At 39.6% G+C, this 48,961-nt stretch carries 35 protein-coding genes, 1 tRNA gene and 1 pseudogene; 6 read left to right on the forward strand and 31 right to left on the reverse strand.

All coding sequences use genetic code 11. From position 1 onward, the window contains the following. The 18 genes and pseudogenes from DW036_RS24725 to DW036_RS24810 all read right to left on the reverse strand — a co-directional run. Positions 1-812 (reverse strand): annotated as a pseudogene (locus tag DW036_RS24725) (hypothetical protein); the annotation flags it as partial. A gap of 135 nt (positions 813-947) precedes the next feature. Continuing rightward, positions 948-1,277: a hypothetical protein gene (locus DW036_RS24730; protein WP_118466587.1), complete on the reverse strand. Its 330-nt coding sequence runs from the start codon at positions 1,275-1,277 to the stop codon at positions 948-950. A gap of 25 nt (positions 1,278-1,302) precedes the next feature. After that, complete coding sequence (locus DW036_RS24735; protein ID WP_118466589.1) at positions 1,303-3,060, reverse strand: O-antigen ligase family protein; 1,758 nt, start codon at positions 3,058-3,060, stop codon at positions 1,303-1,305. Between the two features lie 4 nt (positions 3,061-3,064). Further along, entirely contained in the window at positions 3,065-5,023 is a 1,959-nt protein-coding gene (locus DW036_RS24740) for a hypothetical protein (RefSeq protein WP_147401545.1), read from the reverse strand. Positions 5,024-5,082: 59 nt separating this feature from the next. Beyond that, complete coding sequence (locus DW036_RS24745) at positions 5,083-6,162, reverse strand: CehA/McbA family metallohydrolase (protein WP_118466593.1); 1,080 nt, start codon at positions 6,160-6,162, stop codon at positions 5,083-5,085. Between the two features lie 22 nt (positions 6,163-6,184). Then, on the reverse strand, positions 6,185-8,179 hold the full coding sequence (locus DW036_RS24750) for an NPCBM/NEW2 domain-containing protein (protein WP_118466595.1): 1,995 nt from the start codon (positions 8,177-8,179) through the stop codon (positions 6,185-6,187). 325 nt (positions 8,180-8,504) lie between these two features. Beyond that, positions 8,505-9,647, reverse strand: coding sequence for a glycan-binding surface protein (locus DW036_RS24755; protein WP_118466597.1), 1,143 nt, complete (start codon positions 9,645-9,647; stop codon positions 8,505-8,507). 31 nt (positions 9,648-9,678) lie between these two features. Beyond that, positions 9,679-11,406 carry a RagB/SusD family nutrient uptake outer membrane protein gene (locus DW036_RS24760; protein WP_118466599.1) on the reverse strand — a complete coding sequence of 576 codons (1,728 nt, stop codon included), beginning with the start codon at positions 11,404-11,406 and terminating at the stop codon, positions 9,679-9,681. 12 nt (positions 11,407-11,418) lie between these two features. Further along, positions 11,419-14,670: a TonB-dependent receptor gene (locus DW036_RS24765; RefSeq protein WP_118466601.1), complete on the reverse strand. Its 3,252-nt coding sequence runs from the start codon at positions 14,668-14,670 to the stop codon at positions 11,419-11,421. A 52-nt stretch (positions 14,671-14,722) separates the two neighbouring features. Next, positions 14,723-16,273, reverse strand: a complete 1,551-nt coding sequence (locus tag DW036_RS24770) for a DUF4434 domain-containing protein (protein WP_118466603.1) — start codon at positions 16,271-16,273, stop codon at positions 14,723-14,725. Positions 16,274-16,287: 14 nt separating this feature from the next. After that, entirely contained in the window at positions 16,288-17,835 is a 1,548-nt protein-coding gene (locus DW036_RS24775; RefSeq protein WP_118466605.1) for an ADP-ribosylglycohydrolase family protein, read from the reverse strand. A gap of 23 nt (positions 17,836-17,858) precedes the next feature. After that, positions 17,859-20,045, reverse strand: a complete 2,187-nt coding sequence (locus DW036_RS24780) for a DUF4434 domain-containing protein (RefSeq protein WP_118466607.1) — start codon at positions 20,043-20,045, stop codon at positions 17,859-17,861. Then, positions 20,042-21,448: a sialate O-acetylesterase gene (locus DW036_RS24785; protein WP_118466609.1), complete on the reverse strand. Its 1,407-nt coding sequence runs from the start codon at positions 21,446-21,448 to the stop codon at positions 20,042-20,044. The genes DW036_RS24780 and DW036_RS24785 overlap by 4 nt, the downstream gene beginning before the upstream one ends. 8 nt (positions 21,449-21,456) lie before the next feature. Further along, positions 21,457-22,521, reverse strand: a complete 1,065-nt coding sequence (locus DW036_RS24790) for a DUF4434 domain-containing protein (RefSeq protein ID WP_022393794.1) — start codon at positions 22,519-22,521, stop codon at positions 21,457-21,459. Between the two features lie 13 nt (positions 22,522-22,534). Continuing rightward, positions 22,535-23,710 carry an AGE family epimerase/isomerase gene (locus DW036_RS24795; protein WP_118466611.1) on the reverse strand — a complete coding sequence of 392 codons (1,176 nt, stop codon included), beginning with the start codon at positions 23,708-23,710 and terminating at the stop codon, positions 22,535-22,537. Positions 23,711-23,747: 37 nt separating this feature from the next. Beyond that, a complete protein-coding gene (locus tag DW036_RS24800; protein WP_118466613.1) occupies positions 23,748-25,151 on the reverse strand; it encodes a sugar porter family MFS transporter in 1,404 nt (467 codons plus the stop codon). Between the two features lie 7 nt (positions 25,152-25,158). Then, on the reverse strand, positions 25,159-26,583 hold the full coding sequence (locus tag DW036_RS24805) for a calcineurin-like phosphoesterase family protein (protein WP_118466636.1): 1,425 nt from the start codon (positions 26,581-26,583) through the stop codon (positions 25,159-25,161). 1 nt (position 26,584) lies between these two features. After that, positions 26,585-27,679, reverse strand: coding sequence for a DUF4434 domain-containing protein (locus DW036_RS24810; protein WP_118466615.1), 1,095 nt, complete (start codon positions 27,677-27,679; stop codon positions 26,585-26,587). Between the two features lie 379 nt (positions 27,680-28,058). Between DW036_RS24810 and DW036_RS24815 the strand changes: the two genes are divergently transcribed. Beyond that, positions 28,059-29,270 carry an ROK family transcriptional regulator gene (locus DW036_RS24815; RefSeq protein ID WP_118466638.1) on the forward strand — a complete coding sequence of 404 codons (1,212 nt, stop codon included), beginning with the start codon at positions 28,059-28,061 and terminating at the stop codon, positions 29,268-29,270. Here the strand turns inward: DW036_RS24815 and DW036_RS24820 are convergent. The 5 genes from DW036_RS24820 to DW036_RS24840 all read right to left on the reverse strand — a co-directional run bounded on the left by DW036_RS24820 (position 29,267) and on the right by DW036_RS24840 (position 35,437). Further along, the gene (locus DW036_RS24820; protein ID WP_222850740.1) at positions 29,267-29,725 is read right to left on the reverse strand and encodes a WbuC family cupin fold metalloprotein; all 459 of its coding nucleotides are present in this window, start codon (positions 29,723-29,725) and stop codon (positions 29,267-29,269) included. The two genes, DW036_RS24815 and DW036_RS24820, sit on opposite strands and share 4 nt — an antisense overlap. Positions 29,726-29,727: 2 nt before the next feature. After that, entirely contained in the window at positions 29,728-30,075 is a 348-nt protein-coding gene (locus DW036_RS24825; RefSeq protein WP_118466617.1) for a UpxY family transcription antiterminator, read from the reverse strand. Beyond that, on the reverse strand, positions 30,051-31,163 hold the full coding sequence (locus DW036_RS24830) for a GNVR domain-containing protein (RefSeq protein WP_118466619.1): 1,113 nt from the start codon (positions 31,161-31,163) through the stop codon (positions 30,051-30,053). The genes DW036_RS24825 and DW036_RS24830 overlap by 25 nt, the downstream gene beginning before the upstream one ends. A gap of 8 nt (positions 31,164-31,171) precedes the next feature. Further along, complete coding sequence (locus tag DW036_RS24835) at positions 31,172-33,625, reverse strand: SLBB domain-containing protein (RefSeq protein WP_118466621.1); 2,454 nt, start codon at positions 33,623-33,625, stop codon at positions 31,172-31,174. 147 nt (positions 33,626-33,772) lie between these two features. Next, on the reverse strand, positions 33,773-35,437 hold the full coding sequence (locus DW036_RS24840) for an SDR family NAD(P)-dependent oxidoreductase (protein ID WP_187374676.1): 1,665 nt from the start codon (positions 35,435-35,437) through the stop codon (positions 33,773-33,775). A 201-nt stretch (positions 35,438-35,638) separates the two neighbouring features. Between DW036_RS24840 and DW036_RS24845 the strand changes: the two genes are divergently transcribed. The 5 genes from DW036_RS24845 (at position 35,639) to DW036_RS24865 (ending at position 40,441) form a co-directional block, all read left to right on the forward strand. Further along, positions 35,639-35,711, forward strand: a tRNA-Thr gene (locus DW036_RS24845). An 85-nt stretch (positions 35,712-35,796) separates the two neighbouring features. Then, positions 35,797-36,834, forward strand: a complete 1,038-nt coding sequence (gene mltG, locus DW036_RS24850) for an endolytic transglycosylase MltG (RefSeq protein ID WP_118466642.1) — start codon at positions 35,797-35,799, stop codon at positions 36,832-36,834. 98 nt (positions 36,835-36,932) lie between these two features. Then, on the forward strand, positions 36,933-38,525 hold the full coding sequence (locus tag DW036_RS24855; protein WP_118466623.1) for a thiamine pyrophosphate-dependent enzyme: 1,593 nt from the start codon (positions 36,933-36,935) through the stop codon (positions 38,523-38,525). A gap of 4 nt (positions 38,526-38,529) precedes the next feature. Then, positions 38,530-39,111 (forward strand): indolepyruvate oxidoreductase subunit beta, encoded by a 582-nt coding sequence (locus tag DW036_RS24860; protein ID WP_118466625.1) that lies wholly within the window; start codon positions 38,530-38,532, stop codon positions 39,109-39,111. A 22-nt stretch (positions 39,112-39,133) separates the two neighbouring features. Then, positions 39,134-40,441: a phenylacetate--CoA ligase gene (locus tag DW036_RS24865; RefSeq protein WP_118466626.1), complete on the forward strand. Its 1,308-nt coding sequence runs from the start codon at positions 39,134-39,136 to the stop codon at positions 40,439-40,441. A gap of 902 nt (positions 40,442-41,343) precedes the next feature. Here the strand turns inward: DW036_RS24865 and rplT are convergent. The 8 genes from rplT to DW036_RS24910 all read right to left on the reverse strand — a co-directional run. Beyond that, complete coding sequence (gene rplT / locus DW036_RS24875; RefSeq protein ID WP_007214085.1) at positions 41,344-41,694, reverse strand: 50S ribosomal protein L20; 351 nt, start codon at positions 41,692-41,694, stop codon at positions 41,344-41,346. Between the two features lie 96 nt (positions 41,695-41,790). Next, positions 41,791-41,988 carry a 50S ribosomal protein L35 gene (gene rpmI, locus DW036_RS24880; RefSeq protein ID WP_007214084.1) on the reverse strand — a complete coding sequence of 66 codons (198 nt, stop codon included), beginning with the start codon at positions 41,986-41,988 and terminating at the stop codon, positions 41,791-41,793. 67 nt (positions 41,989-42,055) lie between these two features. Continuing rightward, positions 42,056-42,652: a translation initiation factor IF-3 gene (gene infC / locus DW036_RS24885; protein ID WP_118466644.1), complete on the reverse strand. Its 597-nt coding sequence runs from the start codon at positions 42,650-42,652 to the stop codon at positions 42,056-42,058. A 122-nt stretch (positions 42,653-42,774) separates the two neighbouring features. Beyond that, positions 42,775-44,715, reverse strand: a complete 1,941-nt coding sequence (thrS, locus tag DW036_RS24890) for a threonine--tRNA ligase (protein WP_118466628.1) — start codon at positions 44,713-44,715, stop codon at positions 42,775-42,777. Positions 44,716-44,793: 78 nt separating this feature from the next. Beyond that, positions 44,794-46,830 (reverse strand): tetratricopeptide repeat protein, encoded by a 2,037-nt coding sequence (locus tag DW036_RS24895; RefSeq protein ID WP_118466630.1) that lies wholly within the window; start codon positions 46,828-46,830, stop codon positions 44,794-44,796. 116 nt (positions 46,831-46,946) lie between these two features. Next, positions 46,947-47,501 carry a peptide deformylase gene (def, locus tag DW036_RS24900; RefSeq protein ID WP_118466632.1) on the reverse strand — a complete coding sequence of 185 codons (555 nt, stop codon included), beginning with the start codon at positions 47,499-47,501 and terminating at the stop codon, positions 46,947-46,949. Positions 47,502-47,555: 54 nt separating this feature from the next. Then, on the reverse strand, positions 47,556-47,978 hold the full coding sequence (gene ruvX, locus DW036_RS24905; protein ID WP_118466634.1) for a Holliday junction resolvase RuvX: 423 nt from the start codon (positions 47,976-47,978) through the stop codon (positions 47,556-47,558). Positions 47,979-48,589: 611 nt separating this feature from the next. Continuing rightward, positions 48,590-48,961, reverse strand: a 372-nt coding sequence (locus DW036_RS24910; protein ID WP_147401435.1) for an OmpA family protein, incomplete at its 5' end; no start/stop codon positions are given.

Raw genomic sequence — 48,961 nt, forward strand, 5'->3', positions numbered from 1 at the left:
TTATTATTCAATAGAGTTAACGCAGCATCTACAAAAATATGTGCTTCCAATTCAATATTAAATTTATTAGCAGGTTTCTCCATATCTTCACGATAAAATAAATTATACTGCAAGGCATGCACTAATTCCTCCCTCAAAGCACCGGCTCCTATAGCTACATCACTTTTGAATGAAATAGAATTATCCGTTTCAAACCGTGCACCCGAGTTAATATCAGGCTTTATCTTAAAATCAATTTTGGTCTTAAGTGCCAAATCATCCAATAACTTCTTGAAGATTGGACTTTTCTTAACCTCAGAGACTGCCGTTTCCAATTCTTGTTTCTCCAATTTTGATAAGGTTGAACCACTCCCATATAGTTTATCTACATTAGGAGTTACTGATCCCTGATGATGGTTATCATCAGGATTTTCTGGTTCCGGATTTCCAGCTCCACCCGGCGGATAAGGATTATTGGGATCCACTTTACCATCATCCACAAATTCACATTCCCGATAACACCTTTCATATGGAACAAGATCACAATATGTAACTGTATCATAAATAAGCCCAGTTTCCATATCACCCCCAACCAATACATATTCATCATGACAATTATAGCTATATTCTGTGGTACAAATATCGTGACACACCTGTTGCACACCACGCGTAGAAACGAAAGATTCTGCCTGCGTATTGCAGGAAGGCGAAAGATAGCCTACTATTTTACCATCAGAATATCTCCAGCCATTGATAAAGGAACCGTTAATAGCATAGAATAAAACCAAGCCATCATAATCAGGCTCACGATATAAATAGCTATTTTTTGTCATGTTTCTAGTATTTTTCAAATAATCGTAGGAACCTACGAATATCATCACAAAACTACGTATTTTACCGGTTATCTTATCTTTCAGCACCACCATTCTTGTCGTATTACAGATATAATCAACCTTTGTACAAGGGTCTCAATGTAAAGCTGTTTCCGAATCGATAATCAAGTGTACTCCATTCGTCAGAATAGGAGTTTCCACGGTTTCAAATCGCCCCCAAGAACTCGTTTTAGCTCCTTCCCAATCAGGCTTTACAGGCAATTCTTTCCCATCCTCCTCACAGGTACGTGTCATTACTATTGGAGCATACTGACTATCATACCATTCTCGGGCTACTGATACGGTTAGTTCGTCCGTAGGCGTATCACCGTCGTGCAGCATTTGTTCTGTACAGGCTAACAACGTACCCAACACACCTATGTATATCAGAATACGCCATTTTTTCCATTTTTCAATGTGTTTCATGCGTTTTTCATTTTTTAATTAAACATTATCTTAACTCATCTTCGAAGATTTTATTTAAATCACGGTGCAAATAGAAAGTAGTAAAATCGTATACCTTAACTTTCTCGGTCAGTAGTTCGTGAGCTATTGCTACAGCCTCCTCCTTCCTACCTATTTCATTATACAGAAAAGCTAGTTTTGCACGAGGGGTTTGTAATGTAGGCACCATATAAGCAGCCAATATATATGTCTCTTCAGCTTCTTTCCATTTTTCTTGTTCTTTCAAATAATCTCCTTTCATCAATAATAATCCGGGAGAAGGAAAACGTTGTTCTAAGAGATGCTGTACATAAAGATACTCACTCTCCTGATGACCTTTTCTCAGCACTTGACAGTAGAAATAAGCAAATCCAATATCATCTATCATTTCTTTTTTAAACCTTATAAAAACATCTGGTTGAGCCGCAATATCACGAAAAGAATGAAACTGCAAAATAGTGTATAAGCCATGATAAGCTTTCCACTTCATCAAAAGCCGTTCACCTAAAAATGGAGCTGTACAACACAGACCTATTACCATAATTTTCTGAAATAAACGATTCATAGACAAACCGCGTTCATTTTCTGTTTCTTTATTCAAATAGCAGGCCATTGCTATAACCAAGAGCGTAAGTACAGGAAACACTTGATCCGGATAGGCAAACATGCCCCATGACACAATTCCCACTATAACTGATTTAGTTATGATAGATACAGCATCCCTCTTTGGGGGAGGCAGAAACGCCCAAACGACAAATGTTAGATAAACAAAAAATCCCATCAATCCATGTTCTACTGCCACACGCAACAGCTCATTAAAAGCTAAATGAGTACTTCCTGCTAGTTTTTTTTCTGAAAGAGAAGTGGATGATTTCATATAATCAGCTTGATAATACAGATAATTTGCTGCAAATCCTCCCTTACCAAACCCTAAAACAGGTCTATCCTGTATCATTTTCCTACTAATTTTCCACACCAACAAACGTCCGTCAGCCGATTGTGGTTTTAATGTATATAGTATTCCGATAAATACCGGAAGCAGAATCATAATTCCAAGAATATAAAACAACCGTACATTTTTCTGTTTGATAAATACAAATTTTATGTATAAACTATAAAGCACAGAAACCAACAAAGCCATATAAGCCGCTCTAGCATAAGTCAATATCAAAAGAGGTAGGGAAAAAATCACGATCAACGCCATACCGACAAGCAACATGCGACGTTTCTTCAAGTAATCATAGAATATTATAAAGCCATTTAATGCCACCCCTAATAACAGACTAAGTATTATAGCCAGAACTGCCGGATTATGAAATGGCCCTGTCATAGAAAAATAGATACTGTAGGAAGGTATATATTCAAAGAATTGCAGATACCCCCAACCAGTAAGCCATATTAGTGCAACAAGAGTACATTTAAATATAGTAATATAAGATATGTACCTCAAGAAACGAATAGCCACGAACAAAGTTAGCAAACACAAGGCACCGATGTTCCATAAAGCATCCATATGATGAAAATCAAGCATGTAAAACAGCAAAAAGCACCAACAAAATATATCAATCTTATGGATCCTGAACTCACTTTTATAAGTTAAAGAAAGTAGCAAGCCTACTATGAGAGATATTGCCGATACACCAAAAACAGCAGACATTCTCGTAAAGCCAAATATATCAGAAGGGAAACCGGACACAGATAGTATAACGATTACCCCCACCAATATTGAAACTGAAATATCTATTTTACTTTTCACTTTATACATTACCTTACCACCATTTATGATTGCCGTCTTCTTGGGTAAAAATGCGAGTTTCTTGACCTTTAGTTTTATTTTTCAATAGTAATAACGTGTTTCTAGGAACTTGATCATACTTCATTATATAAGAACTGTCTCCATACTTTTCTCCTAAAGACACCCAACCTCCATCGAAATAAAACAATTCATACAATTCTCCTTTATTGATACCGTTATCATCATTATACGGTGCATACACTATACGTCCTATCTTTTCCTTTCTCTTGAACTGCAAGCCAACCCATCCATCAGATGGAACCGGCGCATCAAAAAATGTCAGCATATCATGATCAAATGCCATATATTTATCACGTCCATTATTATACCAGCTTCCATCCGTACCAATAATTTCACCTTCTATCTGTTCATTCTGTTCATTATACACTTCCAATTCTGCAAGATAAACATTCGAATTCGGAGCTGATACATATCTGAACGCTGTAGCCTCTACTGGCCTCTCAAGTACTACCGATGTCGGAGCTAACGTTGCCGGAAAATCGACGATAGTATAAATATCTGTAAAGTTATTCGCATTCCCTGTTGTTGCTATCTGAAACTTCCCTCCTATGGTTCTATTCTTCGCCAATTCATAGACATTTTCTTTATCTGGATATTTCCTTTTCAGGTAAACAGAGGTCAATTTACTTTTATCAGGGTTGAACCACTTAACGCTCCCATTTTCTTCCACTATAAATGGATTTGATGCAGGGTATATTTCCCCTTGATGAAAGTAAGTTATTAAATAAGCATTTCCTTTAGCAACCTTTTTAAACTTCACTTTTTGGTTTTCAATCTTTCCCCAAGCTACAGGAACCCAATCCTGATTATCAAAAACTGATAAATATGCATACTTTTTAGCAGCAGGAGGTGACACAGATAGTTTTATCTTAATATTTACCGGTTCAAAATACAAATCCGACACATCCTTTAAATGACTATCTTTAAATAAGGCAGGAATCTCTTCCTCTGGTTTATGGCTTGCCAAAGACTCGCTTTGCTCACTATACATTCTTCTATAAACTTTGGCCAGACCATCCCTCAGTTGCAGACTGGAAATATGTTGGCCAAAAGGAACTTTATCGTGATACAAGAATGGAATCTGATAGTCCGATCCCACTAATACACACCAACCATGCCCCAAACTCCTTTTAGCCCATTGAGGAGTAAAGTCAATAGCTATCGGGATACCAATGCCTCTTAGAGAATAAGTAGTTAATGCCTGTAACTCCTTACAATCACCAAGACCAAACTTTGAATAAAGTAAGGATGATGGAGGAAGATCAGGAATAATAGTTGTATAAAAAAAATCTTTTCTTGCAGAATTCTGGAGCAAATAATTGCATATACTAGAGTCACACATATTTTTTTGTGCAAATATCTCAAGACATACCCTCATACTATCTCTGTATGTTTTCATCCAATCCTCTACTCTTTCTGTTCCAATCCTATATGGCAAAACATATTCACAAAAATCCTCAAAATTCAAATCTTTGCACCAAGGATACGTTAATGCTTCAAAACACATATCAATATGATGTATCAATTGGTCAGCCGTAATATGTTCCAAATCATACTTCATCAACGCTCTTCCCTTTAATATTTGCCTATTAAGTACCCAGCTTAAGCTATCAATATTCGACATAAAATCATTTACGACATAATCTTCCACTTGATATAAAGAATCTATAATATGAAAATATCTGTCACCATAAACATAATCCCTATAGTAGTAACCTTTCATATTTTCAATCAAAAAAAGTGCGGCTTTATATTTAAGAGCATCCTCTGGTTGCTCAGAATAATGTTCCAATACTTTCTCCAATTCAGCTCTATTATCTTTAGACAAAGCCAATGCTTGCTCCAACTTATAATTTCTCGAACAAGAATTACAAATTGACAGAACAATAATAAGTAATAAAACATTTCTCATATACTAAAAATACAGATGTGAAAAACTACTTATACAAACGAGCCCACCTACACGGTTAATCATTTCAAAGACGCCACATCAATCACCAACTGGCTATTATCCGTAATATAAGTATTAGTAAACTTAATTTTGTCGTTTAAACGAACCTTAAATTCAACTGTAGCATTTCCTAAAATAGTACCTGCTTTATTATCCAGTAAGATTTCGAAGTTCAGTGTCGATTTATTCACTACTTTAACTAATGCCTGATTACCATTCACTTCCTTCACCTCATATGCCAGGCAAGCCTTTACCAAAGCAGTCAGATTCTTTTCAGCTCCAATCAGAATATCCCCAAATTTCACCACAGAGCGTCCGGCAAATAATGCTTCTTTCACCCCTTCATGTGAACGTTCTTTGGCGAAGATTATAGTCATCGGACCATATTGCTTATCAGTACGATAGGTCTGTTTATACACACCATGAATATCAGTATTACCCATATACGTCAGGTTATACTCCTTGCAATAGTTGAAAGCTTTCGGATAATACTCAAAGCCATTCACCAACTCCACACCATGTATTTTCTTCTGCTTAATCAGGTCTTTATGAACCTTATAAATAGTACTCGTGTCATTCGGCCATCCGGGATGATTCCACATGATGAAAGCACCTTGCTCCAAAGCATTATCAATTGCTACCAACGGATCTTCTACATCCAAAGCATTTGCATCCTTCAAAAAAAGAGCATTGATATGTCCCAATGGCTTGGAACGGGTTATTTCAGCACCCGGTATCACGACCAGATTAGAACTCTCCTCTACTGTCTTCGCCCGTCTATAAGACTCATTATGGTCAGCCGTAATGAATTTGTTCGGACGATATTCAATGTGGTCCGTTATAGCAATCACATCCAGTCCACGGATAGCACCCTCCCATACCCGGTTTTCCGGCTTCACATCTCCATCTGAAAAAATGGTATGAGTATGAAAATCACACTTCAAAGTTTTATAACCGTCTACATCAGGAATATAGACATATTCTCCCGAATAAGGCTGTTGTGCCTCCGGAACCTTCACTACATCCAGGCCCTGCAGTTGTGCAGAGACCTGGAAAGTGAAAGTCGATAAAAAAGCTAAGGATAAATATAACTTTTTCATTCTTTTGTTATTTTGCAGATTTTTACTTCGCCGGAGTAATCTTCACGAAAGTAACTCCATGATAAGGTACTTTTGTCTGGAAACTACCATTTACTTCTCCCAGATCTTTCTGTCTCCACAAATCGCGAACCATTGCTTTACCATCAATACCGAGCTGTTTCAAATCAAAATTAAAGTCATACTCACGCATTTGCATAGCTTCAGCATCATCCTGATCCCAAAGAATAAAGTAAGGATCTACATGGAAGAAACCTACTGCATAGGAACCATCATGCAACTTCTTAGACCAGATCTGTCCATTCTCTACTATCCTTTTCTTAGCAGGAGCTACCATCGGGTCCTGGCTAACAGAGATCACTTCATTATTAGTAAGCAGATTCAGCGTAAAATCATCAATATTCGCCATATCACAACCTATCAGCAAAGGAGCAGAAAGAAGACACCATAAAGAAATATGGGAATATTGTTCATCTGCAGTCAGGTAAGAATCATGCACTTTAGTACCCCAGGCTTGTCCCAATCTACCAACTACCAACATATCAGGATCACTATTCCGTCCCGGAGCTGTAGATTCAGCACACACATCCTGGAAAGTACCGATAGCTGTTACTACATTCCATTCATCCGTAATATCACGTGTGGTACGCCATTGATTACCACCGGCTTCCACAGCCCAATTCCATACGTTGGGAGCTCCGTAACCTACACAATAAACGATGTCACGATTTACTTTATCCAATGCCTTACGCATCACGATATACGGTTCCTGAATTGTTTTCTCTTCAGAATCCTTTTCTATTTCCAAATAACCGCAATAGTCATATTTCAGGTAATCTACACCCCAACCGGCCCAGGTTTTAGCATCAATTTCTTCATGCTGATAACTACCTAAGTGACCACCACAAGTAGTAGCACCCGGAGAAGAATAAATACCGAATTTCAGACCCAAGCCATGAATATAGTCTGTCAATTCTTTAAAGCTGGGGAATTTTTCATTAGGAAGAAGTTCACCTTGTTTAGTGCGTTCCGCAGCTTCCCATCCATCATCAATATTCACGTATTCCCAACCGTAAGAGTGCAGTTTTTCATTCATCATACGGGCAGCATCACGTACTTTTTCATCGTTTACAGAAAGTCCCCAGCAATTCCAGCTATTCCAACCCATTGAAGGAGTTAAAGCAATCTCATCACCGATTTTGATCGTCACTTCTTTTACTGCTGTACCTTTATCATTGGTAGCCTTCAACTGTACCTTATATTCACCTTTCGTTGTAGCTTTACCTGTGATATGTCCATTAGCCGGATTCAATTTCACACCTTCGGGAAGTCCCGTAGCTTCAAACGTCATCGGACGGTTACCAGTAGCCATTATCGACCACAAGAACGGATTTCCCGGACGTGCACCAAAGACTAACGGGTTATTAATGACCGGTGTCTCAGGAGCCGGCGGTGTCAGGATATACTTTTCCTTGACAACCGGTTTAGCCCATGCAGGAATCGGTTTTACATCTCCACGGGTAGTGATCTTCACGTTCAACCAGTCTGCATGGTCGTACATGATACCATCTCCACACTCTTCTACCAATAGCAAAACTTTGTCGATCCCTTTCAGATTCACATTGAATTCCTTTACAGGATCTCCCTTCTTCATGACACCACTCTTCCAGAGTTCTTTCTTGTCACCGAGAATTTTGAATTGAAGTTTACCGGCAAACAAGTTCTTGTCGTCAGCACCAGCCAAACCGGAAATTGATACTGCTTTGCCACCAAGATCGTATAGCAAACGACTAATGGAATGGGAACCAAGTCCCCGTTCATAAACCACTCCATTTACTGTAAGCGGTGTATGCACTACAGAACGATTAATTTCTACCATTCCCCAATCCTGAACATAACAAGAGTCTTGTCCGAATTCGTCTAACCAGACTTCTTTAGTAGGTCCGTTGTCACAAGACTGTAAACTCCAGGCCCCCATCAACATCACGGCTAAGAATACCGCGCACTTTTTCATCTTCATATTTTTCTTAATTCTAATAAATTACATTTCAAAATATGGTTCATCCGACAAAGATGTAGTTTATCTATAATTCTATTTATCAAGACATTGCATTTACCGGCATTTTCATATCGATGTAAAAGCATTTACCGCCGCATGTAACGACCTTTACCCCTTATTGTAACGCTCTTTACCTCGGTATGTAACGGCCTTTACTTCGGCATGTAAATGGAGTTACCGTGTAGGGTAAACAGAATATCAAAACCACCTAAATCGGATGAACCTAAAACAATTTTCACTTCTGGATATACTATACTCCTGGGGAGATTATAGCATTCAGTCGGTATCAATCACCTTTTTTATAGATACGGATATTGTCAAAAGCAAAATTGCGGGCAATATTCTGATCTATCTCAAGACGCATATTGAAGCTGGTATAAGACCCCGGGTAATTATCCGGATAATCGGTGGACTGAATAACAGTAAACGGCAATGTAATAGTTTCCCAACGATTAAAGTTCTGGACATTGAAATCCGTTGCAACCCAGTCGCAGGTTGGAGCTGCCCAATAAAGATAATTACAGAACTTAATCTTATCCTGTACAAACTGATTAGCCGTACGGAACTCACATTTCACTACATAGTTCTTGCTGCTTTCAAGCCCCAGCATATCGGCAGTATAAGCAATGCCGCCTCTCTCTGCAATATACCACCAACCGGAATATTCAGATTTATCATCAATACGCAAGAAGTTACCGCTCAAACGTTGAGGATCTTTCTCATCAGTAACCACATTGGCCATACTGGTGGGTAGGAATTCATCAAAGTCCATTATTATAAACTCACGGTCATAGTAACGTCCCGGACATGTAGCTTCCACATCCCATTTTGTACCTTTCACCTTTATCTTGATGTTTTTATCCACAGTCTTAGGCACTTGGGCAGTCAGGTAGTTATTACCACTGCTGATTACCTTCGATATTTTACCATTAAAATCGACTACTGCATTGAGAGAATCTATCTCATAGAGTTCAAAGAAATCGCCATAAATCATAATGGTATCACCAGGGCTGGTATATTCATTAAACATACGATCCAGACGAAGTTTTGGCGCATTCGCCTTAAATGGGATTTCCTGACGACCTGTAGAATTATAGATATAAATCTTGTTGGTCTCTTCTTTAGGTAATTTCACTGGAATTTTCAGGAACAGAATATCACTTTCCGTATATACTTCCAGCATATCCAATGCTACGTCATTAATCAAAACCGAATCAATATTGCGTACATCGAGCCCTGTGCCATGTATTGCAATAAAATCGCCCATAGCTGCCTCCGTAATCGGAGTATTCATATCATCAAGGGTGGTCACATTGGTAAGCTGTATAGGCATTGGATTATAGTCATCATCCGAACAAGCCGTAAATGACAAACCCAATAACAGTGCTCCACCCAAACATATATTTCTGAAGTTCATTATATTTTTCATTGCATTATCTATTAGTTATTAATAAATAAAATTACCACCCCGGATTATTCCTGTCCATATAAGGATTCGTATTGATAACATCGGGCGGGAACGGTAATAACAAATGCTTCTCTTCACGACGTTTTACAATCTCATTTTCATCCACAGTACCGATGGCATTCATTACTTGCAGATAGATACCCCAACGAAGCAAATCATAGCGGCGGATACCTTCGGCAGCAAACTCTTTGGCACGTTCTTCAAGAACGAATGAACGGAACGACTCTTTTGTAAACGGATTCTTCTCATGACGTTTGCTTACCAATGTACTGTTATTACGCTTGTTCAGCATTTCCATTTTAGCAAAAGCATCCGTTGTAGGACCATTCAACTCATTTTCCGCTTCACAATAAATGAGAATGAGATCGGCGTAACGCAAATACGGCCAGTTCCAGTCTGTACGGTTACCATTATTATCAGCAGTTATAGCTGTAAATTTTTCAAGTTTGGCACCATACTCATGGGCGCCGTTTCGTACAACATCCGTAGTTTCGTACTTATATGGACATCCTTCGTATGGAGGTAAGCCCTGACGTACTTTCACACTATCGCGTTCGGGATAGAAATACCACTCCATTTTTTCATAAGTTTTATTCCAGTTATACGGAACACGGTGTTTTACTCCCCAAGTGATACGCTCATCATCCCAGTCGTCAAAAGTCTGCAACCAATGGTCTCTTTGAACGTAGTAACCGGAAGTCCATTCGCCATTGTATGCCGGATCGGGCCATCCGTAATAATCCTTACTAACATAGTTGTAATAATCGTCGCCCTGTCCAACCATTGTCTGCAAACAGAAAAGCAACTCAGGTCCATTCTTATAAGCCGGACTCCATAGTTCTTTCTGGCTACTTGCCAATGAAACCTCACCACTATTGATTACTTCTCCGGCCTTTTCTTTTGCCAGGCGATAATACTCCTGAGAATCAAATTCTTCATATCCGGCTACCACATTCTTGCTGTGAGTAATGGCTACAGGCATCAAACGGGAGGTTGTTCCATCAGGATTTACTTTACTTCCCGGACCTCCTTTTACTGTAACTTGCCCGCTCTTCATAGAAGCTGAACCAATAGTAGCATACACCTTAGCCAACAAAGCCTTGGCAGTGGCACGGCATACGTGACCTTTCTTAAACGCCTCATCGGTGCGCGGAAGCAGCAATGCTTCGGCTTCTTTCAGTGTTTCAATAATATGCTCATACACTTCTTTTACAGAAGACCGCGGCAATTCGGTAGAATTACCCTCTGCAATGGAATATGTATACAAAGGTATAGGACCAAAGAACTGAACTAACTGGAACTGAGACCATGCCTTCAGGAAACGGAGCTCACCCAATGCATTATTCTTTTCTTTTTCAGTAACACCAGTTATCTTCTGTACTAGGTAATAGTGATAATTGGCTCTGTGGATAGTAGTACAATAATATTGATAGAAGTTTTTTGTCGAACCTTTATCATAAAAGTTACCGGCACCTTCATCACCAAAAGCCCAGCTCGGCCCTGTTTGATAATCACAATCGAAGTTCACCACACTATGATAATTACCCCATGTGAAAGGCCAATGCAAAGTATGATAAGCACCTGCCACCAACTGATCATACGAACCTTCGGCAGCAACATCTTCACCTGCAACAAAGGTAAATGTTTCCTCTTCCAAGTCACATGAAGTGGTCAGAAACAAACCTGCAGCACATAAGCTTAATATTTTTAACAGTTTCATATTCTTACTTTTTTAGAATGCTAATTGAATACCTAAGTTAAATGTACGGGCACTCGGATATGATGACATATCCACACCTCTACGAGTCGGGTCACTACCGAACGCGTTTACATCCGGGTCATACCATTCATAACCGGAAATAGTAAACAGGTTAGTTATACTTGCTACGATGTTAATGGACTCTACAAATTTCACCGGATGAGCCCAATTATAGCTTAAACTAATATTCTTACAGCGCAGATAAGAACCATCTACAATATAACGGTCGGAAGCTTTCATAGCACGGGTAAAGGTACCATCGGCACGCGGCCATTTAGCTGCAGCTCTGTTTTCCGGTGTCCAACGGTTATTGAATACGAAATAAGGCATATTACCCGAACCTACCGCTACATCAAACTGCTTCAAGTTCACATTCAAAATATCATTTCCTTGTGTACCTTGCAGGAAGAAGCTGAATGTCCATTTCTTCCAGTTCAATGTACTGGTAATACCATATTGATAATCAGGATTCGTATCACCAATAATCGTCTTATCACGGTCATCGATTACCGGATCGTCATCCAGATTCTTATATTTCACCTGCCCAACCATAGATTTCACTTTAGAAGGAGTTGCATCTCTGTAATACGGATCAGCACGTACTTCAGCCTCATTATCATAGAATCCATCTTCCACATATCCGTACAAAGTACCAATAGGATGACCATTTCTTCTCAGGAACATACTTTCAATACCCCAAGCTACATCAGAGAACTGATCGGCATTCAAACCACCAATTTTATTGCGGTTGAAAGAGATATTGGCATCTAATGTCCACATCCAGTCGCGGGTTTTCACCGGAATGACATGTGCTGTAATTTCAAGACCTTTATTGGTTACATTACCATAATTACAAGCTATTTGATTGAAACCGGAACTCATATCAATATAACGATACTGTAATAAGTCCGTTGTTTTCTTGTAATACAAATCAACAACCAGATTTACACGATTATTGAAGAAAGCTGCATCCAAACCAAGGTTAAACTGATTCGTTGTCTCCCATTTCAAATTTGCGGCAGCAGGTCCTCCCCAACGGTCTTCACCGGCACCAGGATTCATCGTTCCATCGAACGGATAATTCTGGGCTTCGAAGCGAGAACGGGTTGCATAGGCACTAATACCCTGGTTACCAGTCTGACCGGCACTGAAACGCAACTTCAGGTTATCAAAGAAATTAAGATTCTTAATAAATGCCTCATCAGACATACGCCATGCAATAGCACCGGAATAGAAATTAGACCAACGGTTCAGAGGATTGAAACGGCTGGAACCATCACGGCGGAATGACGCGGTGAACAAATAACGGTCTAACAGATTATAATTGGCACGAGCCAGATAAGACATCAACTGTGAGCGCCATCTGCCACTTCCTATTTCTTTTTCACCTACTGCAGCATTCATATCGTTATCTTCTGTAATATCATTCGGGAAATTCTTAGCAAGCATATATTTGCTTCTTCCCATAGACTTTTCATAAGTCATACCGGCAACAACATTGAAAGCATGCACACCAAACTTCTTTTCAAAAGTAAGTAAAGACTCTAAGGTAAAACCTTCGTATGCATTATCATCTTTTCTTCCATAACCATTGGTAGGATTTTGTCCTGAACCAGTGTAGCGATTGTAATATTGGCTACGTTCGTTATAGGTATAACCATAACCGATGTTCTGACGGAACTTCAGCCAATCCACAAATGTTATTTCGCCAAAACCAGAAGCATAAATACCATAAGTGTCAAGCACATTCTTTTCTGTATGAGCACTCAGATATGGATTTGCCAAACCAGAAGCAAAGTCCTCAGAATATTTAGAGTCTGCATCCGGGTCGAATACCGGACGAGTCGGATTAAATGCAATTGCGGACTCGATTACACCATAATTTTCCGTATTGGTACGGGCCAGGCGATTCTCCGATTTTGTAAAAGTCAGATTACTACCGATTTCAACATAATCATTAATCTTACGATTATTATTTGCACGGACATTGTAGCGCTTATAATAAGAGTTCACAATAACACCCTGCTGATCAAGATAACCGCCAGAGTACATATAAGATCCTTTCTGGTCACCACCGGAAATATTCAGACTATACTCCTGACTAAACGCATCACGGAAAATTTCCTTCTGCCAGTTAGTACCATAGAACAAATTTCCATCTTCACGCAAGTCAAAACCATTACGGAAATCATCAGGACTAGGCAGATATTTTCTCTCAAGAATGATCTCTTCACCAGTCACAGGATCGGTACCCTTTTTAATTGACCAATGGCCGGGTATAGGATAAGGGAGGCTTTCATCGGCAACATAATTCTTACCATCATACATATAACCGAAAATAGTACATTCGTTCTTGAACTGTGCATAATCGCCCGCACTTAAAACATCAATCAGTTTTACAGGTTTGGACATGCTGAAATTAGCACTGAACTGAACTCTTGCTTTGCCCTGAGCACCACTCTTAGTTGTGATAATAACCACACCATTAGCAGCACGCGAACCATAGATAGCCGTTGCAGAAGCATCTTTCAATACCTGAATAGACTCTATATCCTGCGGGCTAATTAAGCTCAGAGGGTTATTATTGGATTTCGTTCCGAAGTCAGTCGAGGGAGCTTCACCTGCCGTGAAGGGCACGCCGTCCAGAATATACAATGGTTCTGTATTGGTAGTAAATGAGTTGGCACCACGTATCTGGATAGTTACACCTGCACCAGGAGCACCATCGGCTTGTGAAACTTGTACACCTGCCATTTTACCCTGCAAACCTTGATTAATACTCGTCGGATTTGTTTTCAGTAAATCGTCACTTTTCAAAGAAGAGATTGATCCCGTAAGATCCTTTTTAGGTACACTACCGTAACCGATAACCACTGTTTCTTCCAACATGTGGCTATCTTCATGTAATGTAACATTTACAGTAGCTTTACCTTTCACTGCTACTTCCTGAGTTTTGTAACCCACAAAAGAAAAAACTAAAGTAGCATTACTGGAAGCATTTACCGAGTAACGTCCGTTTACATCTGTAATAGCTCCCGCCGTTGCATTTTTCACACGAACTGTAACACCAATCACAGGTTCACCTGAATCATCGGTTACAATGCCCGTAATTTTAGACGTTTGAAGCATGTCTGTAGTTTCAGCCTTCAAACCATTCGGAACTAACATTAGTGCCATTAAAAGCACACCAATAATTCCATTCATCGATTTGTGCAATCTTTTCATAGACTCATTTTTGGATTAATTAAATTAAACTTTATTACTCTCTGTTTAGTTGTTATTCGATGGTAGGATTAATAAATAATTCATCCATATATACTTTCTGAGGAGCATCAAAAGCAACCTTTATATACCTTGCATTTTCATTCAACTTTTCGAATAATATCCCGTCAATCCAAGCATCATGCTTATTATTCGGAAAGTAAGGGGCATCTTTGATAGAAGCCAGACTATAAGTTTTTCCATCTTCTGAAGTATATACATAGACTTTCAGCGGGGTATTGATTCCTTCCGGATTATAGTTCAATGTACGCACCATGATATTCTTGACCGGAGTTTTCTTTTGCAAGTCCACCACTATTTCATGGTGTCCCTGGCCAAACTTCACCCAACGGTTGTCTTCACTGTTCTCTTCAGCTACTTTGCCATCCAGCAGGGCTTGCATGTCCGATTTACTAATCATGTCAGGAGTAGCTGTATTCATCAATTTTTCCAATAGAGTTGCTTCAAACATTTTCCAGTAAGTATCGCCGTTTCTCCACGCCATATATTTGTTGCATACATCATTAGACCAAACCGGTTGCCCCAACTGATAAGAAGATTTCGGATCTTCAATGATGCCACCAAACATGAACGAAATAATGCGGTCTACCCCTGCTGCAGATGCAGCTGCCTGCTGAGATAGTAAACGAGAATAGGCAGCCGGAATCAAAGCGGATTGACGGTCGTTCGTACCTTCTTCCCACGTAAATGTTTCGCAATTTGCCCACATTTCAATATTCAGTCGATTGTGAATATCACGCATTCTTTGCCAGTTCTTTTTCAAACGGGGAAGTGTAAACTTATCACGCACGCAACCCACTTCGTCCTGATAAGCTATAATATCGACCTTCAATTTTGCCATCTGTTTCTCAAAATCCGGATTATCAAACTCCGACAAACCAATTCCATAAGGAGATATCAAAGTTTTCTTGCCTGGCGTCAGAATTTGTGCCTTTTCAGCCAATGTATTAACCGATTGTACGGCATGTTCAGCAAAAATCGGACAGATACAATCTTCTACCGGCAAATACCAACCATAAAAAGCCTTATGATTTTTGTAAAGAGAGGCCAGTTCTTCCATAATCTGTAACTGGCGTTCTTTGATTGCCGGATCCAGCAGATTATCATCCTGATCTTTTGCCCAGCCGGTACTCATAAATACTTTCACGTTATGTTTGGCAGCTTCATCAAGGATAGCATCTACAGGACTTTTCATGCCCTTATCATACAGCCAAGGCATGATTTTAGAAGGATAATATGCCTTACCTTCATTAGCTACCTCCATGAATACCAGATATTCAATGCCCATAGCCGCTAATTCACGAACCTTAGCCGCCCACAACTTCGGATCTGTATTATCAAAGTTTTGAGGATTGGTATATTTATTACGCACATCTTTATATGCCAGATTGATCCATGTGCCGGTAATAGGTCTTACACCAGTGACTGGCTTTCCGGCTTTTTCTTGCTTACCGGAAGTGTCATTAGCAGCACATGCAGTTACTGCCGGCATCGCAACCAACATTGCCAATAGGCCAAATAGTATTACTCGAATGTTCTGTTTCATAGTTTCTATATTTATTAATTAAGATTCTGCTTATCTGAATAGATTACTGCTTCACCTAAATAGATGTGTGCATCTTTATGAGGATTCAACCATTTAAAACTGATCTCATGTTTTGCATTTTGCAGCTGATATCTATGGAAAATATCTACCCTTCTATCATCAATGGAAGATGCTTTGGCAACCGGCAAATTTGCCGTTTCAATCAGATTACCGTCAATATACATTTCAACCTGAGCCACATAGTTTTCATCTGTACATTTCACATATCCTTTCAAAACGAAACCGATACCATCGAACACAAAGCCGGTATTATCCTGTAAAGTAGTATTGACAGCCAGTTTATCCACCGGATAATGACCTTCAAATGCCTTTTCATATTTTACAGCAACAGGTTTTTGAATTTTAATAGTCACCTGCCCATTATCTACTTTACCACCTTCTCTTTCTATTACTTGCAAAGCATGTTTCAAGCCCAGTTCCGATAGTTTATTAAGAGATACATCTGTATAGGCAAAAGGTATGTCTTCTATTTCATAAAGACTCTCTTTCCAATTCTCCGGAATATTAGAATATCCTATCATCGTACCCAAAATACCGGCAGCTGTAGCTGCATTGCAATCCGAATCCTGTCCGCAACGGGCAGCTATGTCAATTGTGGAAAAGAAATCTTTCTGTCCATACAATAATCCCATTATGACATAGGCACTGTTAATCTTTGCATCAATATCAAACGGAGCAAAAACACCGTCAGGACAACCAACCTCCGATGTCCACTTCTTCTGGCACTCGAACCAGGTTTGTTTCCAGTCATTCGGATACTGCTTATACCAGTCTATCACATCTTTCATGCAACGGTAAAAATCACTCTGTTCGGGAATTGTTTTCAGCGCCTCCGAAACAACGACTTCCACATCATCGGAAACAAAAGCCATAGAATACAAAGCACCAACATATACGCCTCCGTACCAACCATCACCATAAGTGAAGATATGTCCTACTCTATCAGATATTTCGGAAGCAGTATTGGGCATACCCGGTGTCATCAACCCTGCGAAATCTGCTTCAATCTGATAATCGATATCGTCAGCATGGGGATTATTCAACCAATGACCGGACATAGGCGGCATAATACCTTGTTTGATATTATACTTGGCAACCTGGTTGGCATGCCATAATGGAAAACCGGCATTGGCAAAGCTGATTGCAAATGAATCAGCCGGAGCTTCCAGACCTAAACGTTCGAACACATTAACAAAGATGATGTCTACGTACAGATCATCATATAAACCGGGAAAAGTATCAAAATAGAACTTTACTCTGTCCTTGGACCATTTTATAGGAGTATAGTCTTGAATCATTGTACCGTTATGCAGAAACTCTACGGGTCCACCATAGGTACAACCAATGGTCTTAGCCGCCCAGCCACCTCTTATTTTATCAGCCAGTTCATCCTGCGTCATCGTTACCTCAGACGGAACTGCTGTTTGGGAGGAAGAGGAAGTACATCCTGCACACCACACAACAACTACAAAAACATAAATAATAAAGGCTATATTCTTCATGGTTCTTTACATTAAACTATATTTTACTTTATAACTTTCAGCTTGGCTGATTCTTCATCCATAACATTATAGGTAGATATCTCATATACACTATCTTCATTACCTTCCTTATCGATGAAGGAAGTCAGGAAGTTATTTCCATGTATCTGAAGTTTCTTTAAGAGCGTGCCATTCCTGTAAATATTGAAACCGGCAACCGACTCCAGACTACCTGGAATCCACTTGACTTCCATGCCATTAGCTACCTTTATCATACTGGCACTTATAACTTCCTGCGGAGTAGCTATTTGAGGAAGTTTACCTTCTTTACAGTATTGCAGATAGGCTTGATGATAGTCCTTATTCACTACAAACGGACTATTATAATGGCTATAAGCAAAGCAGATTAGATTACTTACATAACCATTAACTATATCCAGTTGCTTCTTTATCCTTGTCAGAGGAGCACTCACCCAGAATTGTTGATCAAACGTTTCAACATTTCCCCAGAATTTCAACCCCGGTTTAGTATTGACAGCTTGTTTCAACTTAGAGAACCAGTCCGATAAATTATCTAAATTCAATCCACCGGCACCGACACAGTCTTGCGGAGCAAAAATATCTCCAAATCGGAAGTGAGTTTGTGCAAAAACATTCTCCCACATTTTTCCGTATTCTTCTGCATTTCCACCTACTTTATGATTCATAAACGGAGAAAGCATGAGCGGCATTCCCGGAGTGAGCTTTGAAAGATGATCCAAATTTGTATTTAAGGCTCTCGCAAGAATAGCCTGACGTTCAGCTGTCATACAATTCAGATTGTCAACTTCCCAAACCCAATACCATCCGTACATTGCATCCGGATATTTTTCCTTGTACAATGCAACCAGTTCATCTGCTACTTTATTGCCGATTTCCATTTGGCCAACCAACCAATCTGCATCATAATCTACTTTCCACCACCTATCATTAAAATTCAGTCCAATAAAGATTTTTATTCCATTCTTCTGGGCACTGCGCAAACACTTTTCAAGTGTCTTGTTCTGCTGTTTTTTCTTTGTCAGTGAAGAGGGATAGTTAGTAGTTGTTTTTCCTTTCTCATCTGTCAGAAGTGCAGGTGCATAAATCAGATACTTCATACCTGCCTCTTTAAACATTTCCATTTCCCGATCCCAACGTGCATCATCCCAATTAGCAACTAAATATTCTTGTATAAAAGAACCGCTGAAACGAGGGATATTGGTACCTTGATTTTTCTGTTCGAACATGTAATGGAAATATGTACCTTTCAGGTCAATAATATATGAATCGAAGCTGGCTTCATCTTCATGCAGATTAATGATGCGGGCACCTCGGTTCAGGACTTCATTATAAGCAGACGGATAACCTGTTTTACGTCCATAAGCTAACGCTATATTACCGTTCCAATCAACCATATAGTCATTGTTATGATCGTGCCCGACAAATACTCCTATTACATCTTTTTTCTCTATAAAAGAGGACAATAAGCCTGAATTTATGTTGGACGCACAAACACCTTCCTGCTTCTCACCGAATTCACGGCAAGCCCATCTGGCCGTTTCATGTTCGGGTAGAGGAATATGGAAAAACGCCATCGATGGCAATCTGTGCTTATTACGTACTGTAAACTGATCACTTGTCTTACGATACCAATCTATCTGATCATGCTTAATCCAGTCATAATATCCGAAAGAACGGTCTTGGGTAAGATTATGCGAATCGAACAAATACAAAACCCATTTTTCTGAATTTCCATCAGATGAAAGGATAGGAAGCGCACAATTACCGGAACCGGACAACTTTCCATTTTCTGCATCATAAGTCAGGTTATAGGGTACCGTACGCAGAAATTCAAGAATCTGGGCATTATTCATATCTGTTTCTTCATCATGATTCCCGAACGTAACAGCAAACGGCATTTTTTCTTCCTCGAACAAGCCAACCAATCTTTTCCAACCACGAAGAGCATTCCAGGAAACCACTACATCACCTGTCAGAATCACAAGATCAGGACGTTCTGAGCGAATAATTTCACGCATCAAGTTATAAGTACTGTCATTCTTTTGTTTATAAGAATCGCTTTCCACCCAGTGCAGATCGGTGAACTGCACAATCTTGAACTTTCCATCACGAAACTTCAAATTAGAAGTCTGGGCCAAACAGGAAAGACACAATAGTGAACTAAATAGGATTAATAAATATTTTTTCATTTCTTTCTATCTGTTCTAAATGGTGCCAAAGGCAACCCGTTACTATCAAATAAATTGGGAACTGCATCATTGGTAAAGCAATAGCGTACTGCAACCGGAGTTTTTACTTTTGAGGAAGAAACACTAATCTCACCATTCTTCATTAGTTTGGCATCTGCCGGATATACATTTCCTGCCTGATCCACTATCTCAAAGTTTTGGATGGTCTTGTCATTACAGGTTAATTTAATAGCAGTAGTAGCCACCATAACTTTACGTCCTTCTATACGGATAGACTTTAACATTGGAGAATAAGGCTCCACTTCTTCCCTATGGTAGGTTTTCTTCAATGCCATATTGGCCAAACGGACACCTACCTGTTTTTTCAGACTCGGATGGATATCAGAGATATCATTCACCAGATCGCTGACTACGACCATTCCGGTGTTATGTAATGTTGCAGCAACATCTGCCTGCTGTTCCCGTAAATAAGCAGCATTTCTGTCTGCATATCCATTCCATGGAGCAATCTGCACAAAATAAAAGGGCAAAAAACGGTGAAATTCATTTCTCCAACCTCTTATCATTCCATCAAACAGAGGACCATAGTCAGCAGCCCGTTCATTATTAGCTTCTCCCTGGTACCAGATGACGCCTGCAATAGTATAATTCTTGATAGGATGAATCATTGCATTGTAAATGGATGAGTTGGCAGTAGGAGACCAACCGGCTACTTGTTGTTTTTGTGATAACTCAAACAACTCCTTTTCATGGCTGAAAGTAAATTCATCGATCCAGGGTTCTACTGCTGTCCCTCCCCAATAAGATCCAATCAGTCCGACTGGCACATTCAGTGCTTCATTCAAATGTTGACCAAAGAAGAAGCCCACAGCGCTGAAATCTTTGTAAGTTTCCGGAGAACAAATTTCCCATTGTCCCTGAATACGTTCTACCGGATACTTAGACGTTGCTTTAGATATCTTGAAAAAACGAACTTGCTTATTTTCCAAAGCTTTTGTGATATCCCCGGCATCACGAACCGGATAGCTCATAATATATTCCATATTGGACTGGCCGGAACACAACCATGTTTCACCCATCAGAATATCTTTTATTTCCCTTTCCAGTTTGTTTTCCCAACCGTAAAAACGAATACTATGAGGTCCTGCAGCTTCCGGAGTACGTACATAAGCTTCCCAAGCGCAATGCATATCCGACTTTACATGTACCGTATCTGTGGGGGCCCAACTGCATACAATCTTCAGGTCCCATACACTGGGACACCAGCCCCAAAGCTTCACTTCAGAATTCCGTTGCATCACCGCATGATCACTAATGATAGATGGAAGAGCAAATTCCGGATTCTGTGCTGAGATATTGGCAAATACCAGCATGAATGTTATTATAGTAACTAATCGTTTCATAGTAGTTATTATTTAAAGTTCTGCTTTCTATACCAATCCATGTACTGATTGTATAGTCTGACTGACTCATCACGCAATCCGGCATGAGCCAGCGAACCGGGTTTATTCATTATACCAAGATATTGATATACCAGAATCTTATCTACAAATGGAGATATAGCCTCCATCTGATGAATAATTCTCTTATCAAAATCAGCCGAGATTAAACTACCATGAGTAGTCTGTTCAAAGTAGAAAAGCTCCATGTCGGCCCATATTCTTGAACGACCGGCCTTTTGATGCGCTTTAGCTAAATTTTCAAAAGCACGGGCTGATTGACTAAATGTAGTGACACCCACTCCCACGCCATCTTGATAAGCTACGATCTCTACATTGAGTTGCTCTAATTGTTTAATGAATGTGTCATCACACTTTTCGGCCTTAATATTATAAGGCGCAATGATATTTACACAATTCGCATTCAGAGACTTGGCTATCTGCGCACACTCATTCACATATGGAATTACATACTCACCAAAATAAGGATCCAACCATGATTCATTGGGGAAATACCAACCATAGAAACTTTTATGATGTCCATATCTTGCATAAATTTCTTCCATGCATTTGGCTCTCTTCCTGCCCAACTCTTTGTCGGTCATCATCTTTACAGCATCCAGATCCAATGCCCAATAGTCATTGCTTACAAAGAACTTAACACCAAACTCATCTGCTGCCGAAAGTACTGTTTCTATGGGATCTTCACATCCCATCTTAAACTTAGGAGCCAAGTCCGTATCATAAAATGCAAAACCATGAGAAGCTACATTCATCATGACTAAGTATTCCATGCCTGTTTCACGGATTTCACGTATCTTTTCCCGCCACTGGGTTGCAGTAAAGTTTCTCAAATCTTTATCCCAATACACACCTTCTTTTCCTCCCGGGTGTTGGAATTCAAACCAGGAACCGGATATCGGCTTGATGTTTGGATTTTGAATGGCCTCCTGTAGAACCTTTGCTTGCGAGACTCCCGGTAAAATGATACCGGCAGCCCCCAAGCCTAAAGTAGTTAGAAAATTTCGTCGATTCATAGTATTAGATTTTTCATTCTGATTTTATAATTTCTTCCAGAACTGTCCAGCATTGATACAGTCCTCTGGGTACATGGAAACATCCTTTCCATTTCCCGCCTTTTAATGGTAGCAGCACCTCTCCTCTCCTATTCAGATAGCCGTACCATTCAGCATATTCCGGATCTTTAAAATGATTCCAGGTATAATCATGCACTTTCTCGAACCATTCCAAACATTTCTTATCGCCAGTAAGTTGATAGGCTTTCAATAAAGAAATCAATGTTTCAATATGTACCCACCAAAGTTTTTGATCCCATTCCAATTGTTGAGGAGGATATCCTTTACGGTCCATAAAGTAATATATACCGCCGAACTCTTTATCCCAGCCATACTCCAACATTGTCAAAGTAACATTCTTGGCTTTTTCTATCAGTTCAGGACGATGCAGGCGTTTTCCAAGATCCATAATGAACCACATAGCTTCAATATCATGCCCCGGAGTCACCTGGCGTCCCTCAAAAGAATCAGAAAGCTCACCGTTAGTCTGTACATTTTCAATGATGATGCCTCCCAGTTCCGGACGATAGAAAACCTCCATAACTTCACGGATGCATACCTCCATGGTTTTCTCTAAATAATCAGCATCAAGTAAATGTTCGATTTCCAAAGCCAGATTACATAGAATCATCGGGAGAGCGAAGTTTTTCAAATCTCTCGTACCGGGATGAAGTTTATTCCACTTACCCTTCGGATTATCCACTTTAGACAGGATGATCTCAAAAGTCTTCTTAGCAATATCAGCATATTCCTGATTTCCGGTAGCAAGACTGAGTTGTCCGAAAGCCATGGTTGCAAAAGTGTATGAGAAAATGTTATAAGGATCTACCAGCGGGCGTCCCGTACGGTCAAGAGAGAAATACCAATTGTAATTTCCATCGTGACCGTACTTTTTCAAGAACTCCCCGCCTTGAATGGCACAATCCAACCATTCCTGACGTTTCTCTACCTTATTGTAGAGCATTGAAAACAACCATACCTCACGGCCTTGCAACCAAACAAACTTATCTGTATCGAAAACATTACCTTGACGGTCCAGGCAAGTGAAATACCCGCCGAACTCGTGATCCTGAGAATGTTCTAGCCAGAAAGGAAGAACATTATCCATCAGTTCGTCCTTATAAAGAGCAGCTAATTTTTTAAAATCCATAATTCTCTATATTATATATGTATATTAAGGTCGATTTCTATTTGGAACTGGTCCAGTAACGTTCAATCTCTTCCAGCGATTTGCCGGTAGTCTCAGGAACGAGTTTCCAAACAATAAGCATATAAGGAACGCACATGACGGCAAATAAAAAGAATGTTCCGGCGGGGGTAAGATTCTGGAGCATCCAGGGGGTTAATTGGCCGATAAGATACGTTCCGATCCATAAAGAAAATCCTGCGATAGACATAGCTAATCCGCGAACTTTGGTAGGATACATTTCAGAAAGAAGGACAAATACGACTGCACATATGGAGACAGCACAGCAAAATACATAAGACAAAAAGAATATAAGCAGGAATATGCTTGAAATACCTAAGGATTCACCAAACAAGAAATAGAATCCTATTAGTAACAAAGTAACGACCATACCCGAAACTCCGTAATAGACTAACTTCTTACGACCGACTTTATCAATAATGACCAATGCCAGAACCGTAGTTAAAGTATTAACCAATCCTACCAGAACCTGATAAAAAAGAGAATCGCCACCTGACAAACCTGCATTCTCAAAGATAGAAGGACCATAATACAATACGGCATTTACTCCCATAAACTGGCCTAATATAGCAATACAAACACCAATGATGACAGCTTTCAGAATTCCTGGTTGCAACAATAAAGACCATTCGGATTTTGATTCGGAAGATAAAACTGATTTCGTTTCATTCACCTGAAATGCTACATCTTTAGCAGAAACATAAATTCTCTTCAAAATATTTGTAGCCTTAGCATCCTGTCCTTTCAAAATCAACCAGCGGGGACTTTCCGGTATAAAGAAAATAATGATAAAGAACAGTATAGCCGGAAGAGTCTCCATTCCTAACATCCCCCTCCACACTTCAGTTACAAAAATTAAATCAGACCAGCCTGTTCCCGGATTAGTGCAACTTTCAGCATAAGCCAGCAGTTGGTAATTCACTAAATACGCACCTAAAAAACCAACAGTCACGGCCAATTGATATAAAGAAACCAATCGTCCTCTGTACTGGGCAACAGAAACCTCTGAAATGTAAAGTGGAGATATTATAGAAACAACACCAATACCAATGCCACCAATTATTCGGTAAATGACCAACTGGTTAAAATCAGCACATAAAGCGCATCCAATGGCTGATGTAGAAAATAAAAACGCTGAAATAACCATAGTCAGTTTACGACCGAATTTATCACTCAGGACTCCGGCAAAAAGTACTCCGACTATGGAGCCTATTAATGCACATCCTACATACCACCCTTGCTGTAAGGCATCAAGTTTAAACAACTCTGTCACCTGAGCAATAGTTCCGGAAATGACAGCTGTATCGTATCCAAAGAGGAAACCACCTAAGGCAGCAACAACTGACAGGAAAACAAGGTACCCTATATTTATTGTAGATTTCATAGAATTGTTATTTAATATTTTGCTTATATATATGTCCGAAACGATCCGTTACTACTATCTCGATAACTGCATTCTTATTTTGGGGAGTCGCTTTAAATAAATGCTCTGTTTTTATAGGCATAATCCAGTCATATTCTACCCGTTCTTTATCCGAACAGATAATCTTAGCTTCAGGATCATACCCTTCGAAACGTTGCATCTCACCCATACACTTACCATTCTCATACCACTCAACTTTCCACAACTCATCCCAATTCCAAACATTGGCAATAATATCATGGGGGTATTCTTCTGAAGAACCGACCGGATACCCTCTGAATTGGTAATCAATAGGAAATCCCGTACTCTTATAGCTCCAAGTAACCTTATTACCATTTACTTCATAAATTCCGTAACCACTGGGGGTACCATCCGTACAGACATCGGCTTTCCAGAAAGTACCGCAAACTGCCGCTGTATTATGTTCCATGAGTTTATCATTAAACACAACGTTCCAATTGTAATGGGTGTGTCCGGAGAATATGTGTGCATCATATCCGGCTAAAAGATCATATAAGCTGGAGGCATTGCTGGTTTCATCAGGAAGTAATGCATTAAACTGTAGCTCTTTTGTAGAGCTGCTTGGAATATGCATTGTAACAAAAACCAGATGGTCTTTCGGTACGAAAGATAAATCCTTCTCTATCCATTGCAGCGTTCGCTCATCAATATAGCCTATATAGCGATAATGACGATTAATATAGAAGCAGTTATTCAATACAATATAATGCGCCTTACCCCGATTGAAAGAATAATAGATCGGTCCGAAATACTCTTCAAAAGTTTTGTAAGAATGTTCATAAGAGCGTACTCCATATTCCATATCATGATTGCCTACAGCACGATAGAAAGGAAGGTTCAGAACATTAGAAGCTTGGATATAAGAAGGAAATATAGCCGGTGCATTACCCACAATATCACCACAATCCAAAACAAAAATATCACTGTCTTGCCGTTCACCTACAAATTGACGAACATCTTTCAAATATTTCATATACCCCTGAATGTCACTAGCTTTGGCAGCTTGTACATCAGACTGTACCAGACAGATATGCTTATCATCATTCTTAGGATTCTTAATCAAGGTAAAATCATAGTTTTCCACTTCACTGTCTATTCTTTTATAATAGTGGGGAAGACTCGCTTCTCTTTGAGGCAGATATCCGGCCGGAGTCGTTACATAAACAAAACGTGCATCCCGATGATATGGTAAACTATACATCCCTTTCGTGTCTGTCAACACGCAGTCGAAACCATTCGTCACCACAACATTAGATATTCCTTTACCTTGGCACATAACCTTTCCCTTAATGCCAGAAGCAGATTGAGCCATGACACTCATATTCAGGATACAGATGCAACAAACAAATAGATATTTCAATAAACGTTTCATATTATTTAATATTAAAGTATTCCTTATATCTATCATATAAATGTCCAGCTTGTAAATAAGCAGACTGAGGACTCATGAAATGTGAGAACTCAAACGTAATGGCTTTATCATAGCCGGCTCTCTTTGCAGCTTCCAATTTCATTCTAAGCTTATCAAACTTGATTGGCAAGAAATTTATAGGCATATCACGATCGAATGTCTCTGCATTCGTCCAGCATTTCATTCCATATTTATCTGCCAACTTTTTATTTACTGTAAAGAAGGCATCTAATTCATCATAATCAATGTGCCCATCTTGAAAAGCACACGCATCAACCACTTCATGGATTCCATCAAATATTTCATTCCACTCTCTTTCGTGTTCCTGAACAGAAACAGCATCTTCCTTAGTTAACTTATCAGTTCCCATCACAGCCTTCTTTCCATCAATCCAAGGTGAAATAAAAGTAGGTAAACCACCAGACACATCCTTACACTGTTTTCCCATTGCACGAAAAGCATCAATAGCCCCCTTGGTTTTACGACTGATCTCACCACTTATATACCAGCCACCAAAACTCTTATATTTTTCACCATATTGATTCCAGACTTCATCGATCACATACTTGTTATCTTCAATCTCCCATGACAAATCACCCGTATCCCAGTATTTTCCGGAATCATACAGACCAAAATAAAACTTCATCTGATATTTCTCCGCTAAGCGAAGGTACATGTCCACTAAATCAACAGACGGCATATAACATCCTCTACCCAATAAATATTTAGAAGGATAGGTGACAAACTTACGATAACCGGAACGGATCATGATAACAGTATCAATTCCTATATTTTTCATGTGCCGGAAATCTTGATCCCATTCTTTTTCGCCCCAATTTTGATGAGGAATATCATGTGATATTTCATCTAAAAAAGTCCCGGTAATCTTTAAACCATTCTCTTTAGGAATAATAAGCCGATCAGCATCGCTTTTCCGTATTGAAGCAAATAAAGTGTTCTCCATTGCTTCAGTGGCCAACAGTCCAGGAGCTACCAAAGCGGAAGCTCCTGTTAAAGCGACTTTCTTTAAAAATTCTCTGCGGTTACTTGTTTTCATAGTATTCCTTTCTGTATATTATATATGTTAACCTATTGAATCCTGTGTTTAAGCTTTATTATTATAAAGCGTTTCTTATTTATAACACGATGCAAATATAGATATATTTATTAAATAAACAATAGATAATAAATTATTTTATTATCAAAATCTCATTTTATTAGTATTTAATTAAAATAGGCCTTATTTTTAGCCCTTAATAAATAAAAAGAGAAATAAATACGAACTAAATATAAAAACCAAGATGAGATAAAGCTTAATATACTAAGCATAAATTGAATCAAAAAAAAGAATAAATGCTTTCTTTTCTATTATAAAAGGTTGAAGTTAATAAAAATATTAATTATCTTTGTGATAAATAATGAAATTAACAAGATATATGTATCAGCAGTTTTTAAAAGAAATAGAAATGGGGTCTAAAAATGCCCTCATTAAAAAAAGAATTATTACCTATTATATATATAATGGTAGTTCGACAATTCCTGATCTTTCAAAAGAACTGGATTTAAGTGTTCCTACAGTTACTAAGCTAATTGGAGAAATGTATGACGAAGGATACATAAACGATTATGGCAAACTAGAAACAAGCGGAGGAAGACATCCTAATTTATATGGACTAAACCCCAAATCAGGCTATTTCATAGGAGTAGACATTAAGAAGTTCTCTATCAATATCGGATTAATAAATTTCAAAGGCGATATGGTAGAACTTAAAATGGATATACCTTATAATTTTGAAAACTCCTTAGAAGGAATGAACGAACTTTGTAATCTGATTCTCAATTTCATAAAAAAGCTCCCGATAGATACGGAAAAGATATTGAATATTAATGTAAACGTATCAGGAAGAGTAAACCCTGAATCGGGATATAGTTTCAGTCAGTTTAATTTTGAAGAACGCCCCCTCGCAGATGTATTAAGTGAAAGACTCGGTTATCCTGTAACGATTGATAATGATACACGCGCCATGACATACGGAGAATATATGCAAGGATGTGTAAAAGGAGAGAAAGATATTATTTTCGTTAATATCAGTTGGGGATTAGGAATAGGAATCATTATAGACGGAAAAATTTATAAAGGAAAGTCCGGATTTTCCGGGGAGTTCGGACATGTGAACACATTTGATAATGAGATCATTTGCCATTGTGGTAAAAAAGGTTGTTTGGAAACGGAAGCTTCCGGCTCTGCATTACATCGTACCCTGCTGGAACGGATACTGAAAGGGGAAAATTCGATTTTATCCAACCGGGTAAATATGGAAACTCCAATAACACTGGATGAAATTATAGCCGCAGTGAATAAAGAAGACCTCTTATGTATTGAAATTGTAGAAGAGATAGGGCAAAAATTAGGTAAACAAATTGCAGGACTTATAAATATCTTCAACCCCGAATTAGTAATAATCGGAGGAACATTATCTCTGACTGAAGATTACATTACCCAACCCATCAGAACAGCAGTACGAAAGTATTCTCTAAACCTCGTCAATAAAGACTCAGTTATTACAACCTCTAAGTTAAAAGATAAGGCGGGTATTGTTGGGGCATGCATGTTGGCACGAAGTCGAATGTTTGAAGGTACAAACTAGACCTCCAACATTCGTTTCATAAATATAGCCGCGCCTTCCACATCGGAAGGTGCAGGTGCCCATGGCGCAACATCTTCTGGTGGAAGTGGCTTATAAGGGCCACTCTTTATTTCAAAGATAACAGTACCAGACTCTAAAACTACAATACTATGCCAGGTACCGGAAGGAATTTCCACTCCATACATTCCAGCTGATGGATTCAGATTAACTTTTTCCGTCACATTGCCCATATCATCATAGAAAAACGCAATCAGACTTCCGCGCAGAACAATATAAGTTTCTTCCTTATCTACATGACGATGAGGAGGGAGATAAGTTCCCGGCTCCAGAGCATTAAGAAGACGGTGAATAGGTGCATCTAAAGACTCATGAAAATTATAATTCATTCGTAAACGAGAATTCTCCTGAGCATCATGAGTTACCCCGTCCAATAGTTCTTCTGAAATCAGCTTCATCATTACTTCAACAATTGAGCAAATTTACTTGAAAGGTTTGCTTTATCTGATACAATAGAAAGTTCTTTGCCATCAGTACCCACTAAAAAAGCGGCTTTCTGAGATGCTACAACAGGAGCTATATCCTTCAGATCTCCTTCTACAAAAACACAACCTGAGAAAAAAGGAACAATAATCTCCTTCATTTTCCCATTCCAGTTTACATATATTGTTTGCATAGGACAATAAGTCTTATACCCTGCAACATTTAAATGCTGCATCAATTTACGTTCCAATCTCGGTGCCGTATACACAATATACCAGCAACGCGCATTTTCATCCATCATCATATTGTTGTTTGCTTTTTCCATCCTTTTAATAAATCCTTTACAAATAAAATCCAACCTACACTACCTACTCCAGCTAAGAAAATAAAACCGATAAGAATCATTACTTTATTGGGTTTCGCCGGACGCAAAGGAACTGATGCCGGCTGTACAACGGTGTACACCGGAGTAATTTCTTGCACCTTAGCCTTAGCCATCTGTAATTGTTGAGCAACTTGAGTATACACATTATATGCTAAATTCATTTCATTTTGCAAGCGTTCTTGTTCAGCACGATAACTTAACAAAATTATATTTTGATTAGCATCAACAAAAGATGCATACTTTGACTGTGCAGCAGTATAATTATCTTTAGCCTCCTTATAGAGTTTCTCTGTAAAAGCTAAATCATGACGCGCCTTATTGGTCCGATAATCCGTGATATAGTTCTGCAGGCAACGCATTACCGTATCTGTCAATGAAGCTGAAATCAAAGGATCCTGCATAGTAACCGACAAAGTCGTAACCCCTGTTTTCTTATCTACAGAAACAGAAATACGTTTACTTAACGCATCTGCAATTGCAGCTTCATCCCTAGTCAGTCTAAATGGATCTGCTTTAGTAGCCACGCCTTCTTCTTCTTTATCTTTAAACAAAGATACCACCCAACCCAATGCTTTAAAAGGAGCAGAAGTGATGGCTCCCCACCAAGGCCCACGCTGATACTCGTCCAAATAGGCATAAAGTGTTGTATCAATCTTATCTTTCTGATCCTTCACCTTTACATCAAAAAGCTCAATCAAAAAAGGAGTGGAACTTACAATATCAGGATAGAGTTCCGGTGAAAGAGCATCTTCACCACTGGAAGCACCTAAACTGATACCTGCCATAGCCGCTAATGCCCCCATACTACCTCCACCCGACTTACCACCAGTCTCTGGTGCCAACGTCACACTGGTAGAGTATTCTTTCGGGATGCTGAATGCTACAACCAGTCCCACCAACACAGCATATCCACATGCCTTGAAAACCAGTTTCCTACTTGCCCACACCTTTTGAGCAAGTTCTATTAAATCGATCTCTTGTTCTTCCGGCTGTTGAGGAGTTGTATTCAGTTTGTTTTCTTCACTCATAACTTCTATTACTTAAAGAGGTTAACCATGGTTGCAATCATAGCAGCAATGGAGGCGGTTGTGCTACCCATACCTAAAATTTCAGCAGTACTCATCCGCTTCTTTTCTTCCTTGCTTGGAACAATAATCTCACAGCCAGGCTCTATAGCCTTTTTATCACGAGATTTCAGACGGGATACCGTACCGTTCATATATACTACATAGGCTTTTTTCTTCTTGGCCAGATTACCATAACCACCTGCCTGATTGATATAATAACGTAAACTTTCACCACGCTTATACAATACAGTATTGGGATACATAACCGCTCCACTAATTTTTACTGTATTAATATATTCAGGAATGAATAAAACATCTCCTTCACGCAAAACCAAGTCAAAATCACTACCTGGATTAGAGATAGCCTTCTCCAAATCAATACCAACAGTATAAGTGTCTGATATGTTCAGCTTCTCAACAGAAATAGAGTCTTTTCCCTCTCCCATTCGAGCCATCCGAACAGCATCGGCCTGACGGCGTTGTTCTTCTTCCGTCATTTTACGAATCAAGCGCGCACCTTTTACATAAGCATCCGGAGTAATTCCGCCAGCTTTTGAAATCAAATCAGACAAACGCTCATTCTTCTTCACTAAAGCATAATTACCACCAAAGAGTACTTCCCCTGCAACAACTACATTCTGCTGCTTGCGATATGCAGGACTCTTGCGAACATATACTTCATCAAACGGTTCCAAGTAGAAATCTCCTTCTCCACCTACTACTAAGCCGTCTTTAATATCAAATGAATAAGTCTTTCCTAAAACACTACTAAAAGAAGTACTCTTCGGATCTTTAATACGACGGGTAATATCAACCTTTGTTGTTGCAGCTGCTTCTAATAAGCCACCAGACTGAACCAACAAATCTTCGATAGTCATATTCTTAGAAAAGAGGAATGTACCCGGATTTGCAACTTCACCATGAATAGAGATAGTCTCCTCTTCTTTCAGGTCATGAATGCTTGGTATATATAAAATATCATTTTTCTGCAATGGTATGTCAGCTACAGTTCCTTTAAGCAAACCACCTAAATCCACAGCAATTACTTCATGAGACAAATCTTCATTCTCACGATCTAAAAGTGCACGATTCAAAAATGCATCACCTCTTAAACCCTCAGCTTTCTTTATTAATTGCTTTACAGTATTTACTGTTCCACTCAATTCATATAAACCGGAGCGATATACAGCACCACGAATTTCTACGCGATTCTCAAAACGCTTCAATACGGCATCTACAGAAATGGAGTCACCATCATCCAAACGGAAAACAGAGTAATCCATTTCGTCTACATTATATACTTGATGTTCGCGACCGCTTTTACGAATAATACGAACAGCCTTTTTGTAAGCATCTCCGGTAAAGCCACCGGCATAATTCAAAATAGTAGCAACAGTCTCTGTTGGCTTCATTTCATAGAACATCGGACGCTTTACCTTACCAGCTATTCGTACTAAAGACTCATAGGGGTTAACTATAATTACATCTCCTTCCTGAAGACGAATATCATCTTTCATCTTACCTTTCATAAGGTAATCATAAACATCCAGATCAGCAATCGTTTTGCCATTGCGAACTACCTTAATACTACGCAGACTACCAATTTTGTTAACACCACCAGCGCGATACAAAGCATGGAAAACAGAAGAAAAAGAGGATAATGTATATGTTCCAGGAACAGCAACTTCACCCATTATATTAATCTGTATAGTTCGGATATCTCCTAAGGTCAACTTTATTTGAGAAGTAGGTTCACTTCCTGATATTCCTGAATATATTTTTGAAAATTCACGTTGCAAATATGCATTGGCATCTTTTACGGTCATGCCACTTAATTGAACAGGTCCTAATCCACTCACCTGAATAGTTCCTTCAGGTGAAATACTTTGGCGAATTGTATTCTCCGAAGCGCCCCAAACATCAATAATAACCTCATCGCCAGGTCCTAAACGATAGTCCACCGGAGTAGCCAGGTTAATACTCGGTTCAAACGTTAAATTCCGGTTTGTAAATACATCATGACCAAATATTTGAGAAGCATTATCTGTAACAGCAGTATTATTTACTCTATTATCCACTCTCACCCCTACAGTTTCATCAGGTGTTGTTCCCACTTCCGAATAGTCGGTGGATCTTCTCTGCCCCCCCCCATCATCAACTAAAGTACGTTGACGCAATTGAGAAGGTATTTCATTGGATTTATTACTTACAGCATTACTCTCCGAATATTTTTGTTGTATCCTGCTAACTTGTTCTTTAGTCACCCCTCTACGCAACAGTTCAGTGGTTATCTGCTTCTGACTTTTTCCACTTTTATTTGCTTCCTTTACGTACTGAATAACCTGATCATCCGACATCTGCTGGGCCATAGCCACTCCAGAAAGGACGAAAATTAAAAAGAATAGTGTTATTAATCTGCGCATAAAATATTTGATTAATCTTTAGAATTCCTATAATTAATATAAATCGGGCACAAAGGTAGCATATTATTTTATAACGCCCATTTATTTTACATCTAATTTTTGGAAAAAGAAATTAAAACCATCTCTATCAACAGCTCAGACCTCTACCTAATGTTCTGCAATACATGAAATTATTTTTTTCATTTCGTTAATTATTGTCAGAGATTCATCCGATTCGCATTTTTCAACTAAAGAATCAATCTGTTTACAAACCCTATCAACTCCTGCAATATCCTCCCTACTCCTTTTCACCTTGTCATAACATGTAACTTCGGTTTCCTGAGCCGATTCATCCTCAAAGACATATATTCCTCCATTTTCTCCAAGATTTCCGGCTTCCAATATCAGCAGACAGGCTTCCGGCAAAGTCATCAAACTTCGTGGAGCTTCCGGATATACATCTGCAAAACGAACCACAAATAATTTTGCAGTAAGCCCTTCTTGCCTGATTTTTTGTGAAAGCCCCTGCATATAGATTTCAGCTAAGCGCTTACTGTACCCCATAACATGAAACGGCGACAGAGCATGATTCGTAGAAATCATCATACATTTATACACTTTGTATTTAATAGCCAAATCTGCGACATTTTTAGTACCTAAAACATTAACCTGCAATGCTTCAGCAGCATAATCTTCCAGCATGGAAATATTTTTATAAGCAGCAGCATGAAAGACCAGCTGTGGCATATACTGTTTAAATATAGCTTCCATCCTACTACGGTTAGCGACATCTGCCACCAAGACCTTTACTTCAAGGTTCTTCCAATGATCCGATAATTCTAATTGAACATCGTATAAAGGAGATTCGGCTTGATCAACTAATATCAATTGGTAGGGATTCAGTGCTGCCAACTGACGAACGATTTCACGTCCCACAGTACCTGCAGCACCTGTTACCAATATCCGGTATCCTTCAATATAAGCAGCAATCTTTCGGATATCAGCCTGGATAGGCTCACGACGAAGCCAGTCCTCTATATAAATGTCTTTTATAATCCCGTCATCCAAACAGTTACTTAAGGGAGGTACTGTCATTACATAAATATTTTGGGCCAACATTCGCTCCATTACACCGGATGATTCTAAATCTGCCAGCTTATCCGGTGCCACAACAACGGTTTGCACATTCTTTCTCTTCAAATGCTCAAACAACTTATCATCATTAGCATAAACCCTACATCCCATTGTATGCTTACCTATCATCCAAGGTTCATCTGAAATAAAACCACATACACGATAATGATTATTTCGACTTACCCGCATCGATTTAGCTATATTTACTCCAGTACCACGAAAGCCGTAAATAAATATATTTACGCAGTGCCGATCATCAAAAGACAAAGCCTCATGCAGCATTTTAACCAAAATGCGCAGACATACCATAAAAATAAAATTGAGAATATATGCAATAAAGACAATTCCATTCGGTAATGTTTCTCCAAATCCAAAAGCCAACCAACAAAAATTACCAATACCCAATATACCATAGCTTATTGTAAGAGATATAAACACCCTGTAAATATCCACAAACGAAGAGAAACGAATAACTCCAACATAGGTATGGAAGACAGAAAAGAAACACAGATTACAAGAAAGAGAGAATAAAATCATCCATATATATAACGATACCTTATATATTATAGAAGAAACTCCCAATTGAAGAATGCAGGCTAAAAGCGTAGATATCACAACTAAACAGATATCAATAGCCAAAATGGTCCATTTAGATGCAATGCGGGATGAAAAGTTTCTATAATAAACTTTTAGGTTCATAATTATTGTCAGATTTCAGGTTGGTATACACTTTTGCAAAGATGTATTTTTTATATTGATAAAACAATTTTTTTAAAAGGAAAATGACATAATAGCCTCCGAAAACAGCTTTAGGAAAGATTTTCTCAAAAAAATCATCTTTTCTTTTCGTAGTTTCGAAGAAAGCTGTAAATTTGCACCCCGTAAAAACAAAAAGCCGTTGCCGCTATAGCTCAGTTGGTAGAGCAACGCATTCGTAACGCGTAGGTCGCCAGTTCAAGTCTGGCTAGCGGCTCAGAAAGAGAGAGATGCTTATGCATCTCTTTTTTTATTTCATAGATTCTTCTTACCTTTGCCAGACTAAAAAACTTCAGAAACAGATGAAAAAGAAGACAAAAAAAATTCTCATAGGAGGATTGGTAATCCTGTTCCTTATGGGCGTAGCTTGTGCCGGAACATTCTATTATTATATATTCTACCCACAATTTCATCCCCCAAAGACTACTTATATTTATATCGACAAAGACGATACAATAGACTCCATATATAATAAAGTAAGAATACAGGGACACCCGAAAAGTCTCACAGGTTTTCTCTGGATGACCCGATGGCGCAATTACGATTTATCCATTCACACCGGACACTATGCCATCCGCCCGGGAGAAAATGTGTATCATGTCTTCAGTCGTTTATACCGGGGATACCAGGAACCTATCAATCTTACTGTTAGCAACGTACGTACTTTAGACAGACTTGCCCGCAGCATTGGTAAGCAGTTAATGATCGACTCTACAGAAATTGCTACTGTAATGAATGACACTATATTCCAGAAGCGGATGGGATATAAAAAAGAAACAATGTCCAGTCTGTTCATTCCGGAAACATACCAGGTTTACTGGGATATGAGTGTAGGCGAATTTTTCGAGCGTATGCAAAAAGAGCATGAGAAATTCTGGAACCAGCAACGATTGGCTAAAGCTGAATCTATCGGAATGACACCGGAAGAAGTTTCTACCCTGGCCTCTATTGTTGAAGAGGAAACCAACAACAACAAGGAAAAACCAATGGTTGCCGGACTCTATATTAACCGCTTACACAAAGGTATGCCATTACAGGCAGATCCAACAATAAAGTTTGCCCTCCAGGACTTTGGTTTAAGAAGAATAACCAATGAACATTTGAATGTCGACTCACCCTACAATACATATTTAAATGCAGGCCTGCCTCCAGGCCCCATACGTATACCTTCACCTATAGGTATTGATGCTGTACTGAACTATGCCAAGCATGACTACATTTACATGTGTGCTAAAGAAGATTTTTCAGGTACCCACAATTTTGCTTCCAATTATACTGACCACATGAAAAATGCCAGAAAATACTGGAATGCATTAAACGAAAGAAAGATTTTCAAGTAAAATCATAATAAAATAAAAGCAAAAGCCTATATTTGCGAGTGAAAAACGCAGATTATTTCCTTTTTAATAATCCATGACTAACATTAAAATAATCAGATATGAGCAAGCAACTCTTACTTGGCGATGAAGCCATTGCACAAGCCGCATTAGATGCCGGACTCTCAGGTGTTTACGCCTATCCCGGTACTCCTTCCACAGAAATTACAGAATATATTCAAATGGCGCCTGTTACAGCTGAACAGAACATCCACAGCCGTTGGACTTCCAATGAGAAGACAGCTATGGAAGCTGCATTAGGTATGTCATTTGTCGGTAAACGGGCTTTAGTCTGCATGAAACATGTAGGTATGAACGTAGCTGCCGACTGTTTTATCAATTCAGCTGTTACAGGCGTAAAAGGTGGATTAATTGTAGTAGCTGCGGATGACCCCAGCATGCATTCCTCACAGAATGAACAAGATAGTCGTTTTTATGGTGATTTCTCATTGATCCCCATGTACGAACCAAGCAATCAACAGGAAGCATATGATATGGTTTATAATGGATTCGCATTTTCTGAAAAGATTGGCGAACCGGTATTGATGCGTATGGTCACCCGCCTGGCACACTCCCGTTCCGGTGTAGAACAAAAACCGCAACAACCCCAAAACCAAATGTCATTCAGTGAAGACCCCCGCCAGTTCATTTTGTTGCCAGGTAACGCCCGCAAGCGCTATAAGGTTTTATTAGAACGTCAAGCCGAATTTATTGAAGCATCTGAGAACTCTTCTTATAATAAGTATACCGATGGCCCTAATAAAAAGTTAGGTATCATAGCGTGTGGAATCGGCTACAATTATCTGATGGAAAACTATCCTGATGGTTGCGAATACCCCGTATTAAAAATTGGCCAATACCCATTACCTAAGAAACAGCTCCTGCAATTGGTAGAAACCTGTGATGAGATTCTGGTATTGGAAGACGGACAACCTTTCGTAGAAAAACAACTTAAAGGCTATCTTGGTATCGGCATAAAAGTAAAAGGACGCTTAGACGGCACATTATCACAAGACGGTGAATTAAATCCGGATAAGGTGGCACGTGCTATAGGAAAAGAGAATAAGTCAGAGTTTGGTATTCCTTCGCTCGTAGAAATGCGCCCACCCGCACTATGTGAAGGTTGTGGCCATCGTGATATGTACACTACGCTCACCCAGGTTCTGAAAGAAGAATATCCGACACATAAAGTATTCAGTGATATCGGCTGTTATACTTTAGGAGCCAATGCACCATTTAATGCTATCAACTCATGTGTAGATATGGGTGCATCTATTACCATGGCTAAAGGAGCCTCGGATGGCGGACTTCATCCGGCAGTAGCAGTAATTGGCGACTCCACCTTCACACATTCCGGCATGACAGGACTTTTGGATTGCGTCAATGAGAATGCAAACGTTACCATTGTCATTTCAGACAATGAAACGACTGCAATGACAGGCGGCCAGGATTCAGCCGGAACAGGACGTATTGAAGCGATCTGTGCCGGTATTGGCGTAGCCCCCGAACATATCCGTGTAGTAGTTCCCTTGAAAAAGAATTATGAAGAGATGAAGCAGATTATCCGTGAAGAAATCGAATATCGCGGTGTATCCGTTATCATTCCACGCAGAGAATGTATTCAAACCTTAGCACGTAAAAAACGAAATAAGTAAAACCATGAAAAAAGATATTATACTTTCCGGCGTAGGCGGACAAGGCATCCTCTCTATCGCCACTGTAATTGGTAAAGCCGCCCTTAAAGACGGACTATATATGAAACAGGCGGAAGTACATGGCATGAGCCAACGTGGCGGCGATGTACAATCCAATTTGCGCATAAGCGATCAGCCTATCGCTTCCGATCTTATCCCTTCCGGTAAATGCGATCTGATCATTTCACTTGAACCGATGGAAGGACTACGTTATCTTCCTTACTTAAGTCCTGAGGGCTGGCTGGTGACCAACGAAACACCGTTTATTAATATCCCAAACTATCCGGCAGAAGCTGACGTAAGAGCGGAATTAGATAGGCTACCTCACAAGATCATTCTTAATGTAGACAAAGTAGCCAAAGAAATTGGTTCCATCCGTGTAGCAAATATTGTTTTACTGGGAGCCACCACCCCATTCCTCGGCATCGATTACGAAAAAATACAGACCAGTATCCGCGAAATCTTCGAACGTAAAGGCGAGGCCATAGTGGAAATGAATCTTAAAGCACTCGCAGCCGGAAAAGAAATTGCTGAGAAATTAATGTAAGATCCCTCAAAAAAACACCACCATGAATAACAAATACTGGGAAGAAGAAATAGAAACCATGAGTCGTGAGAAGTTGCAGGAATTGCAACTTCAACGACTCAAAAAAACGATAAAGATTGCGGCTAATTCACCGTACTATAAAAAAGTATTTCAAGAACATAACATCACAGCTGACGACATCCAAAGTCTGGATGATATACAGAAAATACCTTTTACTACGAAATCCGATATGCGTGCCTGCTATCCATTCGGCATGGTATCAGGTAATATGCAGGAAGATGGTGTGCGTATTCATTCATCAAGCGGAACCACCGGTACTCCTACCGTCATCGTCCACTCACAACACGACTTGGACTCTTGGGCCAATCTGGTAGCACGCTGCTTGTACACTGTAGGTATACGTAAAACAGATGTTTTCCAGAACAGTTCGGGCTATGGTATGTTTACCGGAGGATTAGGCTTCCAATACGGTGCTGAACGATTGGGTGCACTGACTGTTCCTGCAGCAGCCGGAAACAGTAAGCGCCAGATCAAGTTTATCACAGATTTCAAGACTACCGCACTCCATGCCATCCCCAGTTATGCCATTCGCCTGGCAGAAGTTATTCAGGAAGAAGGAATTGATCCGACAAGTACCAGTTTAAAAACACTTGTTATCGGAGCAGAACCCCATACAGACGAACAGCGCAAGAAAATCGAACGCATGTTAGGTGTTAAAGCCTATAACAGCTTCGGTATGACAGAAATGAATGGCCCCGGCGTTGCTTTTGAATGTCAGGAACAAAACGGCATGCATTTCTGGGAAGATTGCTACCTCGTCGAAATAATTGATCCTGAAACAGGAGAACCCGTTCCGGATGGAGAAATCGGCGAATTGGTATTGACCACTCTTGATCGCGAAATGATGCCGCTTATACGTTATCGTACCCGTGACCTTACCCGTATTCTTCCCGGAGAATGTCCTTGCGGACGTACACACCTCCGCATCGACCGCATCAAGGGACGCAGCGATGATATGTTTATCATTAAGGGAGTAAATATCTTCCCAATGCAAGTTGAAAAAGTATTGGTACAGTTCCCACAATTAGGTAGCAACTATCTTATTACCTTAGAGACCGTAAACAACCAGGACGAAATGATTGTAGAGGTAGAACTCAGCGATCTTTCTACTGATAATTACATTGAACTGGAGAAGGTACGTAAAGATATTACCCGTCAACTGAAAGACGAAATACTTGTTACCCCAAGATTGAAACTTGTGAAGAAAGGTTCATTACCCCAAAGCGAAGGAAAAGCCGTCAGAGTAAAAGATTTGCGGCAAAATCAATAGAAATAGCCTTTTTTCAAAATAATCAGTGGAATACTTGACATCGCCTTTTTGATACAGTATCTTTGTACTATCCATTTATAGATACTATTTCACTGAATTATATTTCGCATCATATAGAAACGGGGAAGCTTTTGCTTCTCTGTTTTTTTAGTCCCCATGCAGCAGGCTCCAAAAGCTTACGCTTATATAACCGCCAGCTTACACTTGCACCACCGTAAGCCCACACTTATACAAGCGTAATGCCACAGTCCGCCATCTCTAACTCCACACTTCGCAGTCTGCAACCTGTAGCACTTGTCCTGTTAAGGTGTGGCATTGAGAGCACTGGGATGTAGCATTTGACTCAAAAAACACTGGCAAAAGAAATGGAAGTTCTTTTATTGCATATCATTACCTCAAAGCAGCCTCCTAACCTACTTCCATTAATAATACATAAATCTGCTATTGACAATATTTGAGTTACGACACCACTTAATAGAGGCTAAGTGGAAGTCTTTTGATTAGAGAAAGTACAAAGAAAAAGGAACGGTAACCAAACAAGATTACCGTTCCCCTTTATAAAAAAGCCGCACCGATGATGTGATGAAACTCCGAATGACATGATTTGAGCGCTCGTCCTCTTTGTAATCCACCGACTCAAAGTTACCCCGAAGGGCGTGGCCCGCCATCGAGAAGCGAAGCTTGTCTCGGTATTTCATAATAGTTTGATGAGTTTCCCGATCCAATCAATGCGGCTATATTTTCTACAACAAATGTAGTAAGTTTCTGTCAAAGAAACAAGGAAAAACATGATTTTGTTTCCTCCATACAGGACATTTTATATTATATTCTCCCTATTATAAGCAAAAAGTGCCGATTACTCGTTCGTAATCAGCACTTTGTAAACTATTTGCTAAATAAACTTAAGCAGCCTTTGCTTTAGCTACGATAGCCTTGAAAGCTTCCGGATGGTTCATCGCTAAATCAGCCAAAACTTTACGGTTGATTTCGATACCTGCTTTGTGCAAAGCACCCATCAGCTTAGAATAAGACATACCTTCCAAACGAGCTGCAGCGTTGATACGCTGAATCCACAAAGCGCGGAAGTTTCTTTTCTTGTTCTTACGGTCGCGGAACGCATAAGTCAAACCTTTCTCCCAAGTATTCTTGGCAACGGTCCATACGTTCTTTCTTGCACCAAAGTAACCTCTGGTTAATTTCAAAATTTTCTTTCTTCTTGCTCTTGAAGCAACGTGATTTACTGATCTTGGCATAGTTTTACTAATTTTTGAATGTTAGCGCCATTACTTCACACAACGGACTTAAAGCTAATGCATTCGGTTAATACTTTAAAATACTTTGTACGCTTTTTACTTCATTGCTAAGAGTTCCTTAACTTGGCTTACGTTCGTCACGTCAACTGTAGTTGAATGGCACAAGTTTCTTTTTTGCTTCTTAGTTTTCTTAGTCAAAATGTGACTGTGAAAAGCGTGCTTTCTTTTGATTTTACCTGTTCCGGTAAGAGTAAATCTCTTTTTAGAACCGGAGTTAGTCTTCATCTTTGGCATCTTACTTATTTTTTAATTATTTAAATTATATGGCAACGCACTATACCTGTGGCGTTACTCATTTCTTTTATTCTTCTGATTCAGCCGGAGCTGCTTTCGGAGCATCTGCAGATTTCGGTGCAGCAGGCTTCTTAGGCACTTCTTTTTTCTTCGGAGAAAGCTGAATAGTCATTCTCTTTCCTTCCAGTACTGGCATCTGATCTACTTTTGCATAGTCTTCCAAGTCATTAGCAAAACGAAGCAACAACACTTCTCCTTGCTCTTTAAACAAGATGGAACGACCTTTAAAGAACACATAAGCCTTTACTTTATCACCTTCTTCCAAAAAGCCTTTAGCATGCTTCAACTTGAAGTTATAATCGTGATCATCAGTCTGAGGACCGAAACGAATCTCCTTCACGTTTACCTTCACCTGTTTCGCCTTCTGTTCTTTCTGACGCTTCTTTAACTGATAAAGAAATTTAGAGTAATCGATGACACGACAAACAGGGGGTTGTGCGTTTGGAGAGATTTCCACGAGATCCACCTCACGTTCTTCGGCAAGCTTCAATGCCTGGGCTATCGGATATACGTTGGGTTCTACTTCATCGCCCACTATGCGGACTTCTTTGGCACGGATTTGTTCGTTAATCCGGTATTGCCCTTTTAAGCTGTCATTTTTCATTAAATAACCTCTATTTCCAGTTTGTTTCTTATTTACTACTCCCAAATTATTATTTTTTTATGTTAGGTAAAAGCTATCTTTAGAACATCATTTATGCTATGCTTTCACAAGTGGGCGCAAAGTTACCATTTATTTATCATATTCTGAACTTCTTCGTTCAAAATTTTAGCAAATTCTTCAAATTTCATAGTGCCTTTATCGCCTTCCCCTTGCTTGCGGACAGAAACTTCTCTGTTTTCTGCTTCTTTTTCACCCACAATCAGCATGTAAGGAATACGCTTCAATTCATTATCACGAATCTTACGTCCTATCTTCTCATTGCGTTCATCCACAATTGCACGGATATCATATTGCTTCAGGAACTTTTTCACTTCCTGTGCATAATCATTAAACTTCTCACTGATAGGCAAAATAGCTACCTGCTCAGGTGTCAACCACAACGGGAACTTACCTGCCGTATGCTCGATAAGCACAGCAACGAAACGCTCCATTGAACCGAATGGTGCACGGTGTATCATCACCGGACGATGTTTTTGGTTATCAGCACCGGTATATTCCAGTTCAAATCGTTCCGGCAAGTTATAATCCACCTGAATGGTACCCAACTGCCAACGGCGACCGATAGCATCTTTTACCATGAAGTCCAACTTCGGACCATAGAAAGCCGCCTCACCATATTCAATTCTTGCAGTCAAGCCTTTTTCTTCACAAGCCTCGATGATAGACTGTTCAGCTCTTTCCCAGTTTTCATCGCTACCGATGTATTTCTCACGGTTCACTTTGTCACGCAAGGAAATCTGTGCTTCCACATTGGCAAAGTCCATGGAACGGAACACAATAGAAATAATATCCATTACGCGCAGGAATTCATCTTTCACCTGGTCGGGACGGCAGAAAATATGTGCATCATCCTGTGTAAAGCTACGTACACGTGTCAATCCGTGCAATTCACCACTTTGCTCATAACGGCAAACCGTACCGAATTCAGCCAAGCGCAAAGGCAGATCCTTATATGAACGCGGAGAATTCTTATAAATCATACAGTGGTGAGGACAGTTCATAGGTTTCAGGAAGTACTCCTCTCCTTCTTCAGGTGTATGAATAGGTTGGAATGAATCCTTACCATATTTAGCATAGTGACCGGAAGTTATATACAGCAGCTTGTTACCAATCGGCGGAGTAATAACTTCCTGATAATCGTAACGTGCCTGAATACGGCGCAGGAATTCCTGCAGACGCAGACGCAATGCAGTACCTTTCGGCAACCACATAGGCAAACCTTTACCTACCGTATCAGAGAACATGAACAAATCCATTTCCTTGCCGATCTTGCGATGGTCACGTTTCTTGGCTTCTTCCAGAACAACCAGATATTCATCCAGCATCTTTTTCTTGGGAAAAGTGATACCGTAAATACGCGTCATCATCTTGCGGTCTTCATGTCCGCGCCAGTATGCACCGGCTACCGACATCAATTTGATAGCCTTAATCGGCGCAGTAGTCATCAAGTGCGGGCCACGGCACAAATCCGTAAAAGCACCTTGCGTATAAGTAGTAATGTGACCATCCTCCAATTCAGAAATCAATTCACATTTATAAGTTTCTCCACGATCACCGAATTTTGTCAATGCATCCGCTTTTGAAATACTCTCTCTCACAACAGCTTCTTTCTTTGCTACCAGTTCTGCCATTTTAGCTTCAATAGCCGGAAGGTCAGATTCTTTAATAGTGGTCTCACCCGGATCCACGTCATAGTAGAAACCGTTTTCAATGGCAGGACCGATACCGAACTGAATACCCGGATATAATTCCTGTAAGGCTTCAGCCAACAAGTGAGCACTGGTATGCCAGAATGCATGCTTACCTTGCTCGTCTTCCCATTTATAGAGAACAAACTCAGCATCCTCGTTGATAGGACGCCCCAAATCATAAATCTCACCGTTCACGCCACATGCCAGCACTTCCTGTGCCAGACGAGAGCTGATACTTTCTGCAATTTGCAGTCCCGTTACTCCGTCATTATACTCACGTACGGAGCCGTCTGGAAATGTAATCTTTATCATAATGTTGTGTATATTTCAATTTTCAGAACGCAAAAATAGCTAATTCTTTTTGATATTTTATTTTTTAGCAAAAAAATGTTATTCACGAGTGTTGGTAAACCGCTTAATAATATTGTAAGCAGAAACAATACCCAATTCTCCTGCTTTACTCAGGTCTGTAATCCCCTGCTTGTTATTTCCCAGGAAGATATGAGTCAAACCACGGTTGAAATAAGCTTCAGCAAAGTCTTTATTCAATTCGATTGCCTTGTCATAATCTACCAATGCTCCACGGTAATCTTTCAACAGAGACAGCACATTGGCACGATTATAATATCCGTAAACAAAATCAGGTGCCAATTGGATGACATGATCCAAATCTTTTCTCACAATATCATAATCCAAGGCAGTTACTTCCGCTTGATTCTTACTATCAACAGAAGCTCCGGGAACACCTTCGGTCAAACCGGCTTCCGCCTTCTTATACTCCAATTGCTTATAACGCACCAACGAGCGCATGAAATAAGCCGGGAAGAATTTATCATCCAGCAAAATGGACTGCGTAAAGTCATCTATAGAACTGGCAAAGTCCTGAACCAGATAGAAATCAAGTCCACGCAGGAAACGTTTCTTGGCATCCTTATCATCGGATACGATATCCGAAGTATGGGTATCAATCAGAGCAAAATGGAATTTCACCTGTTCTTCCGTCAACGGAGCTTCCATATTAGTAATACGCAACGGTTTCGGGAACAGTTTCTCATGATTCAACTCCTCAATATATTTATGGAAATGAACAATGCGCTTCACCTCACTCGATTTCTCATAATATGTCAATGTATACATCGGTTCCATCTTAACGGCTACGTTCCGGTCTTGAACACGACCGCGGTAGTCGCTCTTATATTTCTGGTCTTCTTCCGAGTCATCAGCAATCACGATTTTCCGGTAATTCTCCATATTCTTATCGGATTTCTTACGTGTCTTGCTCGTATCCTCATTATCCTGATTATTGTCTGCAACATCCTTATCGCCTGTCGTAACCCCGTTACGCTTGTCTATCTGCATCTTCATGATTTTGAATTCATCCTCTTCGGCACCCTTACGATCACCGATCTTCTTACGAGCTTCGGCACGCTGATAGTACCCGGCCATAAAATTAGGATATTCGTCAATCACTTTCGAATAGTCACTGATAGCGCCACGATAATCACCCGTCTGTGCACGCAGCAAACCACGGTTGAAAGTTGCCATCATATTATCCGGTTCTACCTTCAGAACAAAATCAAAGTCTTCAAGTGCCCGGTTATCGTCACCTACCTGTGCACGCAGCAAACCACGATTATAATGCCCCAGGAAGTTATTCGGATCGATATCCAATGCCAGGTCATAATCACTCATGGCACCTCTCAGATTATTCTGATGGAAACGCGCCAATGCACGATTGATATAATTACCAGCATTCTTCGCACTCAGATGAATGGCCTGATCCAAGTCACTTTCGGCATCTGTATACTTTCCCTGTTGCAAACGGACAATAGCACGTGCGCTCCATCCATCAGGATCATAACGGTCCATATCAATTGCCGTTTCAAAATCATTCAGAGCCTGTATAGTATCCTTTTGCTTCAACGACACTTCGCCACGCATCAGATAAGCACGCGTATACCTGGGAGCTATCTTCAGCAGTTTCCCCAAATCCTCTTTGGCTGCATCATAGTCCTCTTTCTGCATATGGCAAAGAGAAAGATTATGCCACAGAACAAGATTCTCCGGATCATATTTCAGAGCTGTCTGATAATCTTCAATAGCACCGTTGTAATTATTCTGCCGGATACGGGCCAATCCACGTATCTGATAGGCACCTACTACAAAAGGATTACGATCGATAGCCGCATCGCAATCCGCTTCCGCACCTTGGAAATCATCCAAATTGATTTTTGCCAAACCGCGAAAGAAGTAAGGCTCATATAAATAAGGCTTAGCGTTAATTACCTGGTTGAAATACTGGATAGAAAGCACATAGTCTTCAAAATACAACGCGTTGCGTGCGATTGTCATCACTCGCTCCGTATTGATCTGCGCACACAGCAACGTAGGAAGCAACAGGAAAGCCGTCAGTATCTTTTTTATCATCTTGTCTTATAAATGCTTGTAAACGAAACAAATTTAATGCTTTTCATTTACTTGGCGGGATTAACGGAAGACTTTTTATATTTTTTGAGCCTTTTATACCTTATTATAAGATTAGCTTATTTCACAGTCTTGACTTTATACGTGCAATGAGCCTTTCCCTTTAGCATCGCATTCAGCCTTCCCTTAATCATTTGCTTACGCAAGGGAGACAAATGATCGATAAACATCTTTCCTTCTAAATGGTCAAATTCATGTTGCATCACACGTGCCAGATAGCCTTCAACTATTTCATCATGCTCTACCATATCCTCGTCCATATACGTTACATGGATCTTATTACCACGTTTCACTGCTTCATGAATGCCCGGAAGACTCAGGCACCCTTCGTCCATAGACACTTCTTCACCTGAAACTTCCAGGATATGAGGGTTGATATATGCTTTCCGAAAACCTTTATATTCAGGATAATCTTCAGATAATACATCCAGATCAACCACTACAACACGAACAGGCAATCCTACTTGCGGTGCTGCAAGTCCTACACCTTCGGCATTATCCATCGTTTCGAACATATTCGCAATTAACTCTTTCAAATTAGGATAGTCGGGAGCAATATCTTCCGCCACTTTTCTCAATACGGGCTGACCGTATACATAAATGGGTAAAATCATTCTTTTTCTAAGTTACAAATTACTAAATCAATATATATAAGTATATATACCTTATTATAATATAAAACGTTTATTTTCCAAATAGCTTTGCAGAATAATAGTTGCACTGATTTCGTCCACCAAAGCTTTATTCTGCCGATCTTTCTTCTTCAGCCCGGCCTCCCGCATAGTGCGATGTGCCAAAACGGATGTAAAGCGCTCATCAACATACTCAACAGGCATTTCCGGTAACTTTTTCTTCAACAAACGAACAAAAGGTTCTATACGTTTCATGTTTTCCGAAGCCTCATTATTCATTTGTTTAGGCAAGCCTACAAGAATACGTTCCACCGGTTCTTTTCCTATATAATCAAGGATGAATGCCAGCAACTCATGCGTAGGCACAGTGGTTAGTCCGTTAGCAATCATTTGCAATGTATCGCTAACAGCTATTCCCGTACGCTTTTTACCGTAATCAATAGCTAATATTCTACTCATAATGGGCTACAAAATTACGATTAAAATTTGATATTTACCTCCATCTGCCGGCATAATAACAAAAAAGGGAGTCTAACTCATGCTAAATATAGCTGCACATTCCAATTATTCCGCTTTACTTTAAAAGCACTATTGACTATAAACTGGCAGATTAGAGTAGAAGTTCAAAGCATGTATTATACTATATTATTACCAAACATGGCTTTTTATATTAATTTTCAGAAGAAATCAATTCATAGGACACAATGCAATAACAATCTAATAATCAACAGCAAAGATACATCTTATAAAAAATGAGATTTTGATATATTAATAGCTATTTTCATGTAAGCGAGACCTTATTCTTCTGGACTTCCTTACCATACTAAGCATTTTATCTAAATAAATATTTAATTATTTAACTATATAGTATTCGATCTCCAAGAGTAATTTATGTAAGCTATTAGAAATTCATCTTTTTATCCTAATATTATTACATTAATATTTTCATTATCAATCTAATATTATTTGATTCCTTTATAACAAAAAAAGGTGTCCGACAACAATCAGACACCTTTTCTTCTTTATAGAGTTTCACCTCTAATCTTATCCTTTTTCCAGAATTATTGTTTTTATTCCAGAATCACTACACGGTTCAGATAGTTCTTACCGAACATGTTAGCTGTACCACCGAATCCTACGAGTTCGAGTTGATCTTTGTTAACGCCTTCTTTAATCAATGCGTCATAAACAGCCTGAGCACGTTTTTCAGACAACTTCTGGTTCCAAGAAGCGCTACCTGTAGCCTTGTCAGCATAACCTGCAACCTTGTACTTCTTATCCGGGTTAGCCTTCAGGATCTTAGCAGCCAACTCGATGTTAACCAAACCATAATCGTCGATACGAGCACTACCGATCTTGAAGAAGACAGCACGCGGGCCAGCAACTTCAACTTCCTTCACAACTTCCTTAGTTACAGGTTTAACGTTAGCCAAAGCATTCTT

Source organism: Bacteroides sp. AF39-11AC (assembly GCF_003474285.1).
Lineage (GTDB): Bacteria > Bacteroidota > Bacteroidia > Bacteroidales > Bacteroidaceae > Bacteroides.

Bases quoted from the DNA above. Each gene is read 5' to 3' on its own strand.
- DW036_RS24730 (WP_118466587.1), bottom strand. From the start codon at position 1,277: ATGAAACACATTGAAAAATGGAAAAAATGGCGTATTCTGATATACATA.
- DW036_RS24735 (WP_118466589.1), bottom strand. From the start codon at position 3,060: ATGTATAAAGTGAAAAGTAAAATAGATATTTCAGTTTCAATATTGGTG.
- DW036_RS24740 (WP_147401545.1), bottom strand. From the start codon at position 5,023: ATGAGAAATGTTTTATTACTTATTATTGTTCTGTCAATTTGTAATTCT.
- DW036_RS24745 (WP_118466593.1), bottom strand. From the start codon at position 6,162: ATGAAAAAGTTATATTTATCCTTAGCTTTTTTATCGACTTTCACTTTC.
- DW036_RS24750 (WP_118466595.1), bottom strand. From the start codon at position 8,179: ATGAAGATGAAAAAGTGCGCGGTATTCTTAGCCGTGATGTTGATGGGG.
- DW036_RS24755 (WP_118466597.1), bottom strand. From the start codon at position 9,647: ATGAAAAATATAATGAACTTCAGAAATATATGTTTGGGTGGAGCACTG.
- DW036_RS24760 (WP_118466599.1), bottom strand. From the start codon at position 11,406: ATGAAACTGTTAAAAATATTAAGCTTATGTGCTGCAGGTTTGTTTCTG.
- DW036_RS24765 (WP_118466601.1), bottom strand. From the start codon at position 14,670: ATGAAAAGATTGCACAAATCGATGAATGGAATTATTGGTGTGCTTTTA.
- DW036_RS24770 (WP_118466603.1), bottom strand. From the start codon at position 16,273: ATGAAACAGAACATTCGAGTAATACTATTTGGCCTATTGGCAATGTTG.
- DW036_RS24775 (WP_118466605.1), bottom strand. From the start codon at position 17,835: ATGAAGAATATAGCCTTTATTATTTATGTTTTTGTAGTTGTTGTGTGG.
- DW036_RS24780 (WP_118466607.1), bottom strand. From the start codon at position 20,045: ATGAAAAAATATTTATTAATCCTATTTAGTTCACTATTGTGTCTTTCC.
- DW036_RS24785 (WP_118466609.1), bottom strand. From the start codon at position 21,448: ATGAAACGATTAGTTACTATAATAACATTCATGCTGGTATTTGCCAAT.
- DW036_RS24790 (WP_022393794.1), bottom strand. From the start codon at position 22,521: ATGAATCGACGAAATTTTCTAACTACTTTAGGCTTGGGGGCTGCCGGT.
- DW036_RS24795 (WP_118466611.1), bottom strand. From the start codon at position 23,710: ATGGATTTTAAAAAATTAGCTGCTCTTTATAAGGACGAACTGATGGAT.
- DW036_RS24800 (WP_118466613.1), bottom strand. From the start codon at position 25,151: ATGAAATCTACAATAAATATAGGGTACCTTGTTTTCCTGTCAGTTGTT.
- DW036_RS24805 (WP_118466636.1), bottom strand. From the start codon at position 26,583: ATGAAACGTTTATTGAAATATCTATTTGTTTGTTGCATCTGTATCCTG.
- DW036_RS24810 (WP_118466615.1), bottom strand. From the start codon at position 27,679: ATGAAAACAAGTAACCGCAGAGAATTTTTAAAGAAAGTCGCTTTAACA.
- DW036_RS24815 (WP_118466638.1), top strand. From the start codon at position 28,059: ATGTATCAGCAGTTTTTAAAAGAAATAGAAATGGGGTCTAAAAATGCC.
- DW036_RS24820 (WP_222850740.1), bottom strand. From the start codon at position 29,725: ATGAAGCTGATTTCAGAAGAACTATTGGACGGGGTAACTCATGATGCT.
- DW036_RS24825 (WP_118466617.1), bottom strand. From the start codon at position 30,075: ATGGAAAAAGCAAACAACAATATGATGATGGATGAAAATGCGCGTTGC.
- DW036_RS24830 (WP_118466619.1), bottom strand. From the start codon at position 31,163: ATGAGTGAAGAAAACAAACTGAATACAACTCCTCAACAGCCGGAAGAA.
- DW036_RS24835 (WP_118466621.1), bottom strand. From the start codon at position 33,625: ATGCGCAGATTAATAACACTATTCTTTTTAATTTTCGTCCTTTCTGGA.
- DW036_RS24840 (WP_187374676.1), bottom strand. From the start codon at position 35,437: ATGAACCTAAAAGTTTATTATAGAAACTTTTCATCCCGCATTGCATCT.
- mltG (WP_118466642.1), top strand. From the start codon at position 35,797: ATGAAAAAGAAGACAAAAAAAATTCTCATAGGAGGATTGGTAATCCTG.
- DW036_RS24855 (WP_118466623.1), top strand. From the start codon at position 36,933: ATGAGCAAGCAACTCTTACTTGGCGATGAAGCCATTGCACAAGCCGCA.
- DW036_RS24860 (WP_118466625.1), top strand. From the start codon at position 38,530: ATGAAAAAAGATATTATACTTTCCGGCGTAGGCGGACAAGGCATCCTC.
- DW036_RS24865 (WP_118466626.1), top strand. From the start codon at position 39,134: ATGAATAACAAATACTGGGAAGAAGAAATAGAAACCATGAGTCGTGAG.
- rplT (WP_007214085.1), bottom strand. From the start codon at position 41,694: ATGCCAAGATCAGTAAATCACGTTGCTTCAAGAGCAAGAAGAAAGAAA.
- rpmI (WP_007214084.1), bottom strand. From the start codon at position 41,988: ATGCCAAAGATGAAGACTAACTCCGGTTCTAAAAAGAGATTTACTCTT.
- infC (WP_118466644.1), bottom strand. From the start codon at position 42,652: ATGAAAAATGACAGCTTAAAAGGGCAATACCGGATTAACGAACAAATC.
- thrS (WP_118466628.1), bottom strand. From the start codon at position 44,715: ATGATAAAGATTACATTTCCAGACGGCTCCGTACGTGAGTATAATGAC.
- DW036_RS24895 (WP_118466630.1), bottom strand. From the start codon at position 46,830: ATGATAAAAAAGATACTGACGGCTTTCCTGTTGCTTCCTACGTTGCTG.
- def (WP_118466632.1), bottom strand. From the start codon at position 47,501: ATGATTTTACCCATTTATGTATACGGTCAGCCCGTATTGAGAAAAGTG.
- ruvX (WP_118466634.1), bottom strand. From the start codon at position 47,978: ATGAGTAGAATATTAGCTATTGATTACGGTAAAAAGCGTACGGGAATA.